The sequence below is a fragment of the Streptosporangium sp. NPDC053982 genome (assembly GCF_055585205.1).
The window spans coordinates 396,012-446,205 of the sequence record NZ_JBVJKQ010000001.1 but is presented as its reverse complement, the minus strand read 5'-3'; the positions used below and the strand labels follow the sequence as shown (position 1 = coordinate 446,205).

Annotated in this window: 43 protein-coding genes (1 of these 43 running past the window's edge); 17 read left to right on the top strand and 26 right to left on the bottom strand. The window is 73.3% G+C overall.

Features of this window, described 5'->3' with window-relative positions; translation table 11 throughout:
* Positions 1–154: 154 nt before the first annotated feature.
* Both ACZ6W9_RS01980 and ACZ6W9_RS01975 read right to left on the bottom strand, forming a co-directional pair.
* Positions 155–799 carry an HAD family hydrolase gene (locus ACZ6W9_RS01980; protein WP_389958868.1) on the bottom strand — a complete coding sequence of 215 codons (645 nt, stop codon included), beginning with the start codon at positions 797–799 and terminating at the stop codon, positions 155–157.
* Positions 800–1,463: 664 nt separating this feature from the next.
* Positions 1,464–2,099 (bottom strand): hypothetical protein, encoded by a 636-nt coding sequence (locus ACZ6W9_RS01975; RefSeq protein ID WP_470116563.1) that lies wholly within the window; start codon positions 2,097–2,099, stop codon positions 1,464–1,466.
* Between ACZ6W9_RS01975 and ACZ6W9_RS01970 the strand changes: the two genes are divergently transcribed.
* The gene (locus ACZ6W9_RS01970; protein WP_470116562.1) at positions 2,091–6,686 is read left to right on the top strand and encodes a cation-translocating P-type ATPase; all 4,596 of its coding nucleotides are present in this window, start codon (positions 2,091–2,093) and stop codon (positions 6,684–6,686) included. The two genes, ACZ6W9_RS01975 and ACZ6W9_RS01970, sit on opposite strands and share 9 nt — an antisense overlap.
* A gap of 72 nt (positions 6,687–6,758) precedes the next feature.
* Complete coding sequence (locus ACZ6W9_RS01965) at positions 6,759–6,884, top strand: hypothetical protein (protein ID WP_389958860.1); 126 nt, start codon at positions 6,759–6,761, stop codon at positions 6,882–6,884.
* 25 nt (positions 6,885–6,909) lie between these two features.
* On the opposite strand, the gene ACZ6W9_RS01960 is transcribed toward ACZ6W9_RS01965, so the two are convergent.
* From ACZ6W9_RS01960 to ACZ6W9_RS01935, 6 genes are all read right to left on the bottom strand, one after another.
* Positions 6,910–8,283, bottom strand: a complete 1,374-nt coding sequence (locus ACZ6W9_RS01960; protein ID WP_470116561.1) for a glycoside hydrolase family 3 protein — start codon at positions 8,281–8,283, stop codon at positions 6,910–6,912.
* A gap of 105 nt (positions 8,284–8,388) precedes the next feature.
* Complete coding sequence (gene ptsP, locus ACZ6W9_RS01955) at positions 8,389–10,089, bottom strand: phosphoenolpyruvate--protein phosphotransferase (RefSeq protein ID WP_389958854.1); 1,701 nt, start codon at positions 10,087–10,089, stop codon at positions 8,389–8,391.
* Positions 10,086–10,343, bottom strand: a complete 258-nt coding sequence (locus tag ACZ6W9_RS01950) for an HPr family phosphocarrier protein (RefSeq protein ID WP_389958851.1) — start codon at positions 10,341–10,343, stop codon at positions 10,086–10,088. Before ACZ6W9_RS01950 ends, ptsP begins: the two co-directional genes overlap by 4 nt.
* Positions 10,344–10,582: 239 nt before the next feature.
* On the bottom strand, positions 10,583–11,029 hold the full coding sequence (locus ACZ6W9_RS01945; protein WP_389958848.1) for a PTS sugar transporter subunit IIA: 447 nt from the start codon (positions 11,027–11,029) through the stop codon (positions 10,583–10,585).
* Positions 11,030–11,195: 166 nt separating this feature from the next.
* Entirely contained in the window at positions 11,196–11,432 is a 237-nt protein-coding gene (locus ACZ6W9_RS01940; RefSeq protein ID WP_362929185.1) for a PTS sugar transporter subunit IIB, read from the bottom strand.
* A gap of 51 nt (positions 11,433–11,483) precedes the next feature.
* Positions 11,484–12,518, bottom strand: coding sequence for an SIS domain-containing protein (locus ACZ6W9_RS01935; RefSeq protein ID WP_389958846.1), 1,035 nt, complete (start codon positions 12,516–12,518; stop codon positions 11,484–11,486).
* A gap of 175 nt (positions 12,519–12,693) precedes the next feature.
* Here ACZ6W9_RS01935 and ACZ6W9_RS01930 point away from each other — a divergent pair, with 175 nt between their 5' ends.
* The 3 genes from ACZ6W9_RS01930 to ACZ6W9_RS01920 all read left to right on the top strand — a co-directional run bounded on the left by ACZ6W9_RS01930 (position 12,694) and on the right by ACZ6W9_RS01920 (position 15,878).
* Complete coding sequence (locus ACZ6W9_RS01930) at positions 12,694–13,431, top strand: GntR family transcriptional regulator (protein WP_362929397.1); 738 nt, start codon at positions 12,694–12,696, stop codon at positions 13,429–13,431.
* A 161-nt stretch (positions 13,432–13,592) separates the two neighbouring features.
* Positions 13,593–14,918, top strand: coding sequence for a PTS transporter subunit EIIC (locus ACZ6W9_RS01925; protein ID WP_389958844.1), 1,326 nt, complete (start codon positions 13,593–13,595; stop codon positions 14,916–14,918).
* A gap of 384 nt (positions 14,919–15,302) precedes the next feature.
* Entirely contained in the window at positions 15,303–15,878 is a 576-nt protein-coding gene (locus tag ACZ6W9_RS01920; protein WP_470116560.1) for an Rv3235 family protein, read from the top strand.
* A gap of 88 nt (positions 15,879–15,966) precedes the next feature.
* Here the strand turns inward: ACZ6W9_RS01920 and secA are convergent, their stop codons facing one another.
* Entirely contained in the window at positions 15,967–18,768 is a 2,802-nt protein-coding gene (gene secA / locus ACZ6W9_RS01915; protein ID WP_389958838.1) for a preprotein translocase subunit SecA, read from the bottom strand.
* Between the two features lie 270 nt (positions 18,769–19,038).
* On the opposite strand from secA, the gene ACZ6W9_RS01910 reads away from it, so the two are divergent.
* Both ACZ6W9_RS01910 and ACZ6W9_RS01905 read left to right on the top strand, forming a co-directional pair.
* Positions 19,039–19,326, top strand: coding sequence for an HGxxPAAW family protein (locus ACZ6W9_RS01910; protein WP_389958835.1), 288 nt, complete (start codon positions 19,039–19,041; stop codon positions 19,324–19,326).
* 160 nt (positions 19,327–19,486) lie between these two features.
* Positions 19,487–20,692, top strand: coding sequence for a winged helix-turn-helix domain-containing protein (locus ACZ6W9_RS01905; RefSeq protein WP_470116559.1), 1,206 nt, complete (start codon positions 19,487–19,489; stop codon positions 20,690–20,692).
* Between the two features lie 165 nt (positions 20,693–20,857).
* Here the strand turns inward: ACZ6W9_RS01905 and ACZ6W9_RS01900 are convergent, their stop codons facing one another.
* From ACZ6W9_RS01900 to mtrA, 6 genes are all read right to left on the bottom strand, one after another.
* Positions 20,858–21,562 (bottom strand): response regulator, encoded by a 705-nt coding sequence (locus ACZ6W9_RS01900; RefSeq protein WP_389958830.1) that lies wholly within the window; start codon positions 21,560–21,562, stop codon positions 20,858–20,860.
* A gap of 93 nt (positions 21,563–21,655) precedes the next feature.
* Positions 21,656–22,351, bottom strand: coding sequence for a ribosome hibernation-promoting factor, HPF/YfiA family (gene hpf / locus ACZ6W9_RS01895; protein ID WP_362929169.1), 696 nt, complete (start codon positions 22,349–22,351; stop codon positions 21,656–21,658).
* Between the two features lie 520 nt (positions 22,352–22,871).
* Complete coding sequence (locus ACZ6W9_RS01890; RefSeq protein WP_389958826.1) at positions 22,872–23,576, bottom strand: ComF family protein; 705 nt, start codon at positions 23,574–23,576, stop codon at positions 22,872–22,874.
* A gap of 235 nt (positions 23,577–23,811) precedes the next feature.
* The gene (locus ACZ6W9_RS01885) at positions 23,812–25,554 is read right to left on the bottom strand and encodes an LpqB family beta-propeller domain-containing protein (protein ID WP_389958822.1); all 1,743 of its coding nucleotides are present in this window, start codon (positions 25,552–25,554) and stop codon (positions 23,812–23,814) included.
* An 82-nt stretch (positions 25,555–25,636) separates the two neighbouring features.
* Positions 25,637–27,370 carry an MtrAB system histidine kinase MtrB gene (mtrB, locus tag ACZ6W9_RS01880; RefSeq protein ID WP_389958819.1) on the bottom strand — a complete coding sequence of 578 codons (1,734 nt, stop codon included), beginning with the start codon at positions 27,368–27,370 and terminating at the stop codon, positions 25,637–25,639.
* Between the two features lie 31 nt (positions 27,371–27,401).
* Positions 27,402–28,079, bottom strand: coding sequence for an MtrAB system response regulator MtrA (gene mtrA / locus ACZ6W9_RS01875; RefSeq protein WP_030509347.1), 678 nt, complete (start codon positions 28,077–28,079; stop codon positions 27,402–27,404).
* Positions 28,080–28,433: 354 nt separating this feature from the next.
* On the opposite strand from mtrA, the gene ACZ6W9_RS01870 reads away from it, so the two are divergent.
* From ACZ6W9_RS01870 to ACZ6W9_RS01835, 8 genes are all read left to right on the top strand, one after another.
* On the top strand, positions 28,434–29,738 hold the full coding sequence (locus ACZ6W9_RS01870) for a glycerophosphoryl diester phosphodiesterase membrane domain-containing protein (RefSeq protein ID WP_389958814.1): 1,305 nt from the start codon (positions 28,434–28,436) through the stop codon (positions 29,736–29,738).
* Entirely contained in the window at positions 29,723–30,415 is a 693-nt protein-coding gene (locus tag ACZ6W9_RS01865) for a DUF4129 domain-containing protein (RefSeq protein ID WP_470116558.1), read from the top strand. The genes ACZ6W9_RS01870 and ACZ6W9_RS01865 overlap by 16 nt, the downstream gene beginning before the upstream one ends.
* Positions 30,412–31,668, top strand: a complete 1,257-nt coding sequence (locus tag ACZ6W9_RS01860) for a DUF4350 domain-containing protein (protein WP_470116557.1) — start codon at positions 30,412–30,414, stop codon at positions 31,666–31,668. The genes ACZ6W9_RS01865 and ACZ6W9_RS01860 overlap by 4 nt, the downstream gene beginning before the upstream one ends.
* A gap of 2 nt (positions 31,669–31,670) precedes the next feature.
* On the top strand, positions 31,671–32,663 hold the full coding sequence (locus tag ACZ6W9_RS01855; RefSeq protein ID WP_389958806.1) for an AAA family ATPase: 993 nt from the start codon (positions 31,671–31,673) through the stop codon (positions 32,661–32,663).
* Between the two features lie 7 nt (positions 32,664–32,670).
* Positions 32,671–34,119, top strand: coding sequence for a DUF58 domain-containing protein (locus ACZ6W9_RS01850; protein ID WP_470116556.1), 1,449 nt, complete (start codon positions 32,671–32,673; stop codon positions 34,117–34,119).
* A 94-nt stretch (positions 34,120–34,213) separates the two neighbouring features.
* On the top strand, positions 34,214–34,579 hold the full coding sequence (locus tag ACZ6W9_RS01845; RefSeq protein WP_470116555.1) for a helix-turn-helix domain-containing protein: 366 nt from the start codon (positions 34,214–34,216) through the stop codon (positions 34,577–34,579).
* Positions 34,576–34,923 (top strand): DUF6247 family protein, encoded by a 348-nt coding sequence (locus tag ACZ6W9_RS01840; RefSeq protein WP_389958798.1) that lies wholly within the window; start codon positions 34,576–34,578, stop codon positions 34,921–34,923. The genes ACZ6W9_RS01845 and ACZ6W9_RS01840 overlap by 4 nt, the downstream gene beginning before the upstream one ends.
* Positions 34,924–35,172, top strand: a complete 249-nt coding sequence (locus ACZ6W9_RS01835) for a hypothetical protein (RefSeq protein WP_389958796.1) — start codon at positions 34,924–34,926, stop codon at positions 35,170–35,172. It begins immediately after the preceding gene.
* 52 nt (positions 35,173–35,224) lie between these two features.
* Here the strand turns inward: ACZ6W9_RS01835 and ACZ6W9_RS01830 are convergent, their stop codons facing one another.
* The 7 genes from ACZ6W9_RS01830 to ACZ6W9_RS01800 form a co-directional block, all read right to left on the bottom strand.
* Positions 35,225–36,220 (bottom strand): stage II sporulation protein M, encoded by a 996-nt coding sequence (locus ACZ6W9_RS01830; RefSeq protein ID WP_389958793.1) that lies wholly within the window; start codon positions 36,218–36,220, stop codon positions 35,225–35,227.
* 189 nt (positions 36,221–36,409) lie between these two features.
* Positions 36,410–36,799, bottom strand: a complete 390-nt coding sequence (gene rbsD, locus ACZ6W9_RS01825; protein WP_362929147.1) for a D-ribose pyranase — start codon at positions 36,797–36,799, stop codon at positions 36,410–36,412.
* Positions 36,800–36,980: 181 nt separating this feature from the next.
* Positions 36,981–37,922 (bottom strand): ribokinase, encoded by a 942-nt coding sequence (locus ACZ6W9_RS01820; RefSeq protein WP_470116554.1) that lies wholly within the window; start codon positions 37,920–37,922, stop codon positions 36,981–36,983.
* Positions 37,922–38,884, bottom strand: a complete 963-nt coding sequence (locus ACZ6W9_RS01815) for a D-ribose ABC transporter substrate-binding protein (RefSeq protein ID WP_362929143.1) — start codon at positions 38,882–38,884, stop codon at positions 37,922–37,924. The genes ACZ6W9_RS01820 and ACZ6W9_RS01815 overlap by 1 nt, the downstream gene beginning before the upstream one ends.
* 27 nt (positions 38,885–38,911) lie before the next feature.
* A complete protein-coding gene (locus ACZ6W9_RS01810) occupies positions 38,912–39,901 on the bottom strand; it encodes an ABC transporter permease (RefSeq protein WP_389958786.1) in 990 nt (329 codons plus the stop codon).
* Complete coding sequence (locus ACZ6W9_RS01805; protein ID WP_470116553.1) at positions 39,885–41,420, bottom strand: sugar ABC transporter ATP-binding protein; 1,536 nt, start codon at positions 41,418–41,420, stop codon at positions 39,885–39,887. The genes ACZ6W9_RS01810 and ACZ6W9_RS01805 overlap by 17 nt, the downstream gene beginning before the upstream one ends.
* On the bottom strand, positions 41,417–42,421 hold the full coding sequence (locus ACZ6W9_RS01800; protein ID WP_362929137.1) for a LacI family DNA-binding transcriptional regulator: 1,005 nt from the start codon (positions 42,419–42,421) through the stop codon (positions 41,417–41,419). The genes ACZ6W9_RS01805 and ACZ6W9_RS01800 overlap by 4 nt, the downstream gene beginning before the upstream one ends.
* Positions 42,422–42,763: 342 nt before the next feature.
* Between ACZ6W9_RS01800 and ACZ6W9_RS01795 the strand changes: the two genes are divergently transcribed.
* Positions 42,764–43,729 carry an RDD family protein gene (locus ACZ6W9_RS01795; protein ID WP_389958777.1) on the top strand — a complete coding sequence of 322 codons (966 nt, stop codon included), beginning with the start codon at positions 42,764–42,766 and terminating at the stop codon, positions 43,727–43,729.
* 234 nt (positions 43,730–43,963) lie between these two features.
* On the opposite strand, the gene ACZ6W9_RS01790 is transcribed toward ACZ6W9_RS01795, so the two are convergent.
* On the bottom strand, positions 43,964–45,376 hold the full coding sequence (locus tag ACZ6W9_RS01790; protein WP_389958774.1) for an LVIVD repeat-containing protein: 1,413 nt from the start codon (positions 45,374–45,376) through the stop codon (positions 43,964–43,966).
* 186 nt (positions 45,377–45,562) lie between these two features.
* Here ACZ6W9_RS01790 and ACZ6W9_RS01785 point away from each other — a divergent pair, with 186 nt between their 5' ends.
* On the top strand, positions 45,563–46,207 hold the full coding sequence (locus ACZ6W9_RS01785; protein WP_389958771.1) for a DUF305 domain-containing protein: 645 nt from the start codon (positions 45,563–45,565) through the stop codon (positions 46,205–46,207).
* Between the two features lie 7 nt (positions 46,208–46,214).
* Here the strand turns inward: ACZ6W9_RS01785 and ACZ6W9_RS01780 are convergent, their stop codons facing one another.
* From ACZ6W9_RS01780 to ACZ6W9_RS01770, 3 genes are all read right to left on the bottom strand, one after another.
* Positions 46,215–47,444: a cellulose binding domain-containing protein gene (locus ACZ6W9_RS01780; RefSeq protein ID WP_389958768.1), complete on the bottom strand. Its 1,230-nt coding sequence runs from the start codon at positions 47,442–47,444 to the stop codon at positions 46,215–46,217.
* Between the two features lie 112 nt (positions 47,445–47,556).
* Positions 47,557–48,975 (bottom strand): cellulose binding domain-containing protein, encoded by a 1,419-nt coding sequence (locus ACZ6W9_RS01775; RefSeq protein ID WP_389958764.1) that lies wholly within the window; start codon positions 48,973–48,975, stop codon positions 47,557–47,559.
* 586 nt (positions 48,976–49,561) lie between these two features.
* Positions 49,562–50,194, bottom strand: partial view of an adenosylhomocysteinase gene (locus tag ACZ6W9_RS01770; RefSeq protein WP_389958762.1) — the final stretch only. 654 nt of this gene lie beyond the right edge of the window; only the last 633 of its 1,287 coding nucleotides appear in the window; its start codon lies off the right edge, out of view — the gene reads right to left on this strand; its stop codon occupies positions 49,562–49,564.

Sequence of the window (50,194 nt, the reverse complement as noted above, 5' to 3'; positions counted from 1 at the left end):
GGGCACGGCCGTACGGCGCGGGCACGGCCGTACGGCGCGGGCACGGCCGTACGGCGCGGGCACGGCCGTACGGCGCGGGCACGGCCGTACGGCGCGGGCACGGCCGTACGGCGCGACGGGACGAGTGGACCGGGGCGGGGACGGCGGTGCGGCGTCAGCGCAGCGGCAGGCCGAGAAGCGTCTCCAGCTCCGCGATGGTCTCCTCCGCCTCCCGATGGTGCACGCCGACGATGCCCAGCGCGCGGGCGGCGACGATGTTGGCCTCGATGTCGTCGACGAACACGCACTCCTCACCGGTCAGGCACACCCGCCCCAGGGCGTGCTCGAAGATCCTCGGCTCTGGCTTGCGCATGCCGACCTCGCCGGAGATGACGACCTCGTCGAAGAACTCCTCCCAGCCGTCACGGGGGTACTCGTTGGCCCAGGAGTTGGAGACCAGGCAGGTCCGCAGTCCCGCCGCGCGCGCCGCGCGCAGCATGTCGTACATCGGCTCGATCCGGAGGAACCCGGAGAACATCCTCTCCAGCAGCCCCTCGGCGGCCGGTGGCACGCCGTCCGTCGTCACCAGCATGGCCGCCAGGGAGCGTTCGAAGTCGGGCCCGGAGATCTCCCCGCGTTCCAGGGCGTGCACGACGTTCTCGGCCGCGCCCGACCCCTCGTAGGCGTGCTGCACCAGCTGCTGCATCACGTCGCGGTAGTGGTCGGCGTCGATCCGGTCGGCGACGATCCAGGAGGCGATCGCCTCGGACAGGTTCGTCGTCAGCACCCCGCCCCAGTCGATGAGCACACCTTTGAGCATCCCGCCTCCTTCTCGACATCAGCCCCAGATTATGACGTATCCGGACGAACTCAACGGGGGTCTTATCTTCCCCCTGATCGCCGAGGGGCGAAACACCCCCTTCATCGTCTCTTCTTGATGTTTCGGGAAAGCGCGTGGAATGCAGACGCCTTTGCATGGCGAATGCCCACCTGAGCAGGAGAAACGCGTTTCGGACGCGGCTTGGGAGGAACGCTATGGAAACGGCGGCATGACCATGGAACCGTACGTAGATGGCCTTATGGGGCCTCTGCGGGCTTTGTTCCGATCGTTTCTCAGAACTCCGTCCTGGAGGGACCATGACAGTGAGCCAGACGTCGAGCCGGACTTCGAGCCGGACGCCGACCCGGGCGTCGAGCCGGGGTGCGACCCGGGCGTCGAGTCAGGCGTCCCGGCCGTCGCGCAGTCGCGCGGCGACGGGTTCCACCGCGAAGGCGTCGGCGCCCGCGACGACCGGCCGGAAGACGGAGCGGCACGGGACCGCGGGGCAGAGCACCGACGGTCACGCGCTGACGCTGAACCTGCCGATGCTGACCGTGCAGCTGCGTCCCCCGCACATGCATCTACCGCACCTCAGCCGGCAGGAGGCGGGCCAAGCCGTCGACACGGCCCGGTCACTCCTCCCGTCACCGGAACGGATCGTCTACTACGGCGGGCTCGGCGCGCTCGCGGTCGCGGGACTGATCGAGTGGCCGGTGGCGGCGGCCATCGGGGTCGGTACGGTGATCGCCCAGCGCGCCCGCCGGGAGCGGGCCGCCTCCCGCTCCTCGAAGGCCGCGTCGCCCGTCCCGGGCTCCGTGATCGCCCCGGACGTCGCCGAAGGCTCCGGGAAGACCGGTACGGCGGGCACCTCGCGCACCCGGGCCGCCCGCACCACCGCCCGCGCCACCACACGGAGCACCGCGCGGACCCCCGGAAGCGCGTCACGAGCCACCGGCGGCACCGCCCGGACCACCCGGTCCACCTCCGCGGCCACGGGAGGGACCACGCGCGCCACCCGATCCGCCACGGGCGGCGGAAGCACGTCACGAGCCACCCGGGCCGCCACGCCGGCCGCCCGGTCCACGTCGCGGACCACCCGGGCCACCGCCTCGGCCACCAAGACGGCGTCCCCGGCCGCCAAAACCACCCGGGCCGCATCACGGACCACCCGGGCCGCCACACCGGCCGCCCGATCCGCATCACGGACCACCCGGGCCGCCACACCGGCCGCCCGATCCGCATCACGGACCACCCGGGCCGCCACCGCGAAGAGCGCCTCCGGGTGACCTTCGTGCCGCACGCACTCAGATCGCCGATCGAGGCGCTCTGGGGACTCGTGCCCGACCCGCTCCGCGCCGCCCTTCCGGGCTCCCGTGAGGCGCGGGCCTGTCCCGGCGGGGTCCGCATCGATCTACGGAGAATCGGTGGTCCGGGCACCGGCCGGATGGCGCGGCGGCTGGAGGACCGGCTGCTGTCGGTGAAGGGCGTCGACCGGGCGGAGGTCAACGGCGTTCTGGGCTGGGTCTTCGTCGGCTGCGACAGCGCCGCGGCCGACCTGGGCAGGCTGCTGTCGATCGTCGAGCAGTTCGACGGCGGGGCCGGGGAGGAGGAGTTCGAACCGGGCCCCGTGGAGGAGGCCGAGACCACGGAGGACCGGTGCCCGCGCTCCCCCTCGTCCCGGCTGGCGGAGAACCACGCCCGGGCCGGCCTCCGGCTGGGCGCGAGCGTGCTCGGGGCCGGGCTGGCCGTCGCCGGACGCGCGTTGCGGACGCCGCCGCTCCCCCCTTCCGTCCCCACCATCCTCAATCTGGTCGACTCCACCCCGTTCGTCCGCACCGCGCTGGAGCGCCGCCTCGGGCGCGCGGTCACCGACACGCTGTTCACCACCGCCGGAATCGTCGGCCACACGTTCGCGCTGCGGCCGTTCGGGATGGTGGTCCAGTCGGTGACCGCGGCCGCCCGCTACGCGGAGACGCGCGGCACCCTTCGGGCCTGGCGGGAGCACCAGGAGGAGCTGGCCAACCGAGAGGGGGGCTACCGTCACATCCGGTCGGCGCGGACGCCCCGTACGGCCCCGATGGCCCGCAGCCCCGTGGACCGGTTCGAGCGCGCGGCGAGCCCGCTGGCGGTGGGCGTCTCCGGCCTGACCCGACTGCTCAGCGGCAGCCGCGAGCAGGGCCTGGCCATGCTGGTCAACGCGACGCCCAAGGCCGCGAAGCTGGGCCGCGAGGCGTTCGCGGGAGCGGTCGGCCGGGCCGCGGCCGGGCGCGGCGCGATCGTGCTGAGGGGCGACGCCCTGCGCCGGATGGACGGCGTGGACACGGTCATCCTCGACGCCGGAGTCCTCGCGACGGGCTCCTGGACGATCGACCGCGTCGTACCGCTGACCGGCGACGCGACCGGTGGCGCGGACGGCGGCACGGACGGCGGCACGGACGGCGGCGCGGACGGCGGCGCGGACGGCGGCACGGACGGCGGCGCGGACGGCGGCACGGACGGCGACGAGCTGCGGGCCCGGCTGTACGGGCTGATCGACCTCTCCGACCCCGCCGCGCGGTGCGAGCACGACGGGTGGACGGCCGAACCGCTCGCCGACCCGGCCGGGTTCCTGCCGGCGGGCGGTCCTCCCCCGCCGGACGACCTCGGCGAGTGGGAGAGCCGGGGGCTGCGGGCGGTCGGTGTGAGGAGGGAGGGCGTGCCGGTGGCCCTGGTGGGCGTGGCCCCGGGGGTCGATCCCCTGGCCGACGCCCTCGTCGCCGCGGCCCGGGGTGCGGGCACCGTACTGCTCGCCGGCGGCCGCGCGAAACGCCCGGAGCACGCGGGACACGCGAAGCACACAGGGGCCGCGGAACCCGCGGAGCTCGCGGAGCTCGCGGAACTCGGCCGGCGGCTGGGGGTCGCCGAGAGCGTCCCTGGCGGCTCAGGGCTCGCCGCGAGGGTCCGCGCGCTCCAGGCGGACGGGCACGGCGTGGCCGTGGTGTCGGACCGTCCCCTCGCCGCGCTGGCCCAGGCCGACCTGGGCGTCGGCGTGCTGCGGCCGTCGGGCCCGGTGCCGTGGGACGCGGATGTGATCTGCGAGACCGGCGAGGCCCACCTGCTGCTGAGCTCCCTGGGCCCGGCGCGCCGGACGAGCGAGCGGTGCGTGTGGCTCGGCGTCGCGACGGCGTTGCTCGGCACCGGCCTGACCTTCCTCGGACCGAGGGCCACGACGGTGCGCTGGGCACAGCTCGTCAGCGACGGCACGGCGCTGGTGGCCATCGCGGTCGGCGAGTGGTCGGGCCGCGACGCCGGACGCGTGGCGGCGCCGGTCCGCACCGACCCGACCCCCTGGCACGCCATGCGGGCCGAGGACGTCCTGGCCCGGCTCGGCTCCTCGCCCCGGGGCCTCAGCGAGGCCGAGGCGCTGCGGCGCCGTACCGCCTCGGGGGCCCGTCCGGAGGCCCCCGCCTCACTGCTGCGCGCCTCCGCCGAGGAGCTGGCCAACCCGCTGACACCGGTCCTGACCGCGGGCGCGGGCCTGTCGGCCCTGGTCGGCTCGGTCCCCGACGCGGTGCTGATCGCCGCGGTCATGGTCATCGACGCGTTCATCGGGGGCGGCCAGCGGTTCGCCGCCGACCGCTCCCTGCGCCGCCTGACCGAGACCGTCGCGCTCCGGGTACGGCTGCGCCGCCCCGGCGGGCAGGAGAGCACGACCGTGGAGAACCTCGTGCCGGGCGACGTCGTCGAGCTGCGGGCGGGCGACGCGGTGCCCGCCGACTGCCGGGTGGTCAGGGCGGTGGGCCTGGAGGTCGACGAGGCGAGCCTGACCGGCGAGTCGCAGCTCGTCACCAAGTCACCGGCGCCGGTCGGCGCGTCCGCCCTGGCCGAGCGGACCTCGATGGTCTACGAGGGCACGACGGTGGCGGCCGGGCACGGTCTCGCCGTGGTCGTCGCGGCGGGCCGGACGACCGAGGCGGCCCGTACCGCCGGGATCACCGCGGAGCGGCCCCCGCCGACCGGGGTGCAGCTGCGGCTGCGGCGGCTGAGCCGGGAGATCCTCCCGGTCGCGATCGGCTCCGGCCTGCTGCTCCTGGTCGCCGACCTGGCACGGGGCAGGTCGGCGGCGCAGGCGCTGGCGCCCGCGGTGAGCCTCGCCGTCGCCGCCGTGCCCGAGGGGCTGCCCTTCGTCGCCTCGGTCGCCGAACTCGCCGCCGCCCGGCGGCTTTCCAGGCGCAACACCCTGGTGCCGAACCCCTCCACCATCGAGGCCCTGGGCCGGGTGAACGTGCTCTGCTTCGACAAGACGGGCACCCTGACCGAGGGACGCATCAACCTGCGGCGCGTCTCCGACGGCCGGACCGAGCAGCCGGTGGAGGCGCTGACGCCGGAGCTGCGGCGGATCGTGGCCGCGGGGATGCGGGCCGGGCCCCGGAGCGACCCGGGGCGGCCCGTCGCCCATCCCACCGACCGCGCCGTCCTGGAGGGGGCCCGGCGGCTGGAGGTGACGCCCGAGGACGGCGTTGAGGGGTGGGTGCGGATCGACGAGCTGCCCTTCGAACCCGGCCGCGGCTACCACGCCGTGCTCGGCGCGGGCGGGGCGGGGGCGCTGCTGAGCGTCAAGGGCGCTCCGGAGATCGTGATCACCCGCTGTACGGCGGTGCTACGCGACGGCCGCGAGACCCCGATGACCGATCCCGTGCGCGCGGAGCTGGAGAAGGAGGTGAACCGGCTGGCCCTGCAGGGGTACCGGGTGCTCGCGGTGGCCGAGCGCGGAGCCTCCGACCGCCGCGACCTGGACGAGGAGCGCATCCGCGAGCTGCGCTTCCTCGGGTTCCTCTGCCTGGCCGACCCGATCCGGCCCACGGCGGCCGAAAGCGTCCGCCGGCTGATGGGGGCGGGCGTCCGGATCGTCATGGTCACCGGTGACCATCCCAGCACCGCCGAGGCGATCGCCGCCGAGCTGGACGCGCTGAACGGCGGGCGGGTCATGACCGGCCCGGAGATCGACGACCTGGACGACGAGGAGCTGGCCGAGGCGCTGTCGGACGCGGCCGTCCTCGCCAGGACCACCCCGGCGCACAAGGCCAGGATCGTCCGCTGCCTGCGCCGGTCCGGCAAGGTCGTGGCGGTCACCGGCGACGGCGCCAACGACGCGCCCGCGATCCGCGTCGCCGACGTGGGCATCGCCCTGGGCTCCCGCGCCACCGCCGCGGCCCGGGCCGCCGCCGACGTCGTGGTGACCGACGACCGCATCGAGACGATCGTCGACGCGATCATCGAGGGCCGGGCCATGTGGAGCTCGGTGCGCGACGCCCTGAGCGTCCTGCTCGGCGGCAACATCGGGGAGATCGTCTTCACGGTCGGCTCCAGCCTGCTGTCCGGCCGGAACGTGCTGAACGCCCGTCAGCTGCTGCTGGTCAACCTCCTCACCGACATGCTGCCGGCGCTGGCGGTGGCGGTCCGGCCTCCGGCGGCGACGAGCCCGGAGAAGCTGCTGGCCGAGGGGCCCGAGGCGTCCCTGGGAGCCTCCCTGACCCGGGACATCTACCTGCGGGCGGTCACCACGGCGAGCGCGGCCGGGGCGGCCTGGTGGATCGGCCGGATGACCGGCACGGCGGGCCGGGCGAACACGATGGGGCTGGTGGCGCTGGTGTCGGCGCAGCTCTTCCAGACCCTGGCGCTCGGCCGCCGGGACCGGGTGGTCCTGCTGGCCTCGGCCGTCTCGCTGGCCGTGCTGGGCCTTGCGGTGTCGGCTCCGGGGGTGAGCCGGTTCTTCGGCTCCCGCCCGCTCGGGCCGGTGGGGTGGACCGTCGCCCTGGGCAGCGCCGTCGCCGCGACGGTCGTGGAGACGGCGCTGCAGGCGTCGGCCCGCAAGGTGTCATCGCCTGTTCATCCCGAGGTAACCTGACCTGGGCGTTTAGTCCATGTTTGTCATGAATTATTGCTTATAAGAGGATTTCTCCCCTGTTGTGAGGTCGTCATGCCCGCCATCCTGACGTCGCTGCTGGCCAAGCTGGCCGTCATCGCGCTCGAAGCCATCGCCGCCTACGCCATCCGGGCGATCGTCGCCTCCGTCCTGGAGCGCCGGGGCCTCCAGCCGGTCTAGACCCGGCTCGGCCCCGGCCTCCCGGTCAGCGGGCCCGCGACTCGATGAGCCGGGCCACCCTGCGGTGCTCCGCCGAGCGCAGCGTCTTCTCGGCCTTCGCCGGGTCCGCCACCGGCGCGCGCTCCAGCAGCCCCCGCGCCTCCTTCAGCGTCAGCAGCCGCCGCACCGACTGGTCGAGCCGCGCCCGGGTGATCTTCCCCGACTTCACCGCGGCCAGCACCGCGTCGTACGCCTTGGTGAAGTTCGGCGGCATCAGCAGCAGGTCGACCCCGGCCAGGATGGCCCGGACCGGCACCTGCGCGTCGCCGTACTTCTTCCGCACTCCGGCCATGTCGAGCGCGTCGGTCGAGACGACCCCGTCGAACCCGAGCCGGTCGCGGAGCAGCCCGGTCAGGATCGGCTTGGACAGCGTCGACGGATCCCCGGACGGGTCGAGCTTCGGCATGACCACGTGAGCGCTCATCACCACGTCGGTCTTCGCGCCGATGGCGGCGGCGAACGGCGGGGCGTCCAGCTTCCGCCACTGCGACAGGGAGTGCCGGATCACCGGCAGCCCGGTGTGGCTGTCGACGTCGGTGTCGCCGTGGCCGGGGAAGTGTTTGGCCGCCGTGGCCGTCCCCGCGTCGTGGAAACCCTTGACCGCCGCGGCGACCATCCGGGAGACCTTGGCCGGGTCGGAGCCGTAGGCGCGCGGGCCGATCACCGGGTTGCGCGGGTTGATGTTCACGTCGGCGACCGGGGCGAAGTCGAGGTTGATCCCCAGGACGCGCAGCTCGCTCCCGGTGACCTCGGCGGCCTTCCGTGCCAGCGAGGGGTCACCGGTCGAGCCGATGACGGACGCGCCCGGCATGGTCGTGACCAGCGGCGCGAGGCGGGAGACCCGGCCGTTCTCCTGGTCGGCGCCGATCAGCAGCGGGATCTTCGGCGAGGCCTTCTGCAGCCCGTTGGTCAGGGACACCAGCTGCCGGACGTTCTTGACGTTGCCCGCCCAGGGGAACAGGATCACCCCGCCCGGCCGGTACTTCGCCACGGCCTTGGCGGGGGTGTCCGCGCCGAACCGCGCGCTGTTCTCCCCCGACGCGGTGTCGGGGGCCGCGCCGTACACCACGGGCATGAAGAGCTGCCCGACCTTCTCCTCCAGGCTCATCCGGGCGAGCACGGCCTCGACCTTCGAGGAGGCGGACGCCCGGGACGCCGGGAGCGCCTGCGATCCGTCCGGGGTCGCGGACGGGGTCGCGGACGGGGTGGGGGGCGCGGCGGACGTGGCGGTGGCGCTCGCGACGGCGCCGTCGTCCCGGCCCGCGGCGGGCCGGGCGGGCGAGTCCGCTCCCGAGGCGGCGCAGCCGGCCACCATAGTCGCGATCACTGCCAGACCAGTCGTACGAATGCACCGAACCATGCGCCCCACGCTATCCGCGTCCGCGGGCGGACACGCCGCGCCGCCCCATCTCCGGACCGGAAATCCCCCATCTCCCGGCCATCCCAGTCATCCCGGCCATCCCGGTCAAAGGCCCAGCTCCGCCAGGCCCGGCAGGTTCGCCCGCGCCACGGCGCGCGCCTCGTCCGGCGAGCCCGCGGCCACGGCCGCCGCCGCGGCGAGCACGCACTCCTCCCGTGAGTGCCGCGCCAGGGCCGCCCGTACGGCGGGCAACGCGGGCGCGGCCATCGACAGCGAGGTGACGCCGATCCCGACGAGCACGCAGGCCAGCGCCGGGTCGCCGGCCGCCTCCCCGCACACCCCGCACGGCCTGCCGCGCTCGGCCGCGCCGGCCACCGCCAGGCCGACCAGGTCGAGCAGGGCCGGCTGCCAGGGGTCCTGCAGCGCGCTCAGCGACCCCACCTGGCGGTCGGCGGCCAGGGTGTACTGGGCCAGGTCGTTGGTGCCGACGGAGAAGAAGTCCGCCTCCGCGGCCAGGTCGGCGGCGCGCACCGCGGCCGACGGGATCTCGATCATCACCCCCGCGGACGGCAGCCCGGCCTCCCGGCAGGCGGCGGCGAACCAGGCGGCCTCCCGCGCGGTGGCGACCATCGGGGCCATCACCCGGAGATCCGCCCGCGAACGCGACGCGGCGCGGGCCAGGGCGCGCAGCTGCGTCTCCAGGATCCCCGGGTGGGCGCGCAGCAGCCGCAGGCCCCGCTCGCCCAGCGCCGGGTTGGGCTCCGGGCGCGGCGGCGGCAGGAACGCCAGCGGCTTGTCCGCCCCCGCGTCGAGCGTCCGGACGATCACCCGGCCGCCCGGGAAGGCGTCCAGCACCGCGAGGTATGCCTCCTCCTGCTCCCGCTCGCCGGGCGCCGCGGTCCGGTCCAGGAAGAGGAACTCGGTCCGGAAGAGCCCGACGCCCTCGGCGCCGTTCGCGAGGGCCGCCTCGACGTCGTGCGGGCCGCCGATGTTGGCCAGCAGCGGCACCGGGTGCCCGTCGGCGGTGGCCCCGGGGCCCGTGGCCGCGGTCAGGGCGGCCTCCCTGTCCGCCGCGACCCCGAGGGCCGCGGCCACGTCGGCGTCCGGCGGGGCGGTCCGTACCGTCCCGGCCGCGCCGTCCACCAGCAGCGGCGTGCCCGCCGCGATCGAGGCCGCCCCCGGGCAGGCCACCACGGCCGGTACGCCCATCGCGCGGGCGAGGATCGCGGTGTGGCTGGTCGGCCCGCCCTCCTCGGTGACGAAGGCGGCCACCACGTCCGGCGACAGCGCCGCGGTGTCGGCGGGCGCCAGGTCGCGGGCCACGAGGACGTACGGTCCCGGCGGGCCGTCGAGGGCGTCCAGGGAGGACGGCGGGCCGGGCGGCGGCCGACCGTCGAGCACCGCGATCGCCCGGTCCCGGACGTCGTCCAGGTCGGCGACGCGCGCGCCCAGGTATCCCCCGGCGTCGGCCAGCATCGCGCGGTAGCCGCCGAACGCCTCGTAGACGGCGCGGGCGGCGGACTTCCCGGCGTCGATCAGCTCGGCCACCCCGGACGCCAGGCCGGGGTCGCGCGCCATCATCGCCTGGGCGTCCAGGATCTCCCGGGCCTCGCCGCCGGCCCTGGCCCCGCGCTCCTCCAGGTCGGCGGCGACGTCGGCGAGGGCGCCTTCGGCCCGCGCCCGTTCCGCCTCGGCGTCGCCGCCGTGGCCGGATCCCGGCTCGGGGACGGGCGGCTCCCAGTCGAGCACGAAGGCCGGGCCGAAGCCGACGCCGGGGCTGACGCCCGTCCCCGTCAGCTCGTTCACGGAGCCGATGCGATCTCGGCCAGCCGGTCCAGGACCTCGTCGGCGCCGTCGCCCTCGGCGGCGATCACCACGGTGTCGCCCTTGCGCACGTCGAGCGACAGGACCGACAGGATGCTCTTGGCGTTCACCGGCTTGCCACCCCCCTTGGAGATGGTGATCTCCAAGGGGGCCTTGGCCGCGGTCTGCACGAACATCGCCGCCGGGCGGGCGTGCAGGCCGACCTCGGCCTCGACGGTGACTTGACGCTGGTTCACGGACTCCTCCTGCGAGTGCCGGCCGGGCGGTCCAGACCACCCGGCGTCCTGTCGCCCGGCGGAACCCGGGCGGCCTCCACCGTACGGCGGCCGGTGATCGGCCGCTGCGGGTCCCGTGCCCGCGCGTGACCCGGCCATGCGGCGTGCGCCGTACCGGGCACCGGACGCGCCCGTGCGCGCCGTGCCGGGGCCCGGACGTGTCCGGGCGCGCCCGGACGGGGCGTACCGGTTCAAGGGGCTCACGTCCACCGGAAGAGCTCGTCTCCGGCGCGCACGGGGCCCCGGGCGAGCGCGGTGACGGCCTCGGAGAGGGCGTCGAGGGCCACCACCGGGCAGACCGGCGAGCGCCCGCCCGCCGCCACCCGCGCCGGGTCCCAGGCCACCACGGGCTGTCCCGCGCCGACCCGCTCCCCCTCCGCGGCCAGCGTCTCGAAGCCCTCCCCCTTGAGCTGCACGGTGTCGATGCCCAGGTGCACCAGGACCCCGCGGCCGTCGTCGCCGACGACGACGAAGGCGTGCGGGTGCAGCTTCACGATCGTGCCGGTGATCGGCGAGACCGCCCGGCCGGCCGTCCGCTCGGGCTCGACCGCCATCCCGGGACCGACCAGGCCCTGGGAGAACACCGGGTCGGGCACCGCGTCCAGACCCACCGCCGTCCCCGTGACGGGGGTCATAACCGTGATCATCGCAAATCCCCCTCGGTCTTCCCCGCGTGCCGGGGCGGGACAGCGTCCGGCCGCCGGGCGGGACCGGCCCGTGGTCCTCCCCCGCTCGCCGGGGCGGGGCGCCCGCGGGCCGCCGCGCGGATCGGTGTCCGGTCCTCCCCCGCCGGGGCGGGGGAGGACCGGCGCGTCAGCCGATGATGTCCTCGATGTCACCGGCGATCGTGTCGGCCTCGGGGCCCACGACCACCTGGACGACGTTGCCGGTGGCCATCACCCCGTGCGCGCCGGCGGCCTTGAGGGCCGCCTGGTCGACCTTGGAGGCGTCGCGCACCTCGGTGCGGAGCCGGGTGATGCACGGCTCGATCTCGATGATGTTGCCCGCGCCCCCGAGACCCGCGATGATCGCGTCGGCGTCAGCCGCCATGTCGTCCTCCCTTGCCGTCGGTCTGTGACCAGGCTAAACGACGCTCGGTGATCAGTCGGTCTGCGTCACCTTGTTCAGGCCGCGCGGGGCGTCGGGGTCGATCCCGAGCCTGCGGGCCAGTGCCTCGGTCAGCAGCTGCCCCGGGACGATCAGCCCGAGCGGGGCGACCCATTCGGGCAGGTCGGGACCGTTCAGCGCGGCGCTGGAGGCGGAGGCGAGCTCGGTGCCGCCGCCGACGGTGAACGCCTGGGCGCCCGCCTCGGTGACCCGCCGGGCCAGGGCCACCGTACCGGCCAGGGTGGGGCCCTGACCCGCGGCGACGAGGACGGCGGGGGTGTCGGCGTCCACCACCGCGATCGGGCCGTGCAGCAGGTCGGCGTACGACAGGCCCATGGCGTGCAGGTAGCACGCCTCCTTGAGCTTGAGGGCCAGTTCGAGGGCGGTGGAGAAGGCCAGCCCGCGGCCGGAGACCACCGCGCCCGGCTTGTCGGCCAGGCCCTCGACGACCGCCTCCAGGTCCCCCGGCTCGGCGATCAGCTTCTCCACGGCGTCCGGCACGCGCCGCAGGTCGCCCGGATCGACGTCGGCTCCCAGGCCCAGCCCCAGGACGGCCAGGGCGGCGAGCTGGGTGGTGTAGGTCTTGGTGGCCGGGACGGCCTTCTCCTCGCCCGCGAGCGTGCACAGGGCGAGGTCGGCGGCCTGGGCGAGCGGGCTGCCCTCGCCGCCGTTGGTGACGGCCACGGTCGTCGCGCCGCAGTCCTTGGCCCAGGAGAGGGTCTCGACGATCTCCTCGGTCCGGCCCGACTGGGAGAGCGCCACGGCCAGGACACCGTCGAGATCCAGCCTGCGGCGGTAGGTGGTGGCGATCGACGGCGCGGCGAGGGTGGACAGACGGCCCGCGTGCGCCTCGGCCAGATAACGGCCGTAGACTGCGGCGTTGTCGGAGGTGCCGCGGGCGATGAACAGCAGCTGGCGGGTCCGCCGGGCGAGCCGTTCCACCTCTCCGACCCGGGGGAGGAGGGCGTCCAGGGTGGCGCGCAACGCGGCGGGCTGCTCGGCGATCTCGCTGCGCATCTTGGTCGTCATCTCGTTCATCCTTCGGCTCGGACGGACGAGATCGGGCCGTTATCCATCCGTCTCCGGTCCGTACGTTGACACCCTTTTCCAGCACGTGGTCTAGTCCGGACTAGACCAGTACGAACCATAGCTCATCACCACATACAGATCGAGTGGCTGGTTGCCGGTCAGAGAGGGGGACGCCGTGGCCCGGATCGATCCGGACAGCCCGGTGCCGAAATACTTCCAGCTCCGGGAGATCCTGCTCGACATGATCGAGAGTGACGAGCTGGTCATCGGCACGGCGATCCCGTCCGAACGCGAGCTCTGCCAGCGCTTCGGCCTGTCCCGCATGACGGTACGGCAGGCGGTCGACCACCTGGTCTCCGAGGGCAGGCTGCAACGCGTCCCGGGCAAGGGCACCTTCGTGGCCCGCCCGAAGATCGAGATGGCGCTCCGGCTGACCTCGTTCAGCGACGAGATGCGCTCCCGGGGCATGGAGCCCGGCTCCCGCGACCTCGACCGCCGCGTGGTCCGGGCCAGTGCCCACCTCGCCAGGGAACTCGGCATCCGTCCCGGCGAGGAGGTGCACTTCATCGAACGGCTGCGGACCGCCGACGCCGAGCCCATGTGCATCGAGCGGGCCCACATCCCGGTCTCCCTCGCACCCGACCTCGGCGACCACGACCTGAGCGGCCGCTCGCTGTACGCCCTGCTGGAGACCCGCTACGGGCTGGTGCTCGACGCGGGCGAGCTGACCATCGACGGCGGCATCGCCGACCCCGGCGACGCCGACCTGCTGAAGCTGCCGCGCGGCGGGGCCGTGCTGCTGCTGCAGCGGCGCTCCTTCGCCGGGGGAGTCTGCGCCGAGCTGGGGGTATCCACCTACCGAGCCGATCGTTACCAGCTGCGCACCGTCCTGGAGACGCCGCGTCGCGCCTGACACGCCCCCGCCCGCCTGCGAACGGAAGGGACAACACCAGTGAAGCGATCCTCTTTCCCGGCTCCTGTCCCGGCGGTCTTCCCGGACGGCCCGGCGGTCTTCCCGGGCGGTCCGGCGGCCCGTCCCGCGCCCCGCGTCCCACGCGGTGAGGGAGGCGCGGGATGAGCGCGGCGGCGGAGCACCGGCCGTCGCCGTGGTCGTCGGCGTGGTCGTCGGTCTTCGCGGTGCTCCAGCGGGTCGGGCGCTCGCTGATGATGCCGATCGCGGTGCTGCCCGCCGCCGGGCTCCTGCTCCGCTTCGGCCAGGACGACCTGCTCGGCCGTACCGACAATCCCGTCCTCGACCAGTTGGCCGGGGTGTTCGCGGCGGCGGGCGGCGCGCTGTTCGACAACCTGCCGCTGCTGTTCGCGATCGGCGTGGCGATCGGGTTCGCCCGCAAGGGCGACGGCTCGACCGCCCTGGCCGCGCTCGTCGGTTACCTCGTCTTCGACCGGGTCTCCCGGACGCTGTTCTTCGCCGCCCCGCAGGACTCGGCGGTCTACCGTAAGGTCGCGCTGACCGTCGTGGGGCCCGAGGGGCGGCCCGCGCCCGCGCTCGACCTGGGCGCCCAGAACCCCACCGGCGTCCTGGGCGGCATCGTCATCGGCATCGTCGCGGCCCTGCTCTGGCAGCGTTACTACCGCATCAAGCTCCCCGCCTGGCTCGCCTTCTTCGGCGGCAGGCGGTTCGTCCCGATCGTCACCGCCGTCGCCGCGCTGCTCCTCGGCGTGGTCTTCGGCCTGCTCTGGCGGCCGGTCGGCGACTGGCTGGCGTCCGCGGGCGACTGGCTCGCGCTGCACGGCCCGGTGGGCGCCGGCGTGTACGGCGTGGCGAACCGGCTGCTCATCCCGGTCGGCCTGCACCACTTCCTGAACACGATCGTCTGGTTCACCCTGCCGGAGTGCCGGGCGGGCGTCGACGGCGCGACCAGGAACGCCGCCGGCGACCTGAACTGCTACTTCGCCGGCCAGGACGGCGCCGGCATCTTCATGACCGGGTTCTTCCCGGTCATGATGTTCGGCCTGCTCGGCGCGGCCATCGCGATGTGGCGGGCGGCCCCGCCCGGCAAACGCGCGACCGTCGGCGGGATCATGCTGTCGGCCGGCCTCACCGCCTTCGTCACCGGCATCACCGAACCGCTGGAGTTCGCCTTCATCTTCGTCGCGCCCGTGCTGTTCGTGGTGCACGCGCTGCTCACCGGCCTGTCGATGGCCCTGATGGCCGAGCTGGACGCCCGCCTGGGGTTCACCTTCTCCGCGGGCGCCATCGACATGCTGCTGAACGCGGGCAAGTCCAACACCCACCGGCTCGTCCTGGTCATCGGCTTCGGGCTGGTCTACTTCGTCGTCTACTACCTGCTGTTCACCGTGCTGATCAGGAGGATGAACCTCGCCACGCCGGGGCGGGAACCGGACGAGGGCGCTCCCTCTGCGGAGTCCACCCCCTGAGGTCCCGCCGAACTCTGAGGTCCCGCCGAGCCCTGAGGTCCCGCCGGGGTCTTCCGAGGTCCCGCCGGGCCTTGTGAGGGGCGTTCCGGACGTCCGCCGGACATCGCGAGCCGTCCCGGAACCCGTCCCGCCCGGCCGGGGACCGCACCAGGTCGACGTGGCCTTCCTCTCCTACCGGGACGAACCGGCACGGCCGAGTGGAAAGTTGGCGGCGGCGGTATCTGGACGGGTGGCCGGAAACTCCTGAACGCGTCAGGTAAGCCGACGACGATCGGAGCCCCCATGCCGCGTCCTCCACACCCTCCGGGCCTGCCGGTCCCTCCACGCCCGCAGCGTTCCCTCCGTTCGCCACGCCCGCCGCGCCTCTCCCGTCCGCCGCGTCCCGTGCCGCTCCCCCGGCTCGCGCCGCACCCCTCGGCGGAGCCGCCCTACGACGACGAACACCCGCCGCCGCCCGGCCCGCCGTACGTTCAAGGCGCCCTCGCGCTGGCCGGCGAGCCCGCGCCGGCCGGAGTCCCGGAGCCCGAGCCGACCCGGGCCCGCGAAACCGGACCGGCCCGGACCAGGGAGCCCGGGCCGGTCCGGGTCCGGGAGCCCCGGCCCGCCGGGCGCGGTGACCGTCTGCCGCCGGTGTGGGGGGAGCCGGGCCCGGTCCCCGACGGGCGGCGGCTGCGCGCCCTGGGCCAGGCCGTCGCCGAGGCCCTGTCCGGGCGCCGGCCGACGGCGAGCCTGTCCGCCCACATGACCGTCCGGGCCCACGCCGAGCTGGTCCGAGCCGGGAAGGTCATCGGAGGCGCCCGGCCGCCGCTGGTCGGCACCCCGCACGTGTCCCAGCCCGAGGACGGGGTGGTGGAGATGTGCGTCCTGGTGCACTGCGGCGACCGGCCTCGCGTCCTGGCGCTGCGCCTGGAACGGCGGGGGGCGCGGTGGTTGTGCACCGACGTGGAGACCACCCCCTGAAAAGCCCCGGAAGCCCTCGAAGCCCTGGAAAGCCCGAAAAGGGGCCCGCACGTCGGCCGTGCGAGCCCCTTTTCGGGTGTGTGGCGGGTCAGGCCTGGACGTTCCTCGGGTCGCCGTGGCAGCGCTTGTACTTCTTGCCCGAGCCGCAGGGGCAGGGGGCGTTGCGCTCCACGTCGCCGTAGGCGTCACGCTCGGCCTTCGTGCTCACGCGGGTGTGCTCGATCTCGCCGCTCTCACCGGGCGCGGAGTATTCGAGCTCGGAGGGACGCTCCGGGCCGCGCAGCCCTCGGGCGATGATCGAACGGGTCTCGGCGATCGCCGAGTCCTCGTGCGCGTGGTCGTGCTCCTCGACGATCGGGTTGGTCTGCACCTCGACCTCGAGGTTGAACAGGTACCCGACCGACTCCTCCTTGATGCCCTCCAGCATCGCGGAGAACATCTCGAAGCCCTCGCGCTGGTACTCGATCAGCGGGTCGCGCTGCGCCATCGCGCGCAGGCCGATGCCCTCCTGGAGGTAGTCCATCTCGTAGAGGTGCTCGCGCCACTTACGGTCGAGGACCGACAGGATGACGCGGCGCTCCAGCTCCCGCATCGCCTCGGAGCCCAGCTCCTCCTCGCGGCGGTCGTAGGCGGCCAGCGCGTCGGCCTTGATCTTCTCGGAGAGCACCTCGGCGGTGAGCTCCTCGCGGCTGCCGGCCTCCTCGACGACGTCGTCGACGGTGAGGGTGATCGGGTAGAGCTGGCCCAGCGCCTTCCACAGCTTGTCGAGGTCCCACTCCTCGGCGAAGCCCTCGGCGGTGGCGCCCGTGACGTAGCCGTCGACGACGTCGCCGACGAAGCCGCGGATCTGCTCGTGCAGGTCGGCGCCCTCCAGCACCCGGCGACGCTCGGCGTAGATCACCTTGCGCTGCCGGTTCATGACCTCGTCGTACTTCAGAACGTTCTTACGGATCTCGAAGTTCTGCTGCTCGACCTGGTGCTGGGCGGAGGCGATGGCCTTCGACACCATGCCGGACTCGATCGGCACGTCGTCCGGGATGTTGAGCCGCGTCATGATCATCTCGACCCGGGCCGAGTTGAACAGGCGCATGAGGTCGTCCTCGAGGGAGAGGTAGAACCGCGACTCGCCCGGGTCGCCCTGACGGCCGGACCGGCCGCGGAGCTGGTTGTCGATGCGCCGCGACTCGTGGCGCTCGGTGCCCAGGACGTACAGGCCGCCGAGCTCGGTGACCTCGTCGTGCTCCGCCGCCACGGCGGCCTTGGCCTTCTCCAGCGCCTCGGGCCAGGCCTTCTCGTACTCCTCCGGGGTCTCGACCGGGTCGAGGCCGCGGTTCCGCAGCTCCAGGTCGGCGCGGAAGTCGGGGTTGCCGCCGAGCATGATGTCGGTGCCTCGACCGGCCATGTTGGTGGCGACGGTCACGGAGTTCTTGCGGCCGGCCTCGGCGATGATCGCCGCCTCACGCGCGTGGTTCTTGGCGTTGAGGACCTCGTGCTGGACGCCCCGGCGCTTGAGCTCCTTCGAGAGCCGCTCGGACTTCTCCACGCTGGTGGTGCCGACCAGGACCGGCTGGCCCCGGTCGTAGCGCTCCTTGATGTCCTCGACGCAGGCGAGGAACTTGGCGTCCTCGGTCTTGTAGACCACGTCGGCCTGGTCCTTGCGGATCATCGGCCGGTTCGTCGGGATCGGGACGACGCCGAGCTTGTAGGTCTGGTGGAACTCGTTGGCCTCGGTCGCCGCGGTGCCGGTCATGCCGGACAGCGTGGTGTAGAGGCGGAAGTAGTTCTGCAGCGTGATCGTGGCGAGAGTCTGGTTCTCGTCCTTGATCTTGACGCCTTCCTTCGCCTCGATGGCCTGGTGCATGCCCTCGTTGTAGCGGCGGCCGTGCAGGACGCGACCGGTGAACTCGTCGACGATCAGGACCTCGCCCTCGACGACGATGTAGTCCTTGTCCTTCTTGTAGAGCTCCTTGGCCTTCAGCGCGTTGTTGAGGAAGCCGACCAGGTGGGTGTGCTCGGGCTTGTAGAGGTTGTCGATGCCGAGCCAGTCCTCGACCTTCTCCACGCCGGACTCGAAGATGCCGACGGTGCGCTTCTTCTCGTCGACGGCGTAGTCGCCGGTGCTCTCCTCGCCGTCCTTGCCCTCGGTGCCGCGGCGGAGCCGGGGCGCGATCTTGGCGAACTCGGCGTACCACTTGCCGGACTGCTCGCCGGGGCCGGAGATGATCAGCGGCGTGCGGGCCTCGTCGATGAGGATCGAGTCCACCTCGTCGACGATGCCGAAGTTGTGGCCGCGCTGGACGCACTCCTCCAGCGACCAGGCCATGTTGTCGCGCAGGTAGTCGAAGCCGAACTCGTTGTTCGTGCCGTAGGTGATGTCGGCGTTGTACTGCCTGCGACGCTCCTCCGGCGCCATGTTCGCCAGGATCACGCCGACTTCCAGGCCGAGGAAGCGATGGATGCGGCCCATCTCGTCGGCGTCGCGCTTGGCGAGGTAGTCGTTGACCGTGATGACGTGCACGCCCTTGCCGGAGATGGCGTTGAGGTAGGCGGGGAGCGTACAGGTCAGGGTCTTGCCCTCACCGGTGCGCATCTCGGAGATGTTGCCCATGTGCAGGTTGGCCCCGCCCATGATCTGCACGTCGAAGTGGCGCTTGCCCAGCACACGCCGGGAGGCCTCGCGGACGGTGGCGAAGGCTTCGGGAAGCAGATCGTCGAGGGACTCGCCGTCGGCGTGGCGCTGCTTGTACTCGTCGGTGAGCGCGCGCAGCTCGGCGTCGGTCAGGCTCGTGAAGTCGTCCTCGATGGAGTTGACCTGGTCGGCGATCCGCTTGAGCTTACGCAGAAGCTTGCCTTCGCCTGCGCGAAGAATCTTGTCGAGAAAGGCTGGCACTTTAGGTAAGGCTCCTCGCAGGTCTTCCGGACCGGACGGGCCCGGATGAGGACGAGACATGGTTCTCCGCAGCCATCGTAGGCGGTTCCGCCACCCGGCACAGCCATCCTCGGCGACGCCTTCCACGACCGCGGGGTCCATCGCGTCCCGTGTATCAGGACTACTTCCCAGACTAAAGGGTATGCCGATTGCCCCACGCGCACGATGACGGCCGGTGCCGTACGGGCGCGTCGCCCCCTCGGGTCACCCCCCTCGGAAGGAGACGCCGCCATGCCGGACGGCGCACCTGGCCCCCCTCATTCCGACCACGGCGCGGGCCACGGCGGCAGGGCCTCGTCCTGGCTCGCCGTGACCGTGCTCATCCTGGGTTTCGCCGCCGCAGGGATCGGCCTGTGCCGCGGTCCCGACTGGTTGCTGCTCTGGGCCGGCACGGCCGTCTGCGTCATCGGCGGGGTCCTCATCGTGGCGTTCGGCGCGTTCCGGGACGTCTCGGTCGAGGTCCCGCGCGAGTTCCCGGACGCCCGGACCGGCCGCGCCGCCCCGGGTCCGCGCGGCTGACCGGCCCGCCACACCCTTCTGCCCCGGTTCACCCGGCCGGCCTGCCCGCCTTCTCACGCCCATGCGCACAGCGACGCCGACCGGCCCCGCACCCGGGCCCGCTAACCGGCATACCGTTTTCGTCGGTGTGGGGCGCTAGTCTCGGCGTCATGCTGACGCGATGCCTGCCCCGGGGCCGCTCATGACGGTCACGCTCTCCGCCGACGAGGCCCGCCGTATCATCCTGCGCGCCCAGGGTTTCCTCGGCGCCGACGCCCGCCGCGGCGGCGTCCCCGCCGTGCTGCGCCGGCTGGGCGCCGTCCAGCTCGACACGATCTCCGTCCTGGCCCGCTCCCACGAGCTCGTCGCCTACTCCCGTCTCGGCGCCGTCGGCCGGGCGAAGGTCGAGCGCGCCTACTGGAACGACCCGGCCCGCGCGTTCGAGTACTGGTGCCACGCCGCGTGCGTGCTGCCGATCGGCGACTGGCCCCTTTACGCCTTCCGCCGCCGGTACTACGCGGCCAGGAAGTACCGCTGGCACGAGGTGCCGCCGACTGTCGACAAGGTGTTGCACCAGGTGCGGGAGAACGGCCCGGTCACCACCGCCGACCTCGGCGGCGCCAAGAACGGCGGCCCCTGGTGGGACTGGTCGGACGCGAAGATCGCCATCGAGTGGCTGCTCGACACCGGGCAGGTCGTCTGCGCCCGCCGCGTCGGATGGCGGCGGGTCTACGACCTGACCGAGCGGGCCGTCCCCGCCCACCTGCTGGCCGAGGACCTCTCCGACGCCGAGTGCGTCACCCGCCTCACCCGGACCGCCGGGCGCGCCCTGGGCGTCGCCACCCGGGCCGACCTGGTCGACTTCCTCCGTCTCAAGGCGCCCGAGGCCGTGTTCCTGGACGGGGCCCTCGCCACCGGCGTCGCCGGGCTTGTCCCGGTGCGGGTCTCCGGCTGGCCCGACCGCGCGGCGGACGCCTGGGCCGACCCGGCGGCGCTGGAGAGCGAGCCGCGGGGACGGCACCGCACCACCCTGTTGTCGCCGTTCGACTCCCTCGTCTGGGACCGCCCCCGCACCTCGCGCGTCTTCGGCTTCGACCACCGGCTGGAGGCGTACGTCCCGAAGGACAAGCGGGTCCACGGCTACTTCACGATGCCGGTCCTGGCCGGCGGCCGCCTGATCGGCCGGGTGGACCCGGCGCGGGAGGGCACCACCCTGGTCGCCCGGCAGGTCGGCCTCGAACCCCGTGCGGGCCGCGGAGCCGTCGAGGCGCTGGCGGGGGCCCTCGCGGAGGCGGCGGCCTGGGTCGGCTGCGACGCCGTACGCGTCGAGCGGGCCGATCCGGCCGTGACCGTCGCGCTGTCCGCGGCGCTCGACGAGGCGCTCTGACCACCGGGATCACGCCGGGCCGGCCTACGGCGGGCTCGGAGCACACCGCCGAGGACCACCGGTACCACCCGGCCCGGCCCGCGGCGGGCTCGGGGCGCACCGCCGGGCACCGCGGAGACCACGCCGGACGGGCCCCGTGAGGAAGGGCTCACGGGGCCCCGCCGGTCAGGTGATCTCGAGCATCCGCTCGCGGACCGCGTAGACCACCGCTTCCATCCGGGAGTGGAGCTGGAGCTTGTCCAGGATGTTGCGGACGTGGTTCTTCACGGTGTTCTCGGCGATGAACAGCTGCTTGGCGATCTCGCGGTTGTTCATTCCCTTCGCGACGAGGCGCAGCACCTCCATCTCGCGGTCCGTCAGGCGCGGGACCGGGAGCTGGGGAGGCCGCTCGGCCTCCTTGCGGCTCATGTTCGCGAACTCGGTGATGAGCTTGGCGGCCATCGCCGGGTTGATCAGCGACTGCCCTTCGTGGACGCCGCGGACGGCCTCGGGCACCTCGTCGAGCTGCACGTTCTTCAGCAGGTAGCCGGTGGCCCCCGCCTTGATCGCCTCGAAGAGGTCCTCCTCCTCGTCGCTCACCGTCAGCATGATGATCCGCGTGCTCGGCACCGAGGCCTTGATCTCGCGTGTGGCCTCGATGCCGCTCCGGCGGGGCATCCGTACGTCCATGAGCATGACGTCAGGGGTGAGGCGGTCGGCGAACTCGACCGCCTCCTGCCCGTCGCTCGCCTCGCCGACCACCTCGATGTCCGTCTCCGTGGACAGCGCCATCTCCAGACTGCGGCGGATCAACGCGTGATCGTCGACGATCAGCACGCGGATCGGGTCACCGCTCCTGGCAGGGCGGGTCGTCTCATCGGATTCCGTCACGCCTCCTCCTCGGGGGGCCAGAGCCGTTGGACCGCCATGATTACACGGTTTCAGGTCCTCGGGGTGGTCGGAGAGGATCTTCGTCCGGGTTCGTCAGGGTTCGACGAGCCGCAACACTCCGTAGTTGTAGCCTCGCCGACGGTAGACGACGCTCGGCAGGCCGCTCTCCTTGTCACGGAAGAGGTAGAAGTCGTGGCCGACCAGCTCCATCTCCAGCAGCGCCTGGTCGATGGTCATCGGATCGGCTTTGTGGGTCTTCTCCCGGACCACCAGCGGCCCGTCGCCGTCCATCTGGATGGGGACGATCGCGCTGTCCTCGGAGAGGTCGTCGGCCTCCGCGGACGGCCCGGGCTCGAAGCGGTACTCGTCGCCGCCGCCGCCGACGGTCGCGGGCTCGACGCGGACCCCGGCGGGGTCGATCTCGAAGGACTCCGCGAGCGCGCCGGCGGTCAGCTCGGCCACCGAGGGGGGACAGTGGTTGCCGTAGTGGACCTTGCGCCGGTCGGCGAGGCGCCGGAGCCTGCCTTCGAGCTTTCCGAGTGCGATGTCGAGGGCTGAGAAACGGTCGTCGGCCGAGGCCTCCGCACGGATGGCGGGACCCCGGGAGTGGATGGTGAGCTCGACCCGCTCTCGCTGGCCGCTGATGCGCGGGTTCGTCTCCTTCGACACCTCCACATCGATCCGGATCAGTTTGTTGTCCAGACGCTCGATCTTGGCCAGCTTGGCGCTCACGTGGTCTCGGAACCGGTCACTCACTCCCGTGTGCCGACCCTTGACGATGATGTCCATGCACAGCCCCCCTTCGAAACCTCGACGGTGTTGGAGCGGCGGCACCCACCCGGCCGACCTGGTCTTCGTCCCCACATCCGCCTGCTGAGGGTCTCGCAGCTCTCTGCCACTACTGCCCTTCTCTTCTGGCGAGGAACATCTGGCTCCCCGGGAAGGCAGGACTTACCTCTAAGCCGCACCGTGATCGATCGACGAGAAGTCGTCTTACGTGGACCGTTTAGCCTGCGGCTGGCATCGGCTAGCCGGGCCGACCCCTTCGCGGGGGCCGGTCCGGCGCAACCACGGACCCGGGCGGGTGCCATGTTCAGACGCTATCCGCATCGCGGCCGAATGTCAGCTTGGCCCCGCCTTTGCCGGTCACTTTGCGTCATCTTCACCGCGCGGCCGAGGGGGGAGGGCGGCCGTTTCCCCGGCGCGGCCGCGGCGCGCGCCCGCTTCTCAGGGGACCGGGCGGATCGGACGGAGCCGATCCGGACAGGGGGACGCCGGCACCGGACGAGACCGTTTTCCGGCCGTTACATTACGTACGGTGATCGTTCCGGAATCCGCTCTCCCGGCGTGTCGCGGCGACCGTGGCGGCCAGCGGGACCTCCGTGCCCGCCTCGCGCAGCGCCCGGGCCGCCTCGGCGAGCGTCGCACCGGTGGTGAGGACGTCGTCCACCAGCACGACGGCCCCTCGCCCGGCCCAGAAGCCGAGCCGCGCGCGGTTGTGGCCTCCGGCGACCCGGAACGCCCCGCCGAGGTTCTCGGCCCGCCTGCGGGCGCTCAGGCCCGCCTGGTCGGCGACCCGGCGGCGCTGGGTGAGGACCCGGGCGACGGTCGCCGGCCACCCGGCGGCGCGGAGATATCCGGCGGCCAGCTCGGCGAGCCCGGCCACCGGGTCGTGCCCGCGCCGCCGCAGCGCGGGCCGGGCGCTGGGCACCGGGACCAGGATGACGGGCCGCTCGCCCGCCGCCGCGGCCACCGTCAGCGCCAGGGCGCCGGCCAGCGGGTGGGCGAGAGCCGTACGGCCGCGCTCCTTGTAGGCGAGGATCGCCCGCCGCGGGCCGCCGGCGTATTCGGCCGCCGACCAGCACTCGGGCAGGCCGGACGGGCGGGGATTGGGCATCCGGCGCGCGGGCTCGCCGTGCAGCTCCGCCGTACAGCGGGGGCAGACGAGGGCGCCCGGGGCGTCGCACCCGGCGCAGCGCGGCGGCAGGACCAGATCGAGCAGAGCGGTCGACACGTGCCCACGGTTTCACGCGCCACCGACAAAAACGCCCGTGAGCCCGCGCACGCGGCTCCCCGGCACGGCCCGCGCCATCGGCGGAACGCCGGCGCGGCTCCCCGGCACGGCTCACGCCTCCGGCCGAACCACCCGGCACGGCTCACGCCTCCGGCCGAACCACCCGGCACGGCTCACGCCTCCGGCCGGACCACCCGGCACGGCCCGCGTCTCCGGCGGAGCGCCGTGCCGCGGCTCAGCCCAGCGGGTAGGCGGGGTAGGCGGGACCGTCCTTGGTGAAGGAGGCGGAGCCGTTCTCGTTCTTGACCACGGCCTCCCACTGGGCCGAGTTGCGGTTCCAGGAGAGCAGCTGCCAGTTGCCGTCGTCGTCCTTCGCCCCGGCCAGCAGGGAGCCGTTCAGCGCGGTGATGCTCTGGATCTGCGGGTTGGACGGCAGTTGCTTGGGCTCGGCGACGACGGACGCCTCCAGCAGCTCGGACTTGCCGGTGAGGACGTAGAGGGTCGCGCCGTCCTTCCAGGCGATGTCCTTGATGGTCTGGTTCGGCTCGACGTTCACCACCGGGTGCAGATTCGTGATCTTGGTGGCGGCCCCCTGGCCGATGACCGTGCCGATCTTCACCTCCTCCTCGGTGCCGCTCCGCACCACCGCCGCGACGTGCACCCCGTCCCGGGCGACCCGGAGCGCCTTGACGTAGACCGTCTCCAGGTCGGGGGCGGAGACGGCGTACTGCTTCCGGCCGTCGTGCCGCAGCACCTTCGAGGTGTGGTCGTCGGGCCGGTCGACGGTCCACAGGGTGTGGTAGCGGTCCCAGGAGGGCGGGGTCAGGGAGGTGCCGGAGATCCAGGGCCGCCACTGGCCGCCGGGGTTCATCGGGGCGACCGCGACCTCCCGGTCGCCGGACGACAACGCCGCCACCTGCCACTGGTCGCTGATCGCCGGACGGGTGCGGGAGCCGTCCTTCCCCCCCGCCTGGCCGGGCACCGGCTGGCCGACGTTGTCCCGGCCCAGCGTGCGCAGCGCGCCGTCGGCGAGGAAGTAGGGGTGGATGTCGCCGGGGGTCATCCAGGCGTCGAAGTCGATGTGCTCCTGGGCGTCGATCGGCAGCAGGCTGTCGGAGTAGTACGGCTCGCCCTTCACCCGGACCTCGAAGTCCCAGCCGCCCTTGGTCAGCTCGGCGAGCGTCCCGGCGATCTGGGCCGACATCGGGCCGATCAGGTCGGAGTCGACCGGCTTGGACAGGTCGATGACCACGCGGTCGTCCTGGGTGTCGACGCCGAGGAGCTGCGTGTCGGGTTCGAAGGCGGTGTTCACCGCGCCCTTGAGCAGGCTGCTCGGCCCCTTCAGCAGCCTCTGGACGATCGTCTTGGCGAAGTTGGCGGTGGGGTCGATCGGCACGCGTACCTGGTCGACCACCAGTCCCTTCCACGCCGAGTCCAGGAAGTACAGGTCCGCCTTGAGGTAGGCGCGCTCGACGTCGGCCTCCGACAGCAGCAGCCCGTCGGGCGCCGCGTTGATCCGCCACCCGTTCGGCCCCTTGACCAGGCTGAACGGCTCGTTCAGCGGGCCGCCGGTCGGCCGGTAGCGGCCGTCCTGGTCGATGATCGCGGTGAGGGTCCCCTTCAGGACGACCCGGGCCGTCCCGTCGCCCTGCTCCGGCGGGGGCTGGACCTCGCCCTGCTTGTAGACCGTCACCCCGCTCTGCGGCTTCCACTTCCCGGCGAAGTCGTCGGTGAGGTACCTGCGCGCGATGCCGCGGTCGCGGTCGTCGACGCTGGCCATCGCGGCGCGGAACCCGGCGACGACCTGCTCGGGCGTCCAGCCGGCCTCCGGCGGCACGGCGATGACCCGCGCGTACGGGTCGCCCAGCGGGTTGCCCTTGCGCACGTCGTCCACGACGGCCGACCGGCCCCCGACCGGGATGACCGAACAGGCGGCGGACATCCAGCCCAGCGCCAGTACCAGGCCCACCACGCCCACGCGCCGCCCGGTACGGGCCGGCCGCCGGCCGCCCGCCGCCCGCCCGGGGGGCGCGGGCCGTTCCGTCTCCCGGAACGGCGTCTCAGTCCGCATCGCGTCCCCCGTCGGCCGTCGCCGGCGACAGCACCGGCGTCATGTGCGCCCGCCACGTCCGGCGCATCTCCACCTCCGGCGGGACCAGCGGCAGCGGCGACCCGCGCAGCGGCGACCCGGCCGTCCTGGGCAGCGACAGCCGGAACTGCGAACCCTCCCCCGGCGAGCCCCACGCCTGGAGCCAGCCGCCGTGCAGCATCGCGTCCTCGCGGGAGATCGCCAGTCCCAGTCCGGTGCCGCCGATCGTGCGCGCCCGCGAGGGGTCGGCCCGCCAGAACCGGTCGAAGACCATGTTCTCCTCGCCCGGCTTCAGGCCCACGCCGTGGTCGCGCACGGCCACCGCCACCGCGTCGCGGTCGGCGCCGACCGTGACGATGATGTCGCGGCCCTCGCCGTGCTCGATCGCGTTGAACAGCAGGTTGCGCAGGACACGCTCGATCCGCCGGCTGTCCATCTCGGCCATGCAGGGCTCGCCGGGCAGCCGCAGGTCGAAGCGGGTGGAGTGGCGTTCGGCCAGCGCCTCGGAGTCGGCGACGGCGCTCAGCACCACGTCTCTCACGTCGACGGGCTCGATGTCCAGCTCGGCCGCGCCCGCGTCGTAGCGGCTGATCTCCAGCAGGTCGGCGAGCATCGTCTCGAACCGGTTGAGCTGGTTCTGCATCAGCTCGGCCGACCGCGCGGCCATCGGGTCGAAGTCCTCCCGGGCGTCGTAGAGCAGGTCGGCGGCCATCCGCACGGTGGTCAGCGGGGTGCGCAGCTCGTGCGAGACGTCGGAGACGAACTGCCGCTGGACCTGCGACAGCTCCTCCAGCTGGTGGATCTTCAGCGCCAGGTTGGCGGCCATCTCGTTGAAGGAGGCGGCCAGCCGGGCCAGGTCGTCCTCGCCGCGGACCTTGAGCCGCTCGTCCAGGCGCCCGGCGGCCAGCCGCTCGGCGGCCTGGCGTGCCAGCCGTACCGGGGTGACCACCTGGCGGGTGACCAGCGAGGCGATGGCGGCCAGCAGGAGCACCAGGGCGACCCCGACCAGGATGAGCATCCGCAGGACCGAGGTGAGGGTCTTCTCCTCCTGGTCCAGCGGGACGAGGTGGTAGATCTCGTAGCCGCTGTCCAGGGGTGTGCCGGAGGTGTCCAGGCGGGTGCCGAGGATCATGCCGGGCCGCGAGTCGCCGCCCTCGTAGCGCAGCCTGCCGTAGTAGGTGGTGACCTCCTCGGGCTGCTTCTTCAGCACGTCGGCGCGGAGCCGCTCGGGGATGCTCACCGGGTCGATGTTGGTGGTGACGTAGAACTCGCCGGGCCGGTTGTCGTTGCGGATGACCACCGAGTAGCGGGGGACGGCGCCGGCCCGGCCCGCCAGCGCCACGATCGCCTGGCCGAGCGGGCTGTCCCCGCCCGCCTGGAGCGCCCCCGCCATGTCGGCCTGCTGCTTGGGAGTCTCACCGTCGGGCTGGTTCTTCAGGTAGCCCAGCACGGCCTTCCGGTCGGCCTGCGCCTCGCTCCTGGCCGCGCGCTCCCGGGACTCCAGCGTGGTCGCGACGATCTGCTGCATGAGGAAGACCCCCAGCACGGCGACCACCGCGATGGAGATCACCATCGTGCTGGTGACCACGCGGAGCTGGAGGGAACGCCAGAAGACGCGGCGCACCCAGCCGGCCGCCCATCGGGCCCGGCGGCGGAGGCCCCGCGCCACCCGGCGCGGGGTGCGGAGGCGCTTACTGGAGGGCATGTCGGGATCCCGGGGAGGCCGCGACGGGTCTTCAGGCGGGTCCGGCCTTGTAGCCCACCCCGCGGACCGTCACCACGATCTCAGGGTGCTCGGGGTCCTTCTCGATCTTCGCCCGGAGCCGCTGGACGTGCACGTTGACCAGGCGGGTGTCGGCCGCGTGGCGGTAGCCCCACACCTGCTCCAGCAGCACCTCGCGGGTGAAGACCTGACGCGGCTTGCGGGCCAGCGCGACGAGCAGGTCGAACTCGAGCGGCGTGAGATTGATCGTCTCCTCGCCGCGTTTGACCGAGTGTCCCGCCACGTCGATGGTGATGTCGCCGATCTGCAGTATCTCCGGCGTCGGCTCGTCGGTGCGGCGCAGCCGGGCGCGGACCCGGGCGACCAGCTCCTTGGGCTTGAACGGCTTGACGATGTAGTCGTCGGCGCCGGACTCCAGGCCGAGCACCACGTCGATGGTGTCGCTCTTGGCCGTCAGCATGACGATCGGCACGCCGGACTCGGCGCGGATGCGGCGGCAGACGTCGATGCCGTCGGCCCCCGGCAGCATCAGGTCGAGCAGGACGAGATCCGGCCGGGTGTCGCGGAAGGCGTCGAGCGCCTTGTCGCCGTCGGAAACGAAGGAGGGCTCGAAGCCTTCTCCCCGTAGGACGATGCCGAGCATCTCGGCGAGAGCGGCGTCGTCGTCGACGACCAGCACGCGTCCTTTCATGGCCCCTCATTCGTTACGCCGTCTGGGAGTTTTCGGGGGGAATGCACGGTTAACGCAGATTACCCTTGCCTGGCCAGTGGGTGACACCGGCACCGACGTCGAGCATTCGGAAGGCGAATTTTAGGCCCACGTACGGCAAAGCCTCGGCCCGGCCCCCGCGCCACCCTCCCCGTTCCCGGCGACCCCGGACGCCAAGCGGAGGTGGTGACCTTCCCAGTCTGGAGTAAAGAACCCGGTCTCGGCCATCCCTGCGGCGTCTCGGTCGTCCGCGATCCGGCCGATCCGGAGGCCGGAAACCCGGATCAGTCATCCCGCCCATCACAATCGGCACCCACGACATGCCAGGATTGGGATATGTCAGACGGTCACGATCCCGCTCCCGACACGCCCTCCGGCTGGGCGGCCCACCAGCCCCCGCCCTACCAGGGAGTCCCGGGATCGCCGTGGACCGCCCCCGGGCCGCCGCCCGCCTCCCCCGCCGGACCCGCCCAGGGCGGCCACCCGCCGTACGGCGGGCCGCCCCACCCCGGCGGGCCGTACGGCCCCGGCCCGGATGCCCCGCCGTACGGCCCGGGACCCCAGCCGCCGTACGGCAGGCACCCGCAGCCGGCCGCGCTGCGGCCCGGGATCATCCCGCTGCGCCCGCTCGGCCTCGGCGACATCCTCGACGGCGCGATCAAGCTGATCCGCTCCAACCCCAAGACCGTCCTGGGCCTCTCGGCGATCGCCGCGGTGCTCGGCGTGATCCCCACCGCCGTCGGCCAGGCGGTCGTCTTCGGCCAGATCGGCGCGGCCGTGAACGACCCCTCCGCGCTGGACGGCGTCGGGGAGAGCGGCTTCCTCGGCCAGTACGGCGACGTGCTGGTCTCCTACGCCGTGGAGTTCGTCGTGGTGACGCTGCTCACCGGCGTGCTGACCCGGATCCTGGGCCGGGCCGTCTTCGGCGGCCGGACGACCGCGGGCGAGGCGTGGCGGCTGTCCCGCGGCCGCATGCCCGCGCTGTTCGGGCTGGTGGCCCTCGAAGCGCTCCTCATGCTCGTGCCGGTGGTCCTGATCTCACTGGTGATCGTGGCGCTGGCGAACGCCGGGGCCGGAGCCGGGACGGCGGTCGCAGTGGGGGCGCTGGCGGTGCTCGGCTACATCGCCTACGCCGCGTTCGTCTCCACCCGCCTGGCGCTCGCCGCGCCCGCCGCGGTGCTGGAGCGGCGCGGGGCCCTCGACTCCATGCGCAGGTCGTGGCGGCTGGTGAACGGCGGCTTCTGGCGCACCCTCGGCATCCTGATCCTCACCAGGATCATCACGTTCCTGATCACCTTCGTGGTCGCCGTCCCCTTCACCTTCGGCGCCGCCCTCGTCAGCATCGGCGTGCCGGGCTCGACCGGCGCGCAGGTCGCCACGGCGGTCCTGATCGCGATCGGCGGCACCGTCGGCGCGATGATCACCTATCCGTTCCTGGCCGGGGTCAACGGCCTGCTCTACGCCGACCGGCGGATGCGGTCCGAGGCGTTCGACCTCGTCCTGCAGACCGCCGCGATCGAGCAGCGGCGCCAGGGCTGGGTGCACGCCACGGCCGACGACCTGTGGCTTCCCTCCGCCACGCCCGGCGCACCCGGCCCGCACCCGCAGGCCGGACAGGGAGCTTCGTGGCCCCACTCCTGACCCTCCTGAATCTCGGCACGCCGGTCGACGTCGGCCGTGACGAGGCCCGCCGCGAGGCGGCCCGCGAGCTGCTCCGGGCCGGGTACGCCAGGGAGTCGGCGTTCGACCGCGCCGTCCGGGCCGTGAACCAGTTCATCGGCGACCTCACCGACCAGGACTCCCTCGGGACCGTGGGAAGCGTGACCGTCCGGGTGGTGCTCGTCGCCCTCGTCGTCACCGCGGTCGTCGCGCTGGCCGTGGTCGCGCGGCGGACGGCCGGGGGCCGCGCCGCCCGCCGCGAGGAGGTCTTCGGCGACGGCCGGCGCACCGCGGCCGAGCACCGCGCCGCGGCCGAGCGGCTGGCCGCCGAGGGCCGCTGGGCCGAGGCGGTCCGCGAGCGGCTGCGGGCCGTCGCCCGTGATCTGGAGGACCGCGCGATCGTCGACCCCGTCCCGGGCCGCACCGCCGCCGAGCTGGCCGCCGAGGCCGGCCGCGCGCTGCCCGGCCTGGCCGCCGCCCTGGTCGCCGCGGCCCGGACCTTCGACGACGTGACGTACGGCGAGACCCCCGGCACCGCCGAGGCGTACGAGACGCTGCGCGACCTCGACGAGCGGCTCCGCGCGGCGCGCCCGGCGGACGCGGTCCCCGCCCCGGCGGACGCGGCCGGCGGCGCGGCCGCGTGGGGAGGGCCCCGATGAACGACCCCACGGGCACCACGGGCACCACCGGCACCATGGACACCGCCGGCGCCGCCGACGCACGGGCGGCGGACCCCGCGGACGCCGGCCTCGCCGCCGCCCCGGTGACCGGTTCGACGTCCGTCTCCCCCACCGCCGCGAGCCTGTGGCGCGGCGGCCGGGGCGTGCTCCTGGTCGCCCTCATCGTGGTGGCCGCCGCCGTCGCCGGCGTTCTCCTCGGCGGCACCGGCGGACCCGACCGGCGGCTCGACCCCGACGACACCTCGCTGTCCGGCGCGGGAGCCCTCGCCCGGCTGCTGGAGAGCCGTGGCGTGCGGATCGCCCGGGTCACCTCGGCCGCCGACGCGCGAGCCGCCGCGACCGCCGGCAGCACGCTGCTGGTCACCGACGCCTTCCCGCTCACCGCCGCGGACGCCTCGCGGCTGGCCGGGGCACCCGCCGACCTGCTGCTGGTCGGCGCCGGACGACGGCTGCGGACGCTCGCCCCCGGCCTGCTCGCCACCGGGGAGGCCCGGCCGCGCTCACGCGAGCCCCGCTGCGCACTGCCGGCCGCGGCCGCCGCGGGCAGCGCCCACCTGGGCGGGACGACCTTCTCCGTCCCCCGGGGCGGGACCGGCTGCTACCCCGCCGGGGACGACCCGACGCTGGTCGCCTACCGCGACGGAGACCGGACGATCACCGCGGTGGGCGACGGCGACTTCATGACCAACCTGCGCCTGGCGGAGGACGGAAACGCCGCGCTGGCGATGAACCTCGCCGGCGCCAGGCCCACGCTCGTCTGGCTGGTCCCGCCGCCCCCGGGGGAGGCGCCCGCGGCGTCAGGCGAGCAGGGCCTCTACGATCTCGTCCCGCCGGGCGTCAGATGGGCCGCGGCGCAGCTCGCGCTGGCGGTGGTGCTGCTGGCGCTCTGGCGGGGCCGGCGGCTCGGCCCGGTGGTGGCCGAACGCCTGCCCGTGGTGGTGCGGGCCGCCGAGACCGCGGAGGGCAGGGCCAGGCTGTACCGCGCCAGGCGGGCCCGTGACCGCGCCGCCGCCGCGCTGCGCGAGGGCTTCGCCGACCGCGTCGTCCCCCGGCTCGGGCTGCCGTCGGCGGCCGGGCCGGACGCCAGGGTGAGCGCGCTCGCCGGACGGACCGGGCAGCCGGCGCCGCAGGTGGCGTCCGCCCTGTACGGCCCGCCGCCGGCCGACGACGCCGGGCTGGTCGCCCTGGCCGCATATCTGGACATGTTGGAGAGGCAGGTCAGAGATTCGTGAACGTGCGTGACGAGCGAGCCGTTGATGCGAACGGCGGCGCGAACGGCGGCGCGGACGCCGCCCGGGAGGCGCTGGGGGCGCTGCGCGCCGAGGTCGCCAAGGGCGTCGTCGGCCAGGACGCCGTGGTCACCGGGCTGGTCATCGCCCTGCTCTGCCGGGGACACGTACTGCTCGAAGGGGTACCCGGGGTCGCCAAGACCCTGCTCGTGCGGACCCTCTCCGCGGCGCTGTCGCTGGATTTCAAGCGGGTGCAGTTCACCCCCGACCTGATGCCCGGCGACGTCACCGGCTCCCTGGTCTACGACGCGAAGACCTCGGAGTTCGAGTTCCGCCCCGGACCGGTCTTCACCAACCTGCTGCTCGCCGACGAGATCAACCGCACCCCGCCCAAGACGCAGGCGGCGCTGCTGGAGGCGATGGAGGAGCGGCAGGTCAGCGTGGACGGAGTGCCGCGCCACCTGCCCGATCCGTTCATCGTGGCCGCCACCCAGAACCCGGTGGAGTACGAGGGCACCTACCAGCTCCCCGAGGCGCAGCTCGACCGGTTCATGCTCAAGCTGACCGTGCCGCTGCCCTCCCGCGAGCAGGAGGTCGCGGTGCTGGAGCGGCACGCGCTCGGCTTCGACCCGCGCGACCTGTCACACATCAGGCCGGTGGCGACCGCCGCCGACCTGGAGGCCGGGCGCGCCGCGGTCCGCCAGGTGCACACCGGGCCCGAGGTCCTCGGCTACATCGTGGACATCGCCCGCGCCACCCGGCAGTCGCCGTCGCTGCAGCTCGGCGTCTCGCCGCGCGGCGCCACCGCGCTGCTGGCGGGCGCCCGAGCCTGGGCCTGGCTGTCCGGCCGCACCTACGTGACGCCGGACGACGTCAAGGCCCTGGCCCGGCCGGCCCTGCGGCACCGCGTCCAGCTCCGCCCCGAGGCCGAGCTGGAGGGCGCGTCCGCCGACGGCCTGATCGACGCCGTCCTCGCCGCCGTCCCCGTCCCCCGCTGAAGCGACGATGGCACTGACGGGACGGGCCGCCCTGCTGGCCCTGCTGGGCACGCTGGTCGTGCTGTTCGCGCCGCGGCCGGGACCGGCCGTGGCCGGGGTGGCGCTGCTGCTGGCCGCGCTGGTCGCGGTGGACCTGCTGCTGGCCGGGGGCGTGCGCCCGCTGCGGTTCACCCGCTCCGGCGACCGCCTGGTACGGCTCGGGGAGACCGCCACGGTCGACCTGGTCGTGGAGAACCCCGGCCGCCGCCGGGTCCGCGGCCTGCTCCGGGACGCCTGGCCGCCCTCGGCCGGAGCCGTCCCCCGGCACTTCGCGCTGGACGTCCCGGCCGGGGAGCGCCGCCGCCTCACGCTGACGCTCACCCCGGCCCGCCGGGGAGACCGGGAGGCCGCCGCCGTCACGGTGCGGTCGCTGGGCCCGCTGGGCATCGCGGCCCGCCAGGGCTCGCACCGGGTGCCGTGGTCGGTACGGGTGCTGCCGCCGTTCCTCAGTCGCAAGCACCTGCCCGCCAAGCTGACCAGGCTCAGGGAGCTGGAGGGCGCGCACCCGTCGATGGTCAGGGGCCAGGGCACCGAGTTCGACTCGCTGCGCGAGTACGTGCCCGGCGACGACGTGCGGTCGATCGACTGGCGGGCCACCGCCCGCCGCTCCGACGTCGTGGTGCGCACCTGGCGGCCCGAGCGCGACCGGCGGGTGCTGATCGTCCTGGACACCGGGCGCACCTCGGCCGGCCGGGTCGGCACCGCCCCGATCCCGCTCGCCGGTCAGGAGGACCGGTCCCCCGCGGGCCGCGGAGCCGGGCCCGGCGGGCTTTCGACCGGGCTTCCGGGCGGTCTTTCCGGCGGGCTTCCCGGTGGGCTTCCCGGTGGGCGGGGCGGCGTGTGGACCGCGCCGGGCTGGCCCCGGCTCGACTGGTCGATGGACGCGGCGCTGCTGCTGGCCGCACTGGCCTCCCGAGCCGGCGACCGGGTGGACTTCATGGCCCACGACCGCTCGGTGCGTGCCTGGGTGTCCGGGGCGGGTCGTACCGAGCTACTGTCGTCGCTGGTCAACGCGATGGCACCGATCGAGGCCGAGCTGGTCGAGGCCGACGCGGCCGGCATGGTCGCGGCCGTCCTGGCCCGTGCCAGGCGGCGCTGCCTGGTCGTCCTGCTGACCGACCTCAACGCCGCGTCACTGGAGGAGGGGCTGCTGCCCGTACTCCCCCAGCTGTCCTCCCGGCACCTGGTGCTGGTGGCCGCCGCGTCCGACCCGCAGGTCGCGGCGATGGCCGCCGGGCGTGGCACCCCCGAGCTGGTGTACGACGCGGCGGCGGCGGAACGCCAGGGCGCCGACCGGCGCCGCATCACCGCCCGCCTGCGCCGCCAGGGCGTCGAGGTCGTGGACGCCGCCCCCGAGCAACTCGCCCCCGCCCTCGCCGACGCCTACCTCGCCCTCAAGGCCGCCGGCCGCCTCTGACCCCCGTCCCGCCGGGCCCGATGGCCCCCGTCCCGCCGGACCGGATGACATGAAACGCCGGACATCCCCTGATCGTCATCGATAGCTTTTGACCATGACTCCTGGTGACGGCCGGGTGGCCGATCGTCATATCCGCTGGGCGCGACCTGAGCCGCAGGCCGACGATCCCGAGCGCGTCCTGATCCCGGAGGCGCTGGCCTTCGGCAAGGCCCTGTACGACCGGCGCAACGCGCTGGGGCTCAGCATCGCCGAGCTCGCCGGGCGCGCGGCCCTGACAGAGGACGAGATCGAGCGCATCGAGGAGGGCGGGACCGCCCCGACGGCCGCCCTGCTCCGACGCCTGGCCGGGGCGCTCCCGGCACGACCCCACCGCCCCGGCGTGTGTTCGGCTCGGCAGGGCCCCTCCGGCGCGGAGCCTCCTAGACTTGGGACGGGACGACAGCGGAGAGGACAGCGATGACAGCTCAGCCACATGAGGTCTCCGGCGCGGATGCGCCTCTCCCCGAGAAGAACCTGCGGTCGATCCGCGCCGCACTCGCTCTGCCACAGGATCGCGCCGCCTTCGACGCGGGTCTGCGACTCGCCTTGGACGAGGTGCGGGTCAGCCTCGACCTGGGGAGGCTGACCGAGTTCGTGCACAGCTGGTGGCTGATCGCCTGCGACTCCGTCCGCGATCGGGCGGGCCGCGAGGACATGTACGAACGCGCCGCCCACGCGCGGGCTCTGGCCGAGCAGGGCCGCCCGCTTCCCCGGGGGAACCGGTCCTGGCGGGAGATACTGGCTGAGCGCGGGACCGACACGTAGGTGTACACCATCACGCCGCCCGATCCTCTCGCCGAGGAACAGATCGCGGCACTGCCGACCGAAGCCGCCCGTTACCTCGCCGAGGTGTTCGCCCTTCTGGAGACCGCTCCGTGGACCGGCAGGCCGGCGAACCCCGCCAGTCCCGACGGAAACATGCGGATCATCTCGTTCGGAGAAGGCGGTCTGGTGACCTATCTGGTCCTGGAGCCACAGCGCGAGATCTACATTCTGCGCGTGCAGTGGGTGTGACGGAAAGACCGTTCACAGGTGTTCCTGTGGCCTTCCGCGCTCCGGTCCGGGGTCAGCCGGAGGTGGGGGTGACGTCGGGGGCGCGTTCCAGGTCGCCGGTCTCGCCCGCGCGCAGGGCGCGGCGGCCGAAGTAGACCACGTAGGCGAGGAAGGCCGCCTCGGCGACGACCCCGATGCCGATCCGCGCCCAGGTGGGCAGGGGCGAGGGGGTGACGAGCCCCTCGATGAGCCCGGAGACCAGCAGCACCACGACCAGCGCGAGGGCCACGCTCATGACGGCCCTGCCCTGCTCGGCGAGGGCCTCGCCGCGTCTGCGGGGGCCGGGGTCGACGACCGTCCAGCCCAGGCGCATGCCGACGGCCGAGGCGAGGAACACCGCGGTCAGCTCCAGCAGGCCGTGCGGGGTGATCAGGCCGAAGAAGATGTCGAGCTTGCCGCGCGAGGCCATCAGCCCGGCGGAGACCGCGACGTTCAGCGCGTTCTGCAGCAGCACGTACGGGATCGGCAGGCCGAGCAGTACGGCCATGATGATGACCTGCATCGACACCCAGGCGTTGTTGACCCAGACCTGCCCGGCGAAGGAGGCCGCGGGGTGCTCGGAGTAGTAGTCGGCGAAGTCGTGGTCGACGAGCTGGGTGATCTCCTCCGGTGTGCCGATCGCGGCCTGCACGGCCGGGTCTCCCGCCACCCAGACCGCGACGACCGCCGAGACCAGGAGGAACGCGGCGGTCGTGCCGAGCCACCACCACCGGGCGCGGTAGGCGACCACCGGGAACGAGACGGTGAAGAAGCGGACGAGCTCCCGCCAGGCGGGGGCGTGCGCGCCGGTCACCGCCGAGCGGGCGCGGGCGACCAGCGACGACAGGTGGCTCACCAGGATCGGGTCGGTGGGGCCGGAACGCACGATGGACAGGTGGGTGGCGGTCCGCTGGTAGAGCTCCACGAGTTCGTCGATCTCGGCGCCGTCCAGCGACCTGCGTCGCCGTACCAGGTGTTCCAGGCGGTCCCAGGAGGGGCGGTGCGCGGTGACGAACGCGTCGATGTCCACCCGGAAAGCGTATCCACCTTCCAGGCGGCGGGGACTTCCGCGACCGGCTCGGGGTGAGCCGGAGCCGGAGCGGCCGCTAAGCCGCTCAAGGGCTCAAGGGCTCAATGGCTCAGCCGCTCAATGGCTCAGCCGCTCAGTGACTCAGCGGCTCAGCGCCTCAGCGGCTCAGCGGCTCAGCGGCTCAGCGGCTCAGAACGCGACGCCGCAGCGGAGGATCACGTTGGCGTACGGCCGCGCCTCACCGGTCCGCACCACCAGCCGGGCGGAGCGGGACCTCTCCTTGAGCCGTTCGTGCGGGACGTGGTCCAGGGAGGGCAGCCGTTCGCCCAGCAGCGCGTGGCAGGCGGGGTTGGCCGTCCTGACCTCCTCCGCCGCGACGGCGCCCTCCACGACCAGTTCGGCGAGGAGGCCGTCCAGCACGTCGGCGAAGGCCGGGACGCCCGGCAGGAAGGCGAGGTCGACTACCTGGACCCCGGGCGGCAACGGCATCCCGGCGTCGCAGACGAGCACCTCGTCGGTGTGGCCGAGGCGGGCGAGCGCGCCCGACAGGGCCGCGTTGAGGATTCCCGCGCGCTTCACCGCGGATCCCGGCTCACGGCGACCCCGCCCTCCCGGCGGCACCGCGGGTCCCGGCTCACGGCGACCCCGTCGTCCTCCCCGCGACACCCCGGCTCCCGGTTCACGGCGACCACGTCGCCCTCCCCGCGGCTCCGGGCCCCCGACGAGTCCGGAGCCACGGGGACCACACGTGACTTCACGTTCACAGCGTCTCCAGGTCCCCGACCCGGGGGTAGGAGCTCTGCGCGCCGTGCAGGCGGACGGACGCGGCGCCCACCCGGACCGCGAACGAGGTGGCGGAGGCCAGGTGGTCGCCCTGGGACAGGCGCCAGGCCAGCGCACCGGTGAACGCGTCGCCGGCGCCGGTGGTGTCCACGGGCTCCACCCTGGGGCTCGGCACCGCGGTGACCTCCCCGGCGTCGGCGACGACCGCGCCGTCGGCGCCGAGGGTGAGGACCACCGAGCGGGGGCCGAGCGACAGCAGCTCCCGTGCCTGCCGTACGGGGTCGGCGTGGCTGCCGAGGAGCAGCGCGGCCTCGTGCTGGTTGACGACGAGGGGGTCGCACGCCTCCAGCAGCTCGTCCGGCACCACCGCCGGCGGCGAGAGGTTGAAGACCACCCGGCTCGCGACCCGCGCCGCCGCCACCACCGTGGCCAGCGGGCTCTCCAGCTGCAGGCAGACGACCGGCGCCGAGGACAGCAGGCGTTCGGCGGCGGTGATGTCGTCCTCGGTCAGCAGCCCGTTGGCGCCCGGCGAGACGATGATGCTGTTGTCGCCGCCGGCGTCCACGGAGATCAGCGCGACCCCGCTCGGGCCGGGCGTCTCGATGAGGTGGCCGAGGTCCACGCCGTCGGCGCGCAACGCCTCGCGCAGGAACTCGCCGTGGCCGTCGGAGCCGACCCTGCCGAGGATGGCGACCCGGGCGCCGAGCCGCGCCGCGGCGACGGCCTGGTTGGCGCCCTTACCGCCGGGGTGGGTGGCGAGCTCCGAGCCGATCACGGTCTCGCCCGGCGCGGGCCGCCGGGCGACATGGACCACCAGGTCGGCGTTGACCGACCCCACGACCACCACGTCGTACGGCGACACGGGCCGGCCGCCGGGGACGGCCCCCGGCCGGGGGGACCCGTCGATGTGGCCGCTCATCACGAGCCCGCGAACTCTGCGACGTTGTCCTTGTTCACGATCTTGACGGGCACGGCGACCGTGGCCTCCACCTTCTCGCCCTTGGCGGCCTTGACGGCGCCCTGGACGGCCTGCTGGCCGAGGAGGGCCGGCTGCTGGGCGACGCTGGCGCTCAGCGTGCCGTCCTGGACGGCCTTGAGCCCGTCGGGGGTGCCGTCGAAGCCGACGACCTTGACCTCCTTGCCCGCCTTGGCGCCCAGCGCCTTGACGGCGCCGAGGGCCATCTCGTCGTTCTGGGCGAACACGCCGGTGATGCCGGGGTTGGACTGCAGCAGGTTGGTCATGACGTCCAGGCCCTTGGTCCGGTCGAAGTCGGCCGGCTGCTGGGCGATCACCTGGATGTTGGGGAACGCCTTGATCCCCTCGGTGAAGCCCTGGCCACGGTCGCGGGCCGCGGAGGTGCCGGGCACGCCCTGGAGGACGACGACCTTGCCCTTCTCGCCCATCTCCTTGGCCAGTTCCTGCGCGGCGAGCTTGCCGCCCTCGACGTTGTCGGAGGCGACGGTCTGCGCGACGGTGCCGCCGTTGACGACGCGGTCGGCGGCTACCACCGGGATCTTGGAGCGTTCCGCGGCCTTGACCGCGGGCCCGGCGGCGTCGGAGTCGACCGGGTTGATGATGATCGCCTTCATGCTCTGGCCGGCGAAGTTCTGGATCTGGTTGACCTGCTGGGAGGCGTCGTTCTGGGCGTCGGTGACGGTCAGCGCGACGCCCTCCTTCTTCGCCTCGTCCTCGGCGCCCTTGCGGAGCTGGACGAAGTAGGGGTTGTTGAGGGTGGAGACCGACATGCCGATCTTGATGTCCCCACCCGACGTCCCCGAGCCGCCGTCGGAGGAACCGCTCGAACCGCCCGAGCCGCAGGCCGCGAGGCCCAGGGTGAGCGCGGCTCCGGCCGCGGCGAGGCTGATGGTGCGCTTGATCATGATATTTCGTTCCCCTCGGGGTGATTCTCAGGCTGTGGCCTTGCGGCGCAGGGTGTCGAAGAGGACCGCGAGCGCGATCACCACTCCGATGACGACCTGCTGCCAGAAGGCGGAGACGGAGAGCAGGTTGAGGCCGTTGCGCAGCACCGCGAGGATGAGCGCGCCGACGAAGGTGCCGAAGGCCCGGCCCTTGCCGCCCGACAGGCTCGCCCCGCCGATGACGACGGCGGCGATGGCGTCGAGCTCGTAGCCGGAGGCCGCCTGGGGCTGCGCCGAGGCGAGCCGGCTGGCCAGGACGATGCCGGCGATGGCGGCGAAGAGGCCGGACAGGCCGTAGGTGATGAGCTTCTGCCGGTCGACCTTGATTCCGGAGAGCCGGGCGGCCTCCTCGTTGCCGCCGATGGCGTAGATCGCCCGCCCGGAGTAGGTCCGGCTCAGGATCAGGGCGGTGATCAGCCCCATGGCGATCATGACGAGGACCGGGATCGGCAGGTATTCGCCGATGGTGTCGCCCAGGTGGGTGACGGCGTCGGGCAGGGCGATCGGGCTGCCCTGGGAGATGACCAGGGCCAGGCCGCGGGCGATGCCCAGCATGGCCAGGGTGGCGATGAACGGCGGCAGCTTGCCGTACGCGATCAGGGCGGCGTTGGCGAGCCCGCACACCAGGCCGACGACCAGCGCGGCGACGACGGCCAGCGGCCACGGCAGGCCCGAGTCGGTCGACAGCCAGGCCAGCGCGATCGCCGACAGGGCGGCGACGGAGCCGACCGACAGGTCGATGCCGCCGGTGATGATGACGAAGGTGACGCCGAAGGCGAGGATCGCGGTGACCGCCGCCTGGACGCCCACGTTGAGCAGGTTCGTCACCGTCAGGAAGTCTCCCGACAGCAGTGACAGACCGGCCACGAGCACGACCAGGGCGACCAGCGCGCCGTTCTCGGCCAGCCAGGCGGCGGCCGGGTGCCGGCGCCGCGTCGCCTTGGCGGGCCCGTTGAGCACATCAGTGGACACGTGCATCCTCCACCTCGCTGACGGCCAGGGCCATCACCGAGTCCTGTGTCGCTTCACGCGCGGCGAGCTCTCCGGCGAGCCTGCCGCGGGCCATCACCAGCACGCGGTCGCTCATCCCGAGGACCTCGGGGAGATCACTGGAGATCATGAGAACCGCGTGCCCGGAGGCGGTGAGCGAGTTGATCAACTGGTAGATCTCGACCTTGGCTCCCACGTCGATGCCGCGGGTGGGCTCGTCGAGGATGAGAACGCTCGCGTCGGCGAGCAGCCATTTCCCGATGACGATCTTCTGCTGGTTGCCGCCGGAGAGCGTGCGGACCTCCTGGGCGAGGCCGCTCATCCGCACGCCGAGCCGTCCGGCGACGTCGGCGGCGGCCCGGCGCTGCCCGGCCCGGTCGACGAACCCGCCGCGGCTGGCCCGGCGGAGCGTGACCAGACCGAGGTTCTCTGCGACGTCGGCGCCGAGGACCAGCCCCTGGCCCTTGCGGTCCTCCGGGACCAGGCCGAGACCGGCCTCCATGGCGGCGTGGACGTCGCCGCGCGGCAGCGGGCGGCCGTCCACCAGGACCTCGCCGGTGTCGTAGGAGTCGGCGCCGAAGATCGCCCGGGCGACCTCCGTACGGCCCGCGCCCACCAGCCCGGCCAGGCCGACGACCTCGCCGGCGCGGACCTCGAAGGAGACGTCCTCGAACGCGCCGCGCCGGCCCAGGCCGCGGACCCGCAGCAGGGGCTCGCCCGGCGCCGCGGGCTCCCGGGGGTACTGCTGGTCGATCGGACGGCCGACCATGAGCCTGACCAGCTCGTTCTCCGGCGTGCTCGCCGGCACCCGGGTGACCGAGCGGCCGTCCCGCAGTACGGTGACCCGGTCGCCGACCTGCGGGATCTCCTCCAGGTGGTGGGTGATGAACACGATCGCCACCCCCTGGTCGCGGAGCTGGCGGACGATGGCGAACAGCCGCTCGACCTCGCTGGTCGTCAGCACGGCGGTGGGCTCGTCCATGATGAGCACCCGGGCGTCGAGGGCGAGCGCCTTGGCGATCTCGACCATCTGCATGCGGGCGATGCCGAGGCGGCCGACCGGGGTGCGCGGGTCGACGTCCACGCCGACCCGGGCCAGCAGTTCGCGCGCCCGCTCGTGCATCCTCCTGGTGTCGACGAGCCCGAAGCGGCGGGGCGGGCGGCCCAGCGCGAGGTTCTCGCCGACGGAGAGCTCGGGGACCAGGTTGAACTCCTGGTAGATGGTGGCGATGCCGAGCCGCTGGGCGTCTCCGGCGCCGCGGATCTCGACGGGCGCGCCGTCGACGACGATCCGTCCGGCGTCGGGGCGGTAGGCCCCGGAGAGCATCTTGATCAGCGTGCTCTTGCCCGCGCCGTTCTCGCCGAGCAGGACATGGACCTCGCCGGCCCGCAGGTCGAAGTCGACCCCGTCCAGCGCCACCACGCCGGGGAACTCCTTGCGCAGTCCCTCGACGCGGAGGATCTCACCCCCGGCCGCCCCGCCCCGCGGGCTGTCGTCGTTCGTCACGAGACGTTCCTTCCTTCCCCGCACGACTGCCTGGGCACCAGTACGGCCGGCAGGACCACCGATCCGGCGGGCCGCCCGTGGAGCAGGTCGAGGATGACCCGCACGGCGCGCACGCCCAGTTCGGCGACGGGCTGGCTGATGGCTGTTATCGGGGGGTTCATGTGGGGGAACCACGGCACGTCGTCGAAGGACACCAGTGCCACGTCCTCGGGGATGCGCAGACCGCGCGCCCGGATCTCGTCCAGCGCGCCCAGGGTCATCAGGTTGTCGCCCCCGAAGATCACCTCGGGCGGCTCCGGAAGGTCCAGGAGCCTGGCGGTGAGCTCCCGGCCGCTGCCCAGCTGGAAGTCCCCCGACCGAATGTACTCCGGGCGCAGCTCGATCCCGTGTCCGGCCGCCGCCTCCACGAAGGCGTCGGTGCGCTCCCGGCCGGTGGAGAGCCGGAGCGGGCCGGAGATGAGGGCCACCCGCCGGTGCCCCAGCCTCTTCAGGTGGCCGACGAGCTCGCCGATCGCGGCGGTCCCGTCGACCCGGACCGACGGCACGTCCATGCCGGGGAGCACGCGGTCGATGAACACCAGCGGGCCGCCCGTCGCGGCCGCCTGCTCCACCAGCGGGGTGACCTCGGCGGTGGGGCAGATCAGCAGCCCGTCCACCCGCTGCTCGATGAGGGTGCGCACGTAGTGGTCCTGCTCCTCGGGCCGCTCGTCGGCGTTGCCGATGACGACGGTGTAGCCGGCCTCGCGCGCCGCGTCCTCGACCGACCGGGCCAGCTCGGCGAAGAACGGGTTGAGGATGTCGCCGATGATCAGGCCGAGCGTCCGGGTCGCCTCGGTGCGCAGCGAGCGCGCCACCGCGTTGGGGACGTAGTTCAGCTCGGTCATCGCGGTGTAGACCCGGTTCCGGGTCTCCTCGGACACCGAGGGGCTGGCGTTGAGGACCCGGGAGACCGTGGCGACGGACACACCCGCGCGAACGGCCACATCCTTGATACGTGCCACCGGCCCTCCCGTGTAATCGATTACATGAGGGTATGTAATCGATTACATGAACACCACTCGCATCGAAGTGACCTGCGTCACAGATCGTTTCCGCTCCCCGACCCCCGGATTCCGGTGGCGTTCGCCCCCGCCCGGCGGGCATCCGGGACGGGCCGGGCGGGGGCGGGCGGAGAGCCCCCGGGCGGGCACCGCGGGACATCGGGCGGAGAGGGACGGGGAGGGCCGGGCGCCGCGGGGACGGCCGGGGCGGGCGCCGCGGGACCGGCGGGAACCGCCGGGACGGGCGGAACCGGACCCGGCCGGGGCGGGCGCCGCGGGACCGGCCGCCGGTAGGGTTCTTGTGTGTCCGAGGTCGTAACCGGCGAGGCGGTCGTCGTCGAAGTCCGGATCGCCCAGCTCCCGAGCCGGGTCGCCGCGCTGCTCATCGACATCCTGGTCCAGCTCGTGACGCTGGCCGGGGCGTCCTTCGCGGCCGGCGCCCTGCTCCTCGTCTCCGACCCCGCGCTGACCGCGATGGTGTACATCACGCTGTCCGTGCTGGTCCTGGTCGGCTACCCGGTGGTCTTCGAGACGCTCTCGCGCGGGCGCAGCCTCGGCAAACTGGCCCTGGGCCTGCGGGTGGTCAGCGACGACGGCGGCCCCGAGCGGTTCCGCCAGGCCCTGTTCCGCGGCCTGGCCGGGGTGCTGGAGATCTGGACGCTCAGCGGCGCCCCCGCCCTGATCAGCTCGCTGATCTCGGAGAAGGGCAAGCGCCTCGGCGACGTCTTCGCCGGGACCATCGTGATCGCCGAGCGCGCCCCCCGCCGGTACGGCCCGCCGCTGGAGATGCCGCCGCCGCTGGCCTCGTGGGCGGCGACGCTGGAGCTGTCCCGGCTGCCCGAGGAGGTCGCGTCGACCGCCGTCCGGTACCTCACCCGCCGGAACGACCTGTCACCCGCCGTCCAGCACGAGATGGGCGCGCGCATCGCCGCCGAGATGTCGGCCTTCGTCTCCCCTCCCCCGCCGCCCGGCGTCCCGCCGTTCGCCTACCTGACCGCCGTCCTGGCCGAGCGCCGCCGCCGCGACCAGGCGCGGCTGTCCGGGCGGGGCGGCGCACCCGGGCACCCGCCGCACGCCGCGCCCTTCCCAGCCGCCTATCCGCCCGCCGCCTATCCGCCGCCCTCCGCCCAGCCGCCCGCCGCGCCGTACGGCCCTCCGGCCGCCGCGCCGTACGGCCGGCCGCCCGCGGTGCGGGACCGGCCCCCGGCGCCGCCTCAGGGAGGTCCGGCTTCCGGGACGACCCCCGGCGGGTTCGTCCCTCCGGCCTGACCGGGCCGGCACACCGCCGTACCACCGGCGTCCCGCGCGAGGGCCGTACGGCACGCACGGACCGGGGCCCGGCACGCGCGACCCGAGGACGCGGTGCGCCGTACGGCACGTGCCCCGCGGGTGCGGTGCGGACGGCCCGCGGGCGCGGCGCGCCGTACGGCGCGCGAAGGGGGCGGCGGGATCACTCCCACCGCCCCCTCGGCGTTCGCTCAGGAAGAGCCGTCAGGCACGCGGTCAGTGACCGTGACCGTAGGAAGGCTGGGTCTGGGCGTTGAAGATGTCCATCTTGACGCTCCTGGCCTGGTTCGTCCGCGGGTCGTTGAGCCGCAGGACGTCGAAGCCGAGGTTGAAGTCACTGCCGTAGATGTAGCCGTTGTAGTAGTAGGCCGACCAGAAGCCGCCGCTCAGCGGAGGAGCGGTGTTGTCGGGGCCGCGCTCGAAGAACGCGATCTCGTGCGGGTTGGCCGAGTCGGTGAAGTCGACGACCGAGATGCCGCCCTGGTACCACGCCTGGACCATGATGTCCTTGCCCTTGACCGGGATCAGCGAGCCGTTGTGCGCGACGCAGTTCTCGGTGTCGGCCTGGTGACGCGGGATCTTGAAGTAGCTCCGGAACGTCAGCGCGGTGCCGGAGATGTCGTAGTAGGCGTTGGCGCCGCGGTTCGGGCCGATCGCCTCGTTGCAGGTGGCCGCGCCGCCGCCACCGAGCTCGTCGGTGAAGATGACCTTGGTGCCCTCGTTGTTGAAGGTCGCCGAGTGCCAGAACGCGAAGTTCTCGTCGTCACGGACGGTCGAGGTGACCTTCGGGTTCACCGGGTCGGAGATGTCCATCAGGATGCCCTCGCCCATGCAGGCGCCGGCCGCGATGTTCTTCTCCGGGTAGGAGGTGATGTCGTGGCAGCCGGTGGTCGCCGACGTGCGGTAGGGGTACTGCTTGTCCGGCTCGCCGGGGTTGCCTCCGTCCGGGAAGAGCACCGGGGTGTTGACGACCGCCGCGTCCGCCGGCTTCTCCAGCGGCACCTTGATGATGGAGATCTTGTCGTGCGGCGTCTTGCAGTCCGGGAAGTTGTCGTTCGGGCCGTAGGAGGAGACGTAGACGTAGACGTTGCGCCGGTCACGTCCCTTGCCGGGCACCAGGGTCAGGGTGTGCGAGCCGCAGTTGGTCTCGACCGCCTTGACGTATCTGGGGTTCTTCTTGTCGCTGACGTCGAAGATCCGGATGCCCTCCCACGAGTCCTTGTTCGCCGCGCTCTGGCCGGTGCTGCTGCAGGAGTCGTTGTTGCGGGAGGAGTCGACGGCGCCGAAGAGGAGATTCCCGTAGACGGCCATGTCCATCTGGCCACCGGGGCAGACCACCGAGCTGACCACCGAGGTCCGCTTGGGGTGCTTGACGTCGTAGATGGAGAAGCCGCTGTAGTTGCCCACGTAGGCGTAGTCGCCCTGGAAGGCGATGTCGGTGTTGATGTCCGTCAGCGCCGCGGGCTTCGGAACGTTGGTGACATGCTCGATGTTCGAGCTCATGACGATCTCGCCAGGGGCGGGGATGTCAGCGGCCTGAGCGGGCACGGTGGACAGCGACAGCGCCGCCGCCGCGCCCACCGCGACGAGGAAGCGGCCGGTCAGACCCTTCCCACGGGGGGTGAACACTGATGAACCTCCTTGCCATATGCGCCATAAAAGTCGCATAAATGCCTGAATCGTTCATCCCAGACCGATGATCGGACAAGCCTTCACAGTGTCAGCAAGTTTTTCCGTTTTGCTCTATTTACCTACCCCTTATGGGCATATTAGGGTGTTCCGACGTTGCTACCGGGATACGTTTGAGGAGGTCGGGTGCGCGGAGCGCTGGTCGCCGTGGCCGCCGTCCTGTGCCTGAGCGCGTGCAGCGTGGGCGCCGACCGCCCCTCCGTCCAGGCGGCGCAGCAGACGGCGCCGATCATCGCGCCCGGCCGCCCCGGCGAGCCCGCCCGGACGCTCAGCCCCGGTGAGGCCGCCACCGCCGTGCCCTCCCCCACCGCCAACGCCGCCGACGTCGAGTACGTGCAGGACATGATCGTCCACCACCGGCAGGCGCTCGACATGGCGTCCCTGGCCCCCGAGCGGGCCCGGAACGCCAAGGTCAAGGGACTGGCCGCGCGCATCAAGGACGCCCAGGGCCCGGAGATCCAGTACATGGCCGCCTGGCTGCAGCAGCAGGGCCAGCGGGTCCCCGACCAGCACGGCGACCACGCCGCCATGCCCGCCATGCCGGGGATGGCCACCCCCGAGCAGATGGCGGCACTCAGGGCCGCCTCCGGAGAGGACTTCGACCGGCTCTTCCTGGAGCTCATGACCGCCCACCACCGCGGCGCCCTCACGATGTCGGAGCAGGTCCTGGTCGACGGCTCGCACATCAAGATCGAGGAGCTGGCCAACGAGGTCTCCGTCGGCCAGACCGCCGAGATCAACAGGATGCGGGAGATCCTCGCCGGGCTCTGAGCCGCCGCTATCGCAGGTACGCCGCGAGGCCGAGCCGCTGGTCGCGCACCGCCCCGGCGACGAGGCCGGCGATCTGCCGGGCCCCGGCGGCCTCGAAGTGGGTGTGGTCGTCGGCGAAGAAGGCTCCGACCGGGCCGGAGGTGTAGTCGCCGTTGAACGGGCAGAAGCGCAGGCTGTTGTAGAGCGTGTAGCTCAGCCTGTGCAGGTCGACGACCGGCGCGCCGGTGGCCGTGCCCACGGCGAATGTGTCGGTGACGAACCCGCGGTTGGGTGTGGCCGTGCTTCCGCTGCAGGTCAGGGCGGCCACGGGGGTCACGAGCACGGGGTTGGCGCCGCGCTGCCGGGCCGCGCCGACCATCGCGGTGAGCAGCTCCCGGTACCTGGCGGCGCCGACGTGGCGGGGGCAGGTGGCGGAGCCGTCGTTGATGCCGAACTGGATGAACAGATAGTCGCCGGCCTTCATCCCGGTCGACGCGTCGAGCATGGCCTGCCAGCGGGAGGCATAGGCGGTCGAGCTGAGGACGCACTCGCCGGCGGAGTTCATGCGGTCGGTGACGGCCGACTCGTACAGCCAGGTCTGGACGCTCCGCCCTCCCACGGCGCTGTTGACCACGGTGGCGTTCGCGGTGAGGTACTGGCCGAGCTCCCTGCCCCAGCCGACGATGGAGGCGCTGGAGCTGTTGGCGACGGTGGAGTCACCGGCCAGCCAGACCGTGATCCGGCTCGATGTCGGGGTACTGCTCGGCGTCGGGGTGCCGCTCGGCGTCGGGCTGGAGCCGGGGCCGGAGGGGCTCGGGGACGGTGAGGCCGTACCGGCCGCCCCGGTGCAGGGGCTGCCGTTGAGCGTGAAGGAGGCGGGCACCGGATTGCCGGCGCTCCAGGCGCCGTTGAACCCGAAGTTGACCGATCCGCCTGTCGCGATGGTCCGGTTGTAGTCGACGTTCCTCGCGGTGACGCCGGCGCCGCTCTGGACGACCGTGGCGTTCCACGCCTGTTCGACGCGCTGGCCCGCCGTGAAGGTCCAGGCCAGCGTCCACCCGTTGACGGCGTCACCGAGGTTGGTCACGGTCACGTCCGCGCCGAACCCGCCGGTCCACTGATCGGTGACGCGGTAGCTGACGGCGCATCCGACGGCGGCACCGGCGGCCGGCGCCCCGGCCGCCCAGGTCAGCGCTCCGGTCAACGCCGCCAGAGCCGAAGCGATCAGGGCGGTGGCCCGTCGCCGGAACATGTTCATCCGCGGTCTCACTTTCCGGGGGTCCGCCGGCTCCGGGCCGGTCCGCGTGGCCGAAACCGTGCACTCGGGTGGTTCGGTTCGCCGGGCCGGCGGGCGGCCCGCGGAAGCGCCGTCAGGTGACCCGGCACCCGGCGCCGTCGAGGGTGAAGGAGGCCGGTACTCCGTTGACGCCGTTCCATGTCGCGGTGAAGCCCACGGTCGCGGAGGCGCCGGGGGCGAGTGACGTGGCCCAGTCCGGGCCGCTGACGGCGACGGACGCCCCGGCCTGGGCGAACGTGCCGTTCCAGCCCTGGCCGATCTGCTGGCCGTCGGCGAACGTCCAGCGCAGCGTCCACGGGTCGAGGGTGCGGCCGCCGGTGTTGGTGACCCGTACATCGCCCTGGAAGCCGCCGGCCCACTGGTTGGTCACGGTGTAGCGCACTTCGCAGCTGAGCGCCGCCCCGCTCGGCGTGGGGGTGGGTGACGCCGAGGGCGTGGGGCCGGGCGGTACGGAGGGCGTCGGGGTCGGGGTGGGGCTCGGAGCGAGGTGCCCGGCCACGATCGGCGCCAGCGCGGCCGCGATCGCGCGGTGCCCGGCGTCATTGGGGTGGACGCTGTCGGACAGTCCGTCGGGCGGCACCCATCCGTCCGTGTCGACGAAGAAGACGTTGCGGTCACCGGCGTCGTTGACGGTCTGGACCGCGGCCTGGGTCTGCGCGGCGTACCGCCCGCGGAAGGTCCGCAGGGCCAGGATCGCGGCCCGCGGATACCTGCTCCGGACGGTGCGCAGCAGCCCGGCGTAGGACGTCTGGAACTGCGTCGAGGACACGCCGTGCCCGACGTCGTTGGTGCCGAGGTTGATCACGACGACGTCCGCCTGGTATCGGGAGAAGTCGTGGTCGGCGGCCCCGTCGACGGCGCTGACCTTCACGAAGCGGCGGTCCAGGCCGACACAGCCGTCGGCGGTGGTGACCAGGCAGGCGCCTCCCTGGGCCACCTGCGTGTGATCCAGCCCGAGTCGCTCGCCGACGAGCCATCCGTAGGCGGTGAGGGCGTTCTTGGAGGTGGTGGTCCCGACCGTGATGGAGTCGCCGACGAACTCCACCATGCCGCGGGCCGGCCGGGCCGGCAGGGTGTGCGCGCCCGGGTCGAGCACCAGCCCCTGGAACACCGCGTCGCCGTGGTAGGAGCCGGCCACCACGCGGTAGGACACGCGCAGGGTGTGGTCGCCGGCGGGCAACGGCTTCGGCGTCAGGTCGACCGTGCCACGCACGTTCTGCAGGTACACGTCGGGGCCCGCGTCGATGCTGTAGTAGAGGTCGATGGTGTCGCGCTGCCTCAGCTTGACGGTGGTGCCAGTGAAGCCGGTCGTGAGGTAGGCGCCGGCCCAGCCCGGGACGTAGGCGCCGGCGGCGCGGGTGTCCCAGCGGCCGACGAAGCGGATGTTCGGATCGGCCGGCGTCCCGTCCCCGGTGGCGGCCCCGGCGCCGGGCGACGCCGCGAGCACGGCCGCGAGGGTGGTGGCCACGGCGGCGAGGCGCATGAGTCTCATCGCGGTCCTTTTCTCCTGCGGCGGGGTGACCGCACGGCGACCGCTCCGGGAACCACCGCGCACGGCGCCGCCGGGCACTGCCCGGCTCCGCGCCGGATGTTCGGACCGCCTCGTCGACGGCCCCGCGGTGTGGCCGGTTCCGCGTGGTCCTCCGGGGCCGTGCCATCGGCCCCGGTCGCATGCCGGCCGCTCTTTTCCGAACGTCGCACAGCGATTACCGAATCGCTACCGTAAAACGATTCAGACCGTAAGAACGGAAAAGCACCCCGTCAACCCACCCGTCGGCCCACACTCGGATTTCATCACCGCCGTCAACGGTGTTCCCGCAGCTCAGGAGAATGGCGATCCCGCGGGGACCGGCCACGGTGAATGTGAAAATTTCACGGTCCGAACGCCTGCCGAGGCTTTTCGAAAAGCGCTGGAAATCGAGATGCCGCGCGTCCCGCCGACGGACGAGCCAATCGGTGACGACGCGTGGACGGCGGCGGCATGGCGCGCCGTCACCGCGTCGGGCGGACGCCTCCGGCCGACGCGGCCGTCCGTCCGCGGGCCTCCTCCCGAAAGGAGATCGTGGCCTCGTGGAACGTCAGGAGCCGAGCCGCCAGGAGTGGAGATACTTCTCCTGTTCGCCGGTGAGGACGTCCACCTCGATCCCGGCGGCGGCCAGCCGCAGCCGCGCCACCTCCACGTCCACCTCCTCCGGCACGTCGTAAACGCCGGGCGCCAGTTCCGCGCCCTCCCGGGCCAGCCACTCGACCGCGAGTGCCTGCGCGGAGAAGGACATGTCCATGACGGCGGCCGGGTGCCCCTCGGCGGCGGTCAGGTTGACCAGGCGGCCCTCCGCCAGCAGCAGGAGCCGCCGGCCGTCGGCGAGGACGTACTCGTCGGTGCTGGGCCGTACGCCGTGGTGCACGGCCATGGCCATGTCGTCCAGGGCCCGCACGTCGATCTCCACGTCGAAGTGCCCGGCGTTGGCGAGGATCGCGCCGTCCTTCATCGCCGCCAGGTGCTCGCTCCTGATCACGTCGCGGTTGCCGGTGACGGTGACGAACACGTCTCCCGCCGGGGCCGCCTCGCGCATCGGCCGCACCTCGTAGCCCTGCAGCGAGGCGTCCAGCGCCTTGACCGGGTCGATCTCGGTGACCACCACCCGGGCGCCCAGCCCCTTGGCCCGCTCGGCCACGCCCCGGCCGCAGTAGCCGAACCCGGCGACCACCAC

What these genes read in the sequence shown, in the direction of transcription:
- ACZ6W9_RS01810 (WP_389958786.1), bottom strand. Translation starts at nt 39,901, where the DNA reads ATGCACGTGTCCACTGATGTGCTCAACGGGCCCGCCAAGGCGACGCGG.
- mtrA (WP_030509347.1), bottom strand. Translation starts at nt 28,079, where the DNA reads ATGAAAGGACGCGTGCTGGTCGTCGACGACGACGCCGCTCTCGCCGAG.
- ACZ6W9_RS01775 (WP_389958764.1), bottom strand. Translation starts at nt 48,975, where the DNA reads ATGAGACTCATGCGCCTCGCCGCCGTGGCCACCACCCTCGCGGCCGTG.
- ACZ6W9_RS01780 (WP_389958768.1), bottom strand. Translation starts at nt 47,444, where the DNA reads ATGAACATGTTCCGGCGACGGGCCACCGCCCTGATCGCTTCGGCTCTG.
- ACZ6W9_RS01945 (WP_389958848.1), bottom strand. Translation starts at nt 11,029, where the DNA reads ATGATCACGGTTATGACCCCCGTCACGGGGACGGCGGTGGGTCTGGAC.
- ACZ6W9_RS01845 (WP_470116555.1), top strand. Translation starts at nt 34,214, where the DNA reads ATGACTCCTGGTGACGGCCGGGTGGCCGATCGTCATATCCGCTGGGCG.
- ACZ6W9_RS01940 (WP_362929185.1), bottom strand. Translation starts at nt 11,432, where the DNA reads ATGGCGGCTGACGCCGACGCGATCATCGCGGGTCTCGGGGGCGCGGGC.
- hpf (WP_362929169.1), bottom strand. Translation starts at nt 22,351, where the DNA reads ATGGACATCATCGTCAAGGGTCGGCACACGGGAGTGAGTGACCGGTTC.
- ACZ6W9_RS01980 (WP_389958868.1), bottom strand. Translation starts at nt 799, where the DNA reads ATGCTCAAAGGTGTGCTCATCGACTGGGGCGGGGTGCTGACGACGAAC.
- ACZ6W9_RS01840 (WP_389958798.1), top strand. Translation starts at nt 34,576, where the DNA reads ATGACAGCTCAGCCACATGAGGTCTCCGGCGCGGATGCGCCTCTCCCC.
- ACZ6W9_RS01910 (WP_389958835.1), top strand. Translation starts at nt 19,039, where the DNA reads ATGCCGGACGGCGCACCTGGCCCCCCTCATTCCGACCACGGCGCGGGC.
- ACZ6W9_RS01965 (WP_389958860.1), top strand. Translation starts at nt 6,759, where the DNA reads ATGCCCGCCATCCTGACGTCGCTGCTGGCCAAGCTGGCCGTCATCGCG.
- ACZ6W9_RS01870 (WP_389958814.1), top strand. Translation starts at nt 28,434, where the DNA reads ATGTCAGACGGTCACGATCCCGCTCCCGACACGCCCTCCGGCTGGGCG.
- ACZ6W9_RS01935 (WP_389958846.1), bottom strand. Translation starts at nt 12,518, where the DNA reads ATGACGACCAAGATGCGCAGCGAGATCGCCGAGCAGCCCGCCGCGTTG.
- ACZ6W9_RS01850 (WP_470116556.1), top strand. Translation starts at nt 32,671, where the DNA reads ATGGCACTGACGGGACGGGCCGCCCTGCTGGCCCTGCTGGGCACGCTG.
- ACZ6W9_RS01925 (WP_389958844.1), top strand. Translation starts at nt 13,593, where the DNA reads ATGAGCGCGGCGGCGGAGCACCGGCCGTCGCCGTGGTCGTCGGCGTGG.
- ACZ6W9_RS01860 (WP_470116557.1), top strand. Translation starts at nt 30,412, where the DNA reads ATGAACGACCCCACGGGCACCACGGGCACCACCGGCACCATGGACACC.
- mtrB (WP_389958819.1), bottom strand. Translation starts at nt 27,370, where the DNA reads ATGCCCTCCAGTAAGCGCCTCCGCACCCCGCGCCGGGTGGCGCGGGGC.
- ACZ6W9_RS01960 (WP_470116561.1), bottom strand. Translation starts at nt 8,283, where the DNA reads ATGGTTCGGTGCATTCGTACGACTGGTCTGGCAGTGATCGCGACTATG.
- ACZ6W9_RS01820 (WP_470116554.1), bottom strand. Translation starts at nt 37,922, where the DNA reads ATGAGCGGCCACATCGACGGGTCCCCCCGGCCGGGGGCCGTCCCCGGC.
- ACZ6W9_RS01905 (WP_470116559.1), top strand. Translation starts at nt 19,487, where the DNA reads ATGCCTGCCCCGGGGCCGCTCATGACGGTCACGCTCTCCGCCGACGAG.
- ACZ6W9_RS01815 (WP_362929143.1), bottom strand. Translation starts at nt 38,884, where the DNA reads ATGATCAAGCGCACCATCAGCCTCGCCGCGGCCGGAGCCGCGCTCACC.